Source organism: Plantactinospora endophytica, from assembly GCF_016862915.1.
Lineage (GTDB): Bacteria > Actinomycetota > Actinomycetes > Mycobacteriales > Micromonosporaceae > Plantactinospora > Plantactinospora endophytica.
In genome coordinates, this window is sequence record NZ_BONW01000020.1 from 1 (window position 1) to 46,343 (window position 46,343).

General features: G+C 72.7%; 36 protein-coding genes. 19 read left to right on the plus strand and 17 right to left on the minus strand.

Annotated elements, in window-relative coordinates; all coding sequences use genetic code 11:
- The 8 genes from Pen02_RS20825 to Pen02_RS20860 form a co-directional block, all read left to right on the plus strand.
- Positions 1–1,703: SDR family NAD(P)-dependent oxidoreductase (locus Pen02_RS20825; protein WP_203867776.1), on the plus strand; the 1,703-nt coding region annotated here is incomplete at its 5' end.
- Between the two features lie 5 nt (positions 1,704–1,708).
- Positions 1,709–6,349 (plus strand): type I polyketide synthase, encoded by a 4,641-nt coding sequence (locus Pen02_RS20830; RefSeq protein WP_239141043.1) that lies wholly within the window; start codon positions 1,709–1,711, stop codon positions 6,347–6,349.
- A gap of 30 nt (positions 6,350–6,379) precedes the next feature.
- Positions 6,380–6,697: an acyl carrier protein gene (locus Pen02_RS20835; RefSeq protein ID WP_203867778.1), complete on the plus strand. Its 318-nt coding sequence runs from the start codon at positions 6,380–6,382 to the stop codon at positions 6,695–6,697.
- 76 nt (positions 6,698–6,773) lie between these two features.
- Entirely contained in the window at positions 6,774–7,667 is an 894-nt protein-coding gene (locus Pen02_RS20840; RefSeq protein WP_203867779.1) for an alpha/beta fold hydrolase, read from the plus strand.
- A gap of 26 nt (positions 7,668–7,693) precedes the next feature.
- On the plus strand, positions 7,694–8,659 hold the full coding sequence (locus tag Pen02_RS20845; protein ID WP_203867780.1) for a sulfotransferase: 966 nt from the start codon (positions 7,694–7,696) through the stop codon (positions 8,657–8,659).
- A 91-nt stretch (positions 8,660–8,750) separates the two neighbouring features.
- On the plus strand, positions 8,751–9,278 hold the full coding sequence (locus Pen02_RS20850; protein ID WP_203867781.1) for a hypothetical protein: 528 nt from the start codon (positions 8,751–8,753) through the stop codon (positions 9,276–9,278).
- 76 nt (positions 9,279–9,354) lie between these two features.
- A complete protein-coding gene (locus Pen02_RS20855) occupies positions 9,355–10,200 on the plus strand; it encodes a DUF4097 family beta strand repeat-containing protein (protein WP_203867782.1) in 846 nt (281 codons plus the stop codon).
- Between the two features lie 326 nt (positions 10,201–10,526).
- Positions 10,527–12,512, plus strand: a complete 1,986-nt coding sequence (locus Pen02_RS20860) for a cell wall-binding repeat-containing protein (RefSeq protein ID WP_203867783.1) — start codon at positions 10,527–10,529, stop codon at positions 12,510–12,512.
- Between the two features lie 110 nt (positions 12,513–12,622).
- Here the strand turns inward: Pen02_RS20860 and Pen02_RS20865 are convergent, their stop codons facing one another.
- The 8 genes from Pen02_RS20865 to Pen02_RS20900 form a co-directional block, all read right to left on the minus strand.
- A complete protein-coding gene (locus tag Pen02_RS20865) occupies positions 12,623–13,612 on the minus strand; it encodes an acetyltransferase (RefSeq protein WP_239141037.1) in 990 nt (329 codons plus the stop codon).
- A 193-nt stretch (positions 13,613–13,805) separates the two neighbouring features.
- Positions 13,806–14,303 (minus strand): hypothetical protein, encoded by a 498-nt coding sequence (locus Pen02_RS20870; protein WP_203867784.1) that lies wholly within the window; start codon positions 14,301–14,303, stop codon positions 13,806–13,808.
- A 536-nt stretch (positions 14,304–14,839) separates the two neighbouring features.
- A complete protein-coding gene (locus tag Pen02_RS20875; RefSeq protein ID WP_203867785.1) occupies positions 14,840–15,430 on the minus strand; it encodes a DUF6346 domain-containing protein in 591 nt (196 codons plus the stop codon).
- A 6-nt stretch (positions 15,431–15,436) separates the two neighbouring features.
- Positions 15,437–16,030 carry a DUF6346 domain-containing protein gene (locus tag Pen02_RS20880; protein ID WP_203867786.1) on the minus strand — a complete coding sequence of 198 codons (594 nt, stop codon included), beginning with the start codon at positions 16,028–16,030 and terminating at the stop codon, positions 15,437–15,439.
- A gap of 13 nt (positions 16,031–16,043) precedes the next feature.
- Positions 16,044–17,048 (minus strand): hypothetical protein, encoded by a 1,005-nt coding sequence (locus Pen02_RS20885; protein ID WP_203867787.1) that lies wholly within the window; start codon positions 17,046–17,048, stop codon positions 16,044–16,046.
- Positions 17,045–17,356 carry a type VII secretion target gene (locus Pen02_RS20890; RefSeq protein ID WP_203867788.1) on the minus strand — a complete coding sequence of 104 codons (312 nt, stop codon included), beginning with the start codon at positions 17,354–17,356 and terminating at the stop codon, positions 17,045–17,047. The genes Pen02_RS20885 and Pen02_RS20890 overlap by 4 nt, the downstream gene beginning before the upstream one ends.
- Entirely contained in the window at positions 17,353–17,739 is a 387-nt protein-coding gene (locus Pen02_RS20895) for a YbaB/EbfC family nucleoid-associated protein (RefSeq protein WP_203867789.1), read from the minus strand. Before Pen02_RS20895 ends, Pen02_RS20890 begins: the two co-directional genes overlap by 4 nt.
- 173 nt (positions 17,740–17,912) lie before the next feature.
- Positions 17,913–18,836, minus strand: coding sequence for a LysR family transcriptional regulator (locus tag Pen02_RS20900; protein WP_203867790.1), 924 nt, complete (start codon positions 18,834–18,836; stop codon positions 17,913–17,915).
- Between the two features lie 227 nt (positions 18,837–19,063).
- Between Pen02_RS20900 and nhaA the strand changes: the two genes are divergently transcribed.
- On the plus strand, positions 19,064–20,377 hold the full coding sequence (gene nhaA / locus Pen02_RS20905) for a Na+/H+ antiporter NhaA (RefSeq protein ID WP_203867791.1): 1,314 nt from the start codon (positions 19,064–19,066) through the stop codon (positions 20,375–20,377).
- 79 nt (positions 20,378–20,456) lie between these two features.
- Entirely contained in the window at positions 20,457–22,310 is a 1,854-nt protein-coding gene (locus tag Pen02_RS20910; RefSeq protein ID WP_203867792.1) for an NAD-binding protein, read from the plus strand.
- Positions 22,311–22,414: 104 nt separating this feature from the next.
- On the opposite strand, the gene Pen02_RS20915 is transcribed toward Pen02_RS20910, so the two are convergent.
- Positions 22,415–22,756, minus strand: coding sequence for a DUF952 domain-containing protein (locus Pen02_RS20915; RefSeq protein WP_203867793.1), 342 nt, complete (start codon positions 22,754–22,756; stop codon positions 22,415–22,417).
- Between the two features lie 192 nt (positions 22,757–22,948).
- Between Pen02_RS20915 and Pen02_RS20920 the strand changes: the two genes are divergently transcribed.
- The 4 genes from Pen02_RS20920 (at position 22,949) to Pen02_RS20935 (ending at position 28,350) form a co-directional block, all read left to right on the plus strand.
- The gene (locus tag Pen02_RS20920) at positions 22,949–23,656 is read left to right on the plus strand and encodes an RNA polymerase sigma factor (protein ID WP_239141039.1); all 708 of its coding nucleotides are present in this window, start codon (positions 22,949–22,951) and stop codon (positions 23,654–23,656) included.
- A complete protein-coding gene (locus tag Pen02_RS20925; RefSeq protein WP_203867795.1) occupies positions 23,653–24,630 on the plus strand; it encodes a CU044_5270 family protein in 978 nt (325 codons plus the stop codon). Before Pen02_RS20920 ends, Pen02_RS20925 begins: the two co-directional genes overlap by 4 nt.
- Positions 24,631–24,720: 90 nt before the next feature.
- Positions 24,721–25,953 carry a cytochrome P450 gene (locus Pen02_RS20930; RefSeq protein WP_203867796.1) on the plus strand — a complete coding sequence of 411 codons (1,233 nt, stop codon included), beginning with the start codon at positions 24,721–24,723 and terminating at the stop codon, positions 25,951–25,953.
- 180 nt (positions 25,954–26,133) lie between these two features.
- Positions 26,134–28,350: a xanthine dehydrogenase family protein molybdopterin-binding subunit gene (locus Pen02_RS20935; protein ID WP_203867797.1), complete on the plus strand. Its 2,217-nt coding sequence runs from the start codon at positions 26,134–26,136 to the stop codon at positions 28,348–28,350.
- A gap of 585 nt (positions 28,351–28,935) precedes the next feature.
- Here Pen02_RS20935 and Pen02_RS20940 read toward each other — a convergent pair.
- The 3 genes from Pen02_RS20940 to Pen02_RS20950 form a co-directional block, all read right to left on the minus strand.
- The gene (locus tag Pen02_RS20940) at positions 28,936–30,177 is read right to left on the minus strand and encodes a calcium:cation antiporter family protein (RefSeq protein WP_203867798.1); all 1,242 of its coding nucleotides are present in this window, start codon (positions 30,175–30,177) and stop codon (positions 28,936–28,938) included.
- A gap of 219 nt (positions 30,178–30,396) precedes the next feature.
- Positions 30,397–30,627 (minus strand): hypothetical protein, encoded by a 231-nt coding sequence (locus tag Pen02_RS20945; RefSeq protein WP_203867799.1) that lies wholly within the window; start codon positions 30,625–30,627, stop codon positions 30,397–30,399.
- A 186-nt stretch (positions 30,628–30,813) separates the two neighbouring features.
- Positions 30,814–31,542, minus strand: coding sequence for a hypothetical protein (locus Pen02_RS20950; RefSeq protein ID WP_203867800.1), 729 nt, complete (start codon positions 31,540–31,542; stop codon positions 30,814–30,816).
- A gap of 264 nt (positions 31,543–31,806) precedes the next feature.
- On the opposite strand from Pen02_RS20950, the gene Pen02_RS20955 reads away from it, so the two are divergent.
- Positions 31,807–32,607 carry a putative protein N(5)-glutamine methyltransferase gene (locus tag Pen02_RS20955; protein ID WP_203867801.1) on the plus strand — a complete coding sequence of 267 codons (801 nt, stop codon included), beginning with the start codon at positions 31,807–31,809 and terminating at the stop codon, positions 32,605–32,607.
- Here Pen02_RS20955 and ligA read toward each other — a convergent pair.
- A complete protein-coding gene (ligA, locus tag Pen02_RS20960; protein ID WP_239141041.1) occupies positions 32,591–35,017 on the minus strand; it encodes an NAD-dependent DNA ligase LigA in 2,427 nt (808 codons plus the stop codon). The genes Pen02_RS20955 and ligA overlap by 17 nt on opposite strands.
- A 135-nt stretch (positions 35,018–35,152) precedes the next feature.
- Between ligA and Pen02_RS20965 the strand changes: the two genes are divergently transcribed.
- The 3 genes from Pen02_RS20965 (at position 35,153) to Pen02_RS20975 (ending at position 38,120) form a co-directional block, all read left to right on the plus strand.
- Complete coding sequence (locus Pen02_RS20965) at positions 35,153–36,205, plus strand: cation diffusion facilitator family transporter (protein ID WP_203867802.1); 1,053 nt, start codon at positions 35,153–35,155, stop codon at positions 36,203–36,205.
- 227 nt (positions 36,206–36,432) lie between these two features.
- The gene (locus Pen02_RS20970) at positions 36,433–37,320 is read left to right on the plus strand and encodes a DUF1996 domain-containing protein (protein ID WP_203867803.1); all 888 of its coding nucleotides are present in this window, start codon (positions 36,433–36,435) and stop codon (positions 37,318–37,320) included.
- Between the two features lie 188 nt (positions 37,321–37,508).
- Positions 37,509–38,120, plus strand: a complete 612-nt coding sequence (locus Pen02_RS20975) for a DUF305 domain-containing protein (protein ID WP_203867804.1) — start codon at positions 37,509–37,511, stop codon at positions 38,118–38,120.
- A gap of 67 nt (positions 38,121–38,187) precedes the next feature.
- Here the strand turns inward: Pen02_RS20975 and Pen02_RS20980 are convergent, their stop codons facing one another.
- From Pen02_RS20980 to Pen02_RS20995, 4 genes are all read right to left on the minus strand, one after another.
- Positions 38,188–39,372 carry an ABC transporter ATP-binding protein gene (locus tag Pen02_RS20980; protein WP_203867805.1) on the minus strand — a complete coding sequence of 395 codons (1,185 nt, stop codon included), beginning with the start codon at positions 39,370–39,372 and terminating at the stop codon, positions 38,188–38,190.
- 3 nt (positions 39,373–39,375) lie between these two features.
- Positions 39,376–40,491 (minus strand): ABC transporter substrate-binding protein, encoded by a 1,116-nt coding sequence (locus Pen02_RS20985; RefSeq protein ID WP_203867806.1) that lies wholly within the window; start codon positions 40,489–40,491, stop codon positions 39,376–39,378.
- 90 nt (positions 40,492–40,581) lie between these two features.
- Positions 40,582–42,408 carry an ABC transporter permease gene (locus tag Pen02_RS20990; protein WP_203867807.1) on the minus strand — a complete coding sequence of 609 codons (1,827 nt, stop codon included), beginning with the start codon at positions 42,406–42,408 and terminating at the stop codon, positions 40,582–40,584.
- Between the two features lie 139 nt (positions 42,409–42,547).
- Positions 42,548–44,263, minus strand: a complete 1,716-nt coding sequence (locus Pen02_RS20995; RefSeq protein WP_203867808.1) for a thiamine pyrophosphate-binding protein — start codon at positions 44,261–44,263, stop codon at positions 42,548–42,550.
- Positions 44,264–44,513: 250 nt separating this feature from the next.
- Here Pen02_RS20995 and Pen02_RS21000 point away from each other — a divergent pair, with 250 nt between their 5' ends.
- Positions 44,514–45,983, plus strand: coding sequence for an aldehyde dehydrogenase (locus tag Pen02_RS21000; protein ID WP_203867809.1), 1,470 nt, complete (start codon positions 44,514–44,516; stop codon positions 45,981–45,983).
- Positions 45,984–46,343 lie beyond the last annotated feature (360 nt).

The window sequence follows — 46,343 nt, forward strand, 5'->3', positions numbered from 1 at the left end:
AACTGGTCAAGGCCCGGACCGTACGCAGGATGGTCGACCTGCTCACCTCCCGGGTGAACGAGGCGGTGGCCGCAACGGTGCCGGCGCAGACCTCGGCCGCCCAACCGGCGCCGGCCCCGGCGTCGGCCAGGACATCGACCTGGACGCGTACGGCGTCGTCCCCGGCGATCCCCGCCGGCCCCGCGCCGCCCGCTGCGGTGACGGCTCCGGACAGACCGGTACCCGTGGACGCCGACGCGCGCGTGGGCGTCGCGCCGACCCGGATGCTTCCCAGGTTGGTTCCGCTCGCGGGCGCGGCGGTCAGACCGGCGACGGCGCTCGCGGGCGCCACCCTGGTGGTCACCGGCTCCGGTCCGGCGGCCGTACGGGTGGTCGAGTTGCTGCGCCGGCACGGCGCGACCGTCCGCACCGGTACGGCCGTCGAGCCCGGCACCGTCGACGGCGTGGACGGACTGGTCCTGCTCGACGGGTTGACGGGTGGGCAGCCCCCGCTGCTGCCGGGCGTCTTCGGGCTCGTCAAGCGGGTTCTGGCCGGCGGGCCGCGCTGGATGCTGGCGGTCGCCGACCCGAGCACCGGGGCGTACGCCGACGGGCTCGGCGGCCTGTTCCGCACCATCGCCCGGGAGTGTCCGTCGACCGTCTCCCGGCTGGTCGTCGTCGATGCCGCGCAACCCGTGGAGCGGGTCGCCCAGCAGGTCGTCGACGAACTGCTCGTTGACGACGACGCGGTGGTGGTGCACCGGGTCGGGGGCGAGCGGTGCGGATGGGAGCTGACGCCGGTCGGCCTCGGGGCGCTGGCGGCCGGCGGTGCCGGACCGGCCGGCGACGGCGCGGCAGAGGCCCGGGCGGTCGGCCTGGACCGTGACTCGGTGGTGGTGCTGGTCGGCGGCGCACGGGGCATCACCTCCTGGTTCGCCCGTACCCTCGCCGCAGCCGCCGGGTGCCGCATCGAGTTGGTCGGCCGCACTCCGCTGCCGGCGGGCCCGGAGGATCCGGTGTTGGCGGCGGCCACCGACCCGGCGGCGCTGCGGGCGGCGCTCGCCCGCCAGCGGATCGGCTCCGCGGCGACGATCGGCCGTACGGCGGCGGCGATCCTGGCGGGCCGGGAGGTCCGGGCCACCCTGCGGGAACTGTCGGAACTGGGCGCCGAGGCGCACTACCACACCCTCGACGTACGCGACCCGGAGGCGACCAGGCGGTTGCTCGCCGCGATCCACGGCCAGTACGGCCGCATCGACGGACTGGTGTACGGCGCCGGGACGATCGAGGACAAGCTGATCGCCGAGAAGGATCCGGAGTCGTTCAGCCGCGTCTTCGACACGAAGGTGGGGGGTGCGCAGGCGGTGCTGTCCGCGCTGGACAGCCTCGGCGGCCGGCCGAGCTTCGTGGTGCTGTTCGGCAGCATCGCGGCGGCGTACGGCAGCCGGGGGCAGGGCGACTACGCCGCCGCCAACGACGCACTGGCGGCGATCGGCAGCCGGTGGGCGGCCCGTACCGGCAACCGCTGCCTGACGGTGCACTGGGGGCCGTGGGCGCCGTCCGAGGGCCACGGCGGCATGGTCAGCGCGGAGCTGGGCCGGGAGTACGCCCGTCGCGGCATCGGGCTGATCGATCCCGAGGAGGGCGCGCTGAGTCTGCTGGCCGAGTTGGCCTGGGGCGACCCCGCCGTCACCTCCGTCGTCCACACCGCGTCGGGCTGGTGAGCAGCATGGCCGGCGCCCAGGTCGGGATCGTGGGGATGGCGGCGTTGATGCCGGGCGCGGGTGACCTGGACACCTACTGGCGCAACCTGGTCGACGGGGTGGACGCGGTCACCGAGGTGCCGCCGCACCGGTGGGATCCGGAGTTCTTCGACCCGGCGCAGGCGCACCGGCCCGACCGGCTGTACTGCCGCCGGGGCGGCTTCGTCGACGACCTGGCCGTCTTCGACCCGCTCAGGTTCGGCATCATGCCGGCGTCCATCGCCGACATCGAACCGGACCAGCTCATCGCGCTACAGGTGGCCGCGGCGGCCATCGACGACGCGGGCGGTGCCGACCGGCTGCCGGACGGCGACCGGATCGGCGTGATCATCGGCCGGGGTGGCATCCTCAGCCCCGCCCAGGCCCGGTACGCCCAGCGGGTGCGGATGTCCAGCCAGGTGATCCAGGTACTCCGGGAACTGATCCCGGACCTGCCGGAGAGCCGGCTCGACGCGGTACGGGCGAAGTTCGACGAGCGGCTCGGCGAACACCGGCCGGAGGGGACCATCGGACTGGTGCCGAACCTGGCCGCCTGTCGGGTGGCCAACCGGCTCAACCTGCGCGGTCCCGCGTACACGGTGGACGCCGCCTGCGCCTCGTCGCTGATCGCCGTGGACCAGGCGATCACCGAGCTGAACAGCGGCCGGCTCGACGCGGTCCTCGCCGGTGGTGTGCACCACGTGCACGACATCAGCTTCTGGTCGGTGTTCAGCCAGCTCGGCGCGATCTCCCGACGGGGCGAGATCCGGCCGTTCGACAGCACGGCGGACGGGTTGCTCATCGGTGAGGGCACCGGAATCGTCGTACTCAAGCGGATGGCCGACGCGCTGCGCGACGGCGACCGGATCTACGCGACGATCCGCGGTATCGGGGTGTCCAGCGACGGGCGTGCCGCGAGCATGGTCAACCCGGCCAGCGCCGGTCAGGCGTTGGCCATCCGGCGGGCCTGGACAGCGGCGGGGCTGGACCCGACCGCCCCGGACGCGCTGGGTCTGCTGGAGGCGCACGGCACCGCCACGCCGACCGGCGACGTCGCCGAACTCACCACCATCATCGAGACGTTCGGCCCGCACCGGGGCGGGCCGCGACCGGTGATCGGCTCGGTGAAGTCGATGATCGGTCACACTATGCCGGCGGCCGGCATCGCCGGGCTGATCAAGGCGGCCCTGGCCGTGCACCGTGGCGTGCTGCTGCCGACGCTGCACTGCGACGATCCCCGGCCGGAGCTGGCGCGCGCCAGGTTCACCCCGATCACGGCCGCCGAGCCGTGGGAGGGCGACCGGCCACGCCGGGCCGGCGTCAACGCGTTCGGCTTCGGCGGCATCAACGCCCACGTCATCCTCGAGGAGGTGCCGGCGGCGGCCGGTCCGGGCGGTACGGGCGCGGCCGGGCCGGTGACCGCAGCCGTGCCGGCGCCGCAGCAGGCCGTCCGGGCCACCGCGCCGGTCAGCGTCGCGCAGCCGGACGAGGTGCTCTGGCTGGCCGCCGCCGACCCGACCGCGCTGGCCCGCCTGCTCGACACCGACGACCACGCGGTACGCGCCCTCGGCGCCGGCCGGGGCCGTCCCGCCGGCTCTGCCGTCGGCGCCCGCTCTCCCGGACCGGACGAACGCTGCCGGCTCGGCATCGTCAACCCCGACACCAGGCGACTCGGTACCGCCCGACGCGCCGTCGCCAAGGGGCAGCCCTGGCGTGGCGCCCGGGACATCTGGTTCAGCCCCGACCCGCTGCTCGCCGGGGAGTCCCCCGGCCAGCTCGCCTTCGTGTACCCGGGACTGGAGGCGGAACTCGACCCGCGTACCTCGGACGTCGCGGCGCACTTCGACCTGCCCGACCGGCAGTGGTCCGCCCGCGACCTCGGTCGGCACGGCGCCGGGGTGATCGAGGTCGGCAAGCTGCTCGACACCGCCCTGCACCGCATCGGGATCACCCCGGACGCGGTCGCCGGGTACAGCATCGGTGAGTGGACCGCCGCGGCCACCACCGGGCAGATCAGTTCGGCGTCCATGGACGAATTCCTCGCCGTGTTCAACTCGGCGTCGGCCGAGGTGCCCGGCCGCGCGTTTGCCGTCATCGGCGCGGCTGCGGAACAGGTCACCCTGCGGCTCGCCCGGTATCCGGGGGTGGTGCTCTCGCACGACAACGCGCCTGCCCAGTGCGTCGTCAACGGACCCGAGAGCGAGGTCGAATCCGTGGTGGCGGCACTGCGCCGGGAGGGCATCTTCTGCCAGAAGCTGCCCTTCCACTCCGCCTTCCACACCCCGATGTCCGCCCCCGGGTTGGAGTCGATCGGCGTCGCCCTACGCCGCTGGCAGGTCCGTCCGACCCGGGTACCCGTCTGGTCCACCACCATCAGGGCACCGTTCCCGACCGAGCCGGCCCGGGTGCTGGAGATCGTCGTACGACACATGCTCGAACCGGTCTGGTTCCGGCAGACCATCCAGGCCATGTACGACGCCGGCTTCCGGGTGTTCTTGCAGGTCGGCGCCGGGCAGCTCGCCTCGGTCATCGCCGAGAATCTGCGCGGCCGTGACCACCTCGCCATGCCGGTCAACGTCGCCCACCGCAGCGGGCTGGACCAACTGCGCCGGGTCGCCACCGCGCTGTGGGTCGAGGGCGCCGCACCGGACCTGCACGTGCTCGACCCGGCGATCCCGAAGCAGACCCGGTCCGGGGCGCCGGTCGCGGCCAAACCCGCCCGTCGCGGCCCGACGATGCGGCTCGACCTCGGTGGCCCGCTCGTTCGCCTCGGTGAGGGAGCCGAGGAACTGCTCGGCGTATCCGTGCACGGCGGTCCGGCGGACATCCCGGACGGCACCGACAGGTCGCCGACTTCCGTGCCAGCACAGGATGCTGTGGCCCCGCCGAGGTCGCCGGCACTGGCCACGTTGGACACTCTTGCCGAGCACTCCAGCGCTGCCGCAGAACTCGCCTCGCTGCTGTCCGACGCCACCACGGAGGCGGCGACCACCGACGCCGGCAGCACGCCACAGCCACCGCCACAGCCACCGCCACCGCCACCGCCGCAGGTGCCGCAGGTGCCGCAGGTGCACCGTACGGTTCTGCGGGTCGCCCTCGACACGATGCCGTACCTGCGCGACCACTGCTTCTTCATGCAGCCCGACGACTGGCCCGACCCGGCGGACCGGTGGCCCGTGGTGCCGGCCACCACCGTCGTACAGCACATGATCGACGCGGCCGAGCAGGCCGCTCCGGGCATGCGGGTGGTCGGCGTGCGGGACGCCCGGTTCAACCGTTGGTTGATCGCCGCGCCGCCGCAGGACGTCGAGATCACCGTACGGCCGGTCGACCCCGGCCGGCTCGCCGTGACTTTCGGCGGCTACGCCCGGGCGACGATCGAGGTGGCACCGGACTACCCGGCCGACCCTCCGGCGGTCTGGCGGCACGACCCGGCCACCGAACGGCCGCCACGCATCGGCGCCGAGCAGATGTACGCCGAACGCCTGATGTTCCACGGCCCGCTGTTCCACGGCGTGACGACTGTGCACGCCCTCGGTGACACGCACGTCCGAGGCGTGGTGACCGCCCCGGTACCGCCCGGCGCGCTGCTCGACAACGCACTTCAGTTGATCGGCAACTGGCTCATCACCACGCAACCGTCGCGGACCGTGGCGCTGCCGGTGGAACTCGGACACGTACGGTTTTTCGGGCCGCCGCCCGCGACCGGTACGGCGTTCGAATGTGTCGCCCGGGTACGCGCGATCGACGACGCGCGCCTCGTCGCCGACACCCAGCTCTCCGTCGACGGCCGGGTGTGGGCACAGGTCGACGGCTGTGTCGACCGGCGGTTCGACAGCCATCGCACCGCCCGGCTGGCGGAGCGGTTCCCGGAGCGCCATCCGATGTCGCTGCGGCAGCCGGAGGGCTGGACGATGGCCTTCGACTGCTGGACGGACCTGGTCACCCGTGGCCTGGCCGCTCGCGGCATCCTCGGCGCCAGCGGCTATGCCGACTACGAGCGGCAGCCACCCAGGGTGCGCGGGCAGTGGCTGCTCGGCCGGATCGCGGTCAAGGACGCCGTCCGCTTCCGGTTGTGGGAGGACGGCCACACCGACATCTACCCGATCGAGCTGACCGTCACGAACGAGCCGAACGGGAGACCCCGGGTGCACCCGGGATCCGGCCGCGCCTTCCGTGACTGTGACGTCTCGCTCGCGCACGCCGCCCAGATCGGAGTGGCGATCGCCAAGCCCCGCGCGCCGGGCGCCGCACCCGACGCCCCCGGCGTCGGCATCGACGTCACCGAGATCGCGGACGATCCGGAGAGCACAGTCGGGTCGATGCTGTCCGGACCGGAACGGCGGTTGCTCGACTCGGTCGCCGCCACCGAGGACCGGCGCCTGTGGTTCGCCCGCTTCCGGGTCGCCAAGGAGGCCGCCGCCAAGGCAGAGGGCACCGGCCTGGCCGGCGACCCGCAACGGTTCGCGGTGGTGGCCGCCACCCCGACCGCGCTGACCGTCACGGTCGGCGACCGCGTCTACCAGGTCGCCCATCGAGAGGTGTCCAACCCCGAGAACCCGTCCACCCGGTACGTCGTCGGCTGGACGTGGGGACCGGAGGACGGCCACCGGACGGGCTGCCCGTAGCGGTACTTCGATCACGAGAAGGGACAACACATGCAGGTGAACGAGGCGAGCATTCTCGCCGACATTACCGAGATGCTGCAGGCGATCCTGGGCGACGACGCAGTCGACGGCGAGATCACCATGGCGACCAGGTTCCAGGACGACCTGGCGATGGAGAGCATCGACGTCATCTCCCTCGCCGGCCGCCTACAGGTCCGGTACGGCGACCGGGTCAACTTCGCCCAGCTCATCGCTGGCTTCGACCTGGAGTCGGTACGACAACTGCGGGTCGGCCAACTCGTTGAACACATCGTCGCGGCACTCGACGGGGCCGACGCCAGCCCCGGCAAGGCAGGAACGCCGGCATGAGTGGTTCCTGCGAGTGCCTCGTCAGGTTCAGGGCGAACGGGTCTGGTGACGCGGTGGAGCGAAGCGGAGCGCCGGGATGAGCATGGTCCGGGCCAACGGCCTGTCCCTGCACGTGGAGCAGCTCGCCCCACCGGACGCGGTGGCCGGCACGGTCTCCGGGGTGCACGGTGCCGCCCCGACCGCCGTGCTGATCCACGGCATGGCCCTGGACACCCTGGCAAGCTGGTACCTCACCCTGGCGCACCCGCTCGCCGCCACCGGCCTCCGCGTGATCATGTACGACCTCCGTGGGCACGGGCACAGCGAACGTCCGCCGGAGGGGTACACGCTCGACGACTTCGTCGACGACCTGGCGGCGCTGCTGGCGGCGCTCGACGTCACCGGCCCGGTTCACCTGCTCGGCAACTCCTTCGGCGGCACGATCGCGTTCGGCTACGCGACGCGGTACCCGGAGCGGGTCGCCGCCATCGTCGCCGTCGAATCCTCCCCGCCCATCGCGGCGTGGTTCGAACGGGTGGTGCAACAGCTACACGGCGCCGCCACGTACCTGCCGCGCGAGGACGCGCTGACCGAGATCAGAGCCGAACGGGGGGAGTGGGCCAGCCGGCGGGCGAGGTTGGCCCGTGAGGTGCTCGCCGCCACCAGCCTCGCGCGCGACCTGCCGACCAGTCGGCTGCCGTCCGAGGAGCGGATCGCCGCGATCCGGTGTCCGGTGCTCTGGGTGTACGGCGGCGATTCGGCCGTGGTCGAGCTGGCTCCGGACGTACGACGGCTGCTGCCGGAAGCGCGGATCGTCACCGTGTCCGGCCAGAAACACACCCTGCTGGTCGACCAGCCGAGCACCGTACGCGACATCGTCCTCTCCTGGCTGCGTCAGGAGTGTGGGGTCCATCCCCGGCGCCCGGACACCGCACGGCTCGGCGGGCGCGACGGCCAGGATCAGCGGTCCGCGCCCGAGACCATCCACTGATCCGCACAGTTCAGGGAGGACGTCCGATGGAGTCACCGGTTCCGGCGCAGGCGATCATCATCAGTACCGGCCGGTGCGGGTCGACGCTGCTCTCCGATCTGATCGCCGAGCAGTCCGACACCCTCTCGGTCCAGGAGTTCTTCATGGCGGTGGAGCCCTGGACCGACGCCGGGGACGAGCTCAGCGGCGCCGCGTACTGGTCGAGGTTGGACAGTCCTCGGCCGGAACTGACCACCCTCTTCCGGATCGGTCTGGCACCGGTCGAGGTGTGCTACCCGGAGGACGGCCGGTGGGCGGGTAACCTCACCGCGTTGCCCCGGATCCTCGCGACCACGTTGCCGAAGATCTCGTCCGAACCCGACCACCTGTACGACACACTCGCCGAACTGGTGCCGGGGTTTCCGGACCAGTCGGTGGCCCGGCACCACCGGATGTTCCTGGACATGCTCACCACGCTCACCCAGCGGCGGTCTTGGGTGGAGCGTTCCGGTGGCTCCAGCCACGTGGCGTCGTACCTGCTGAAGACCTTCCCCACCGCGAAGATCGTCTACCTGACCCGTGACTGGGCGGACACCGCCCGGTCGATGAGCCGGCACCCGTCCTTCCAGTGCCTCCAGCTCAGGATGGAGTCGCTCGGCCGGTACGGGATCGATCCGTTCCAGGTCGCCGCCGGCGAGTCCGTGCCGCCGGAACTGGAGCGCTACCTGCCCGACCGCCTGACGGCGCAGACGCTCCGCGAGCGCGGCCGGGACGTCGAGCGTTACCGGGGCCTGTGTGCGTTCCTCGCCAGCGAGGCCGAGCAGGCCATCGCCGACGCCCGACCGCAGGAACTGCTGACGATGACGTACGAGGCTCTCGTCGACGATCCGCTGGCGCAGCTCGGGCGGCTGGGGCGGTTCCTGGGCTTCGACGACTGGGAGACCTGGGCGCAACGGGTGGTCGGGGCGGTCGCGGCAGCACCCCGCAGGCACGAGGCGGCGACCTCCGCCTGACGGCAGCCCGCAGCCCCTTGGAGAACAGCTTGGCGCCGCTGTGAGCCACGGTCGGCTGGACACTGAGCCAATATGGTGCCACCATGACGTCATGGATCTGGGGTCGTACGTCGAGAGCCTGCGCAACCAGTTCGCGCTCGCCGCCGAGGGAGCCGATCCAGAGGGCAGGGCGCTGGCGGAGCGGCTCTTCACACAGTTGGAGGCGGCAACCCGCCTCACCCTGCTCGACGCGTTGTCCGACGCGGCCGACGAGATCACCCGCGAACTCGCCCCGGGCTCGGTGCAGGTACGACTCCGTGGGCGTGAGCCGTCCTTCGTCCTGACCCTGGCGACCCCACAGCTCGACGACCGGGACGAGGAACCACCGCCGGCCCCGCCGGCCCCGTCGGTCCTGCCGTCGGCGGAGGGCGAGGACGGCGGCACCTCGCGGATCAACCTGCGGCTTCCCGACCGGCTGAAGGCCAGCGTCGAAGAGGCCGCCGGCCGGGCCGGACTGTCGGTGAACGCCTGGCTCGTCCGAGCCGCCGCCAGCGCGGTCGAGGCCGGTGATCCTGACCGCCGCCCGGCACGGCGGGCCGAACCACGGTCGGGCCAGCGCTACACCGGTTGGGCCCGTTAACCACTCCCACTGTTCCGTTACCGAACGACCTGCCGTGCGCCGGCAGAACATGTCGACCACATTCCGGGAGACCGCCATGCCTGTGTTCGCCACCCCAGAACCCATCTCCGTCCAGGTCGACCTCCCTGTCGGCGACGCGTGGATCACCGCGACCGACCGCGCCGACACCGTCGTCGAGGTACGGCCCCGTGACGCGTCGAGCCGGGCCGACGTCGCCGCCGCCGAGCAGACCACGGTCGAGTACGCCGCCGGTCGGTTGACGATCAGCGCCCCGAAGAACTGGCGGCGCTTCGGCCTCTTCGGCACCGGGCCCTCGCTCGACCTCGTGGTGCACGTGCCGAGCGGGTCGAGTGTGCAGGCCGAGGCGTCGTGGGCGGCGTTCCGCTGCGAGGGACGGCTCGGTGAGTGCCGGCTCAAGACCGGCGGCGCGGTCCGGCTCGACCACACCGGGAAGCTCGACGTCGAGAGCAGTCACGGCGAGGTGGTGGTGGAGCGCGTCGCCGGCTCGGCGCGGGTCACCGCCTCGTCCGGGAAGGTACGGATCGGCGAGGTCGACGGGACGACCGAGGTCAAGAACTCGTCCGGTGACTGCTGGATCGGACGAAGCGGCGGAGAGGTCCGGGTGAAGACCGCGTACGGCGACATCACCGTCGACCGGGCACTCGCCTCGGTGACGGCGCGGACCGCCTACGGCAGCGTCCGGGTCGGCGAGATGGTCTCCGGCGTGGTGGACGTGGAGACGTCGTACGGCGGCATCGAGGTCGGCGTTCCCCGGGGTACGGCCGCCTGGCTCGACGTCAGGTCCCGGCGCGGCCGGGTGCACAACGCGCTCGACACGACCGCCAAGCCCGAAGGCGACGACGAGACGGTCGAGGTGCACGCCACCAGCAGTTGGGGAGACATCATGATCCGCCGCGCCTGACCGGCCCGGGTCGGCGAAGACTCGCTGCGTCCGGTCGTCGGACGTCCCAGTCGCAGCCGAACGGCTCGGGCCGAGGGCCGGGCATCGACCGAAGGTTCGGGCTCAGGTCAGGGATGAGCCGAACGGCTCGGGCATCGGCCGGAGGTTCGGGTTCAGGTCGGGATGAGCCGAACGGGTCGGGCATCGGCCGAACGGCTCGGTATCCGGGCCGGAAACGCGGCAGCGACAACCGGGCGGAAAGCCTTAGGGTTTCCTGCCGCTGTCGTCCCACGGGGGACCGCCGCTCGTCCGGCCAGCACGGCACCGACCGCAGCCAGGAGCCTTTCTTGTCGTCACATGATCTCGGCCGAATCCTCGTGCTGGCCACGGCCTCCGCCGTCGCCACGACTGCGGTACTGGTCGGGCCGGCCACCACCGGTGCCGAGGCCGCCGTGCCGGAGCCGGTGGTGTTGTCCGCCAGCAACGGCAGCAACAGCGTCCGGTTCGACTCCGGCAGCGTGTTGACCGCCGCCGAGCCGATCACGGACCTCGCCTGGGCACCCGACGGCAGTGAGGCCGTCTACGTCGACGCCGGCCACCAGGTCAAGCGGTTCCGCTACGACGCGCCGAGGACATCGGTCGCGGTACCGCCGGCCGACCCGGGCGGCGAGTACGCCTCGCCGGGCTACTGGGAGGTCGGCCTGGGTCTGATCATGGCGGTCCGGGAGTCGGCCGCGAAGCCGTGGCAGATCGCCGTGACCCGCAACCCGACCAAGGAAGCGGCCTGGAACCAGCCGTGGGCACACTCGCCCGGCGACGGCCGGCACTACCTGAATCCGGACGCGACCGGCATCGGCTGGGGCTTCGTCTTCCAGGTCCAGCCGAACGACGCCGGCAAGCTCGTCGGGCAGCCGTCGGTGGGAGTGTGGGACCTCGCGGCCGGCTACCGGGACATCGTCGCCGACGCCGCCAACCCGGCGATCTCGCCGGACGGCAGCCGGGTGGCGTTCGTCCGCTCCGACGGCAGCCACCAGCAGATCTTCGTCTGTGACCTGCGCGGCGGCAACCTGGTCCAGGTGACCTCGAATCCGGTGGACCACGACGATCCGGTCTGGGCACCGACCGGGGACCAGCTCGCCTTCAGCGAGGGCACCGGGGTGGCGACCGCCCGGCCGGACGGCGGCGGGCACCGGATGGTGCCGGGCCTGACCGGGGTGCCGGCGTACCAGCCGCAGCGCAAGGAGAGCGTGGTCCGGCTGGCCGGAGCGGACCGGATCGGTACGGCCGTCGCCGCCTCCCGGGCCCACTGGAGCGGTGCCGACGACTCGTCGGCGCCGGCTACCCGGGCCGAGACGGTGGTGCTGGCCAGGTCGGACATGTTCGCCGACGCGCTCGGCGGCACGGTGCTGGCCGCCGCCAAGCAGGGGCCACTGCTGCTGACCTCGCCGCACACCCTGGACCCGGCCACCAGGGCCGAGTTGACGCGGGTCCTCGCCCCCGGCCGAACGGTGTACCTGCTGGGCAGTACCGGAGCCATCGACGCCACCGTGGCGGCGGCGGTGCAGAGCGCCGGCTACCGGGTGCAGCGGCTCTACGGGCCGGACCGGTACGCCACGGCGGTGGCGATCGCCGATGAGATCGACCCGACCCCGGGGAACATCTTCGCCGCGACCGGGGCCGACTTCCCCGACGCCCTCGCCGCCGGCGCGGTGGCGGGCGCCTACAACCAGCCTGCCACCCAGGGCGGCGAGGGAACCGTGCTGGTACTCACCAACGAAGCCGTGCTGCCGGCCGCCACCCGCGACTACCTCGACGCCAAGGGCCTGAGCCGCTGGGGGCTGCACACGATCGGCCGGCAGGCCAGCCTGGCGATGCTGGCGTACGCCCCTCGACAGACCTTCGGAGCCGATCGCTACGAGACGGCGCAGCAGGTCGCGCACCGCTACTTCGACGGCATCGACATCACCGGCAGCAGTCAGGCCGTCGGGCTGGCCACCGGCACGAACTGGCCGGACGCGCTGGCCGGCGCCGCCCTGCTCGGCAGCCTCCGGGCGCCGCTCCTGCTCACCCCGGGCAACGCGTCGACGCTCGCGATCGCGACGCAGGACTACCTGGACACGTACCGGGCGGCGCTCGCCACCGGCTACGTCTTCGGGTCGGCGGCGGTCGTCACGCCCGCCCTCGCCCAGCAGTTCGGCAACCGGATCAGCGGCCCCGGCGGCCACCTGCTCGTCGACGCCCCGACCAGCGGAGCGGCGCGCGTGACGAACCCGACGCCGGCCGGGGCGAGCGCGGTGCCGACCGGACAGCCCCGGTCAATCACTCCGATGTAGACGACGCCCGTCTGCCCTGGATGTGGATCAGCGCCCGGTCGGCGCCACGGTGGGCGAACCCCACGGACCCGGGTCCGCCCACCGCGCGGTCGTCGCGGACGCGGCGTCGCTCAGCCGGTCGCGGCCCGATCGGGTACGCCGGCCGGCGCCGCCGGAGTCTCGTCCGCCGAGTTCGCCACTCCTGACGCCGTCGCCGGATCTCCGGCGGGTGCGAAGATCACCCGGGACCGCAGTCGCCGGAACCCGGTCCGTTCCAGTTCGGCCAGTACCCGCACCCGGTGGGCGTCGACGTCGGCGACCACCTCCCGGGCACCGCCGTCGGCCAGTACCCGGACCGCCTCGGCGAGCAGGTCACCCCGGACGGCGTCCTCGACCAGGCCGAGATAGGCGAGCAGCGGATAGCAGGCGTCCCCGGCCGTACCCGCCAGGCCGACCGGCTGCCCGGCACGCAGCGCGATCCGCCAGTCGTCGGGCGGCCCGGTCAGCCAGGCCAGCGGATCGGTGGACAGGTCCACCCCGGCAGCCGCCAGGGCCATCTCCCGGCCGGTCAGCACGTCCGGCTCGGCGATCCGGGCGACCAGGGCGTTGATCTCCGCCGTGTCGGCGGCGGGTCGGAACGTGTACCGACCGGACGGCGTCGGCAGCGGCGTACCCGTCCAGGAACAGCGCAGCCGCTCCCCCTGCTCGACCAGTCCGGCCAGCCTGGCCGCCGCCATCGGCGCCTCGACCACCGCCAGCACCTCGGGCCGGCGTCGCCAGTACGCCGGCAGGGCAGCGTAGTAGACCAGCGGACCGCCGAACGCCTCGTGTGCGGCGCGCAGCAGCGCGGCACCCACCGCCGGCTCGGCGGCCAGGTCGAACCGTTCCAGCCACGGGGCACCGACGGCACCCGGTGGCAGTACCCAGGCCGCCCGGCCGACCACCCGGCCGGCGCGCAACGCCACCCAGGTGTGCTCGGGCCGGTAACCGCCGCCGGCCAGCCCTTCGGCGTAGCCGACCTGACGCAGTTGGGGCAGCGGATCGGGCATGGAGTCGAACAGACTTTCCTCGCCCGCGACGAGCGGGCGGATGACCAGACCAGTCATGGCGTGATCAGTCATGGCGTGACCCTCCGGAGAGCGGGCGCCCCGGATCAGATCCGCGTGTACGCCGGGGCGCGGAGGGGGCGCAGAACATCGGACATCGTTCTGACCTCCCCTCGGCTCGTCGGCGTACCGGGGAACGTACGCACCCGGCCCGCCCGCCGCAACGCGATTTCCGTATGTTCAACGGCAGCGGCGGCGGTTCCGTGGTTCAGTGGTTCAGCGGGGGCGGGTGGTCGGTGCCGAGGTCGCCGACGGCGTCTGCGTAGTAGGTGCTGCCGAGGTGGAAGGCGAGCTGCCGCAGCGTCCACGCGTCGCCTTCGACCCGGTCGAGCCGCTCGTCGTCGAGGCTGCGCAGGCGTACCGACCAGATCTGCGCCAGCCGGGTCAGCCGGCTCCGGGCCTCGTCCAGGTCTTCCCGGGTGAACGGCGCCAGGTCGGCCGAGGTGGTGATCGCCGAGGCGTGCCAGTGGTCGGGAAGCGGGCTCTGTCCGGCGAGTCGGGCCTCCAGTTCGGCGAGATGATCGACGAGATGGTCCGAGAGGCGCCGGATCGCCTTGTGCGGGGTGTAGATCCGATCCTGGACCTGTCGGAGCGTGCCGTCCCAGTTGGTCCAGGTCTCGGCGAGCCGCAGCGCGTACGCGACGGACTGCTCGATCACCCGTGCCGGGTCGCGGTCGTCGGTGGCGGGGACGTCGTCGTCGCTCATCTCTCGGTATCCCTTACTCGGTGGAAGGCGGGCTGCCGGCCACGCTAGACCCGAGTCGGTTCGCCGCCGGCCGAACCGTCCGCCGGAGATCGACCCCGGCAGGTCGGGTGGCGGCTGCCGATGGATTGGCTCTGGCGGTACGGGGAATCCGGGATCGTCGGCAATTCGGGGAGGTGGGCACGATGGGGCGTGGGATCACCAGCAACGACGGTGCTGCGGGACGGCTCAGGTCGATCCGGAACCGTACGAAGCGGCGGCGGATCCGGTTCGCCCGTAGGGCCGAGGAGTTGGCTGCCCAACTTGGCGTGCTGATGGGCAGGAAAGCCGTCAAGGCGGGACGTAAGCGACCACGGAAGACCGAACGCGGCGGTAAGCACGTGACGCGAAGCGTGAGTGCGCAGACCCGCAGCGTCAAGGCGACCAGGGTCAGTACCCGCCAGGGCCGCAAGATCGGCCTCGGTCGAAAACGGATCCGCCCAGCCTGAGCCGTACCCGGCCCGGCCCGGGTTGCACGTCGTGCCGGGCCGGGCCGTGGACTACTTCCTACGTCGGAAGCGCAGCACCTCGCGCATCAGCAGCACCCCCACCAGCGTCGGTAGCAGTGCGATCGCGCCGAACCCGTAGCCGATCCATTCCAACCAGGGTCGCGGTGCCACGTCGGCACGCGCCAACTGCCGGCTGCTGCGGTCGTACCCCAGGTCGCCGACGTGGACAGCGTTGCCGATGTCGGCCGAGTCGAACACCACGCTGATCGTCATCCGCTCGACCTCGCTCCCCTCCCAGACGACCTCCACCTCACAGGTTTCGTAGTAGCCGAAGCCACGGTTGGTGACCGGGCCGCGCTCGACGCACGAGCTGACCGTGGCTTCGCCCTCGCGACGCGCGTCGGCCATGTCGTCCGCGGACAGCCGGCCCAGGGTGACGCCGACCCCGAGCAGCCCAGCCGCCAGCGCGAGCACCCCCAGGGTGAACAGGAACGATCGGAGGAATCCGGCCCTGCGCTGCACCACCTCGCCGTCGAGCGCCGGCACGTCGCGGTCACCGACGACGCCCTGACGGCCGAGTTCGCGCCGCTGCTCCTCGATCTCGGCGAGCCGCCTGGCGATCCGGTCGTCCTGCGCTGCCACAGACGGCTATCTCCGCCTGCGGAAGCGCAGCACCTCACGCAGCAGCAGCACGCCCACGAAGCCGGGCAGCAGCGCGATGACGCCGATGCCGTACCCGATCCACAGCAGCCAGGGACGTGCCTCGACGTCGGCGCGGGCCAGTACCCGGGTGGTGCGGTCCCGGCCCAGGTCACCGACGCGCACCGTGGTGCCGGTGTCGGACGAGTCGAAGAGGACCCCGGCGGTCACCTCTTCGACTTGGCCGTCGTCCCAGGTGATGTCGACCTCGCACGACTCCCAGTAGCCGAAGCCGCGGTTGCTGATCGGTCCGTGCTCCACGCAGCGGCCGACGGTCGCCTCACCGGTACGCCGGGCGTCAGCCATGTCCTTGCCGGCCAGCCTGCTCAGCGTCACCGCGACGCCGATCAGGCTGGCCGCCAGGACGAGTACGCCGGTGAGGAACAGGAACGACCGGAGGCCATTGCTCCTGGGCCGCTGTACGACCGAGGCGCCGAGGTCCTGCGCCTCGGACTGCCGCTCGGCGTCCCGGCGGTCGAGTTCGCGTTGCTGCTCCCCGATCTCGGCGAGGCGCTTGGCGATCCGGTCGTCCTGCGGTTCCACGGGCTTGCCTCCGTCAGAGCGGCAGTTCGATTGGGGTGGGGCTCGGGTTGCCACCGCGTAGCGTATCGCCGGCCTGCCCACCGTTCTGCGAGCCGTTGGTCTGTCCCGCGCTGCGTGCGGTGTTCTGGACCACCTGGTCGACGGTGCCGTACACGGCGGTATGGCCCTGCCCGATCGTGTTGTACGCCCCCCGGAACCCGCTGAAGCCGCTTCCGCCGGCCTCGCCGATTGCCTGCAGGCGGAACGCCTCGAGGCGCAGCGTGTTGCGGCTGGCCTGGCCGATCTGCGCCAGGATGCTGTCGCACTTGCTGGTGAGGATGCCCATCTGCTTGATCGCCTGGAACAGGCGCTCCAGAAGGTCGAGGATCTTGCTGCTGGTCTTGCCCACCAGGATGGCGACCTCGGCCGCGACCTTGGGGATCAGCACCACGGTGAGCGCCTGGATCGCCTTGGAGATGCAGGCGCCGATCACCTCGGCGACGATGTCGCGGATGGTGTTGCGGATGACGCCGACCATGGCGCCGACGATGGTGGTCGCCTTGCTCATCGCGTCGGCGACCTTGCCCAGCGCCTGCACCGACTCGGCGTGCCCACGGGCACGCTGCCGGTAGGCGGCAGCCGCCTGCGAGGTCCACTCGGCGGTGCTCCGGTTGACCTCGGCGACGAAGAAGTCGGTGGCCTCGTAGATGCGCCGCTCGATGTTGTACCAGGTCTGGGCGTGCCCCTCGATCGCCTTCGGGTCGCCGGCCAGCTTGTCCAGCGGCTCCCGCAGGAAGCTGACGTGTTCCATCAGCCAGCCGACCCCGGCGGCGAAGACCGCCTGCAACGGGTCCATGATCGCGCCGATGGCGGAGAGTCCGGCGGCCACGGCGTTGCCCCCGACCCCCAGCCAGTTCTGGTTGGCGATGCCGTCGACCACGCCGCAGGCCGACTCGAAGATCCCGGCGCCCTCCCACGCCTTCGTCTCGCCCTCGGCGGCGATGAGCGAGGGCCGGGTGATAGCCGCGTCGGTGCTCATCGGCTCCCCGCCTCCTTGATCCGGGTCGCCGCCGCGCCGTCGGTGATGTCGACGTTGTCGGCCAGCGCGCGGAGCAGTTCCGCAAGGTGCATGGTCGCGTCGGCCCCGTTGCGGATCTCCGTCATCGCGTAGTCCTGCAACGGATCGATGATCGGCAGGAAGAGCGGGCTACAGAGGATGCCGTACACCTCGTCGTGCAGGTTGACGTACTCCGCACCGGCGGCGGCCTCCTGGCACATCCGGCCGGCCTCGTCCACCATCTGGGCGTGCTTGCGGACCTCGGCCGTCGACAGCCTGATGTCGCTCATCGGTGGTCACGCTCCTCGTCCTCAGGTGGCTCCGGGAACTGTTTCGTATAGGCGTTTCCGATGAACGAGGCCGTCTCCGAACTCGCCCCGTAGAGGCTGCTCACCACGTCGACCATCTGCTGTGCCATCTTCGCCTGGGCGCGGCGGCTGGTGTCCAGGATGATCGCGGCGAGTTCGTCCGCCGACAGTCGCATCGCCCGCTCGTCGAGCCGTAGCTCGGCCATGCCGCCCGACGAGTCGACGGTCACGACGGCCTCGCCGCCCCGCGACTCGACCGTCGCCCTGTTCTGTTCCATTCGCTGGCTCAGCTCGGTGGTGAGCGCCGTCTGCTGCTCCACCCGCCGCTGCCAGTCGATGAGCATGCCTTCCGGGTCCCCCGGCACAAGTCCTCCCTCGGTGGCTGACGCGGCCAGTTTAGACAACTTGCACGGATCGGAGATCCCATCAACATATCCAGATCAATCGTCCGGATGGAGATTGGTACCGGGCCGTCGGGGTGCGGCACGGCCGGCCGTGGACCCGCAGTGGCCGACCGACCCCGGGGTCGCCGTACGCGCTATGCGGGGCTGAGGTATCTCCGTAGCACGCCGTCGAGGGACACCCGGACGTCCAGTTCGCGGGCGACGTCCAGCAGGGCGCGGACGAGGAACGGCTCGGGGTCGCGGTCGGCCAGCACCAGGCCGATCCGGGGTCCGTGTGCCGGGCTGCGCAGCGGGATGACGCGCATCCCTTCGGGTACCCCGAAGGTGTGCAGCCAGGCGTGCGCGATGACGCTGGACCACTGCCGGGTGGCGATGTGCGCGTACAGCGCGCCGACCGTGTCGGTCTCCACCGCCGGTACCACGGTCGCCCCGTCGGCGGCGAAGAACTCGTCGACGATCCGGCGGTTGCGCATCCGGGGTACGAGCAGGCACAGCGGCAACTCGGCGACCTGCGCCCAGCGCACCACCTCCTGCCCGGCCAGCGCGCCGTCGTCCGGGGTCAGCAGGAGGTAGCGCTCCTCGTACAGCGGGACGGTGCGGACCCGGCCCAGCGTCTCGTCGTCCAGATAGGTCACCGCCACGTCGACCTCGAACTCGGCGAGCAGGTGGCCGACCTCCCGCGACGACACCGACTCCAGCGAGACCCGTACCTGCGGATGCCGCGCGCAGAACGGCGTGGTCAGCAGGGACGCCGCCGTCAGCGCGGTCGGGATCGCCCCCATCCGCAGCGTTCCGGTCAGCCCGCCGCGCATCGACGACAGGTCCTGGCGCAACGCGTCCCGTTCCGCCAGGATCCGGTGCGCCCAGAGCAGCACCCGTTCGCCTTCCGGGGTGAGCCCGGCGAACCTGCGCCCGCGCCGCACGATCGGTACGTCCAGTTCCCGTTCCAGTTTGCGGATCGCGGCGGAGAGCGACGGCTGCGACACGTGGCAGGCGGCGGCGGCCCGGGCGAAGTGCTGCTCGCGGGCGAGCGCCGTCAGGTACTCCAACTCACGCAACAGCACGCCACAGGATCACCCGCCGGCACCACATCCGTCCACCACGGGTCCCGCTCCCGGACGGCAGCCTCCCGGGGGCCGTCACCCGGGCGGCACCACCGCACGTCAGATCCGGGTGCCGGGGCCGTCCCGGAGCGGTTCGGGCGGTTGCTCGGCTAGGGTGGGTCTCTGGGTGTGCCGGGAAGTCTGGTCGGCGATTCTGCTGCCGACCCCGCCGGAGGCCACCTGTGACGACACCGACCCCGGGCACCCCCTCCGGCCAGATCTTCGGTCGAGGTAGCTGGCCCGAGGTACGCCGGATCGGCGACATCCTGCGCGCGGAGACGGTCGGTGGCGCCCTGCTGCTCGGTGCGGCGGTCGTCGCGCTGGTCTGGGCGAACAGCCCGTGGCGGGACGTCTACACCGGGCTGGGCGAATTCCGGCTTGGGCCGGCCGCCCTGCACCTGGACCTGACCCTCGGCCAGTGGGCGGCGGACGGGCTGCTCGCGGTCTTCTTCTTCGTCGCCGGGCTGGAACTCAAGCGCGAGTTCGTCGCCGGTGACCTGCGCAGTCCGCGCCGGGCGGTGCTGCCGGTCGCCGCCGCGCTGGGCGGGATGACGGTGCCGGCCCTGATCTACGTCGCGTTGAACGCCGGTGCCGGCGGGGCCGCGTTGCGCGGTTGGGCGATCCCGACCGCCACCGACATCGCCTTCGCGCTGGCCGTACTCGGGGTGATCAGCACCCACCTGCCGGCGGCGCTGCGCACCTTCCTGCTCACCCTCGCCGTCGTCGACGACCTGCTGGCGATCGTGATCATCGCGCTGTTCTACACCAGCTCGCTGCACCCGGTTCCGCTGCTGCTGGCGCTGCTGCCGTTGGCCCTGTTCGGGCTGCTGGTGCAGCGGCGGGTCCGGTCCTGGTGGCTGCTGCTGCCGTTGGCGGCCGTGACCTGGGCGCTGGTGCACGCGTCCGGGGTACACGCCACGGTTGCCGGGGTGTTGCTCGCCTTCACGGTGCCGGTGCTCCGCCGGGCCGAGGGGCCGGGGCCGGGGTTGGCCGAGCACTTCGAACACCGGTTCCGGCCGCTGTCGGCGAGCGTCGCCGTACCGGTGTTCGCGTTCTTCGCCGCCGGTGTCTCGGTCGGCGGGTTGAGCGGCTTCGTCGCCGGGCTGGGCGATTCGGTGGCGCTGGGCGTGGCGGTCGGCCTGGTCGCGGGCAAGACCGTCGGGGTACTCGGTGCCACCTGGCTGGTCCAGCGGTTCACCCGGGCACAGCTCGCCGAGGGGCTGAGCTGGTGGGACGTCTTCGGGCTGGCCCTGCTCGGCGGGATCGGCTTCACCGTGTCGCTGCTGATCGGCGAGCTGGCGTTCGGGGTGGGCGCGGAACGGACCGAGCACACCAAGATCGGCGTACTGGTCGGCTCGCTGGTCTCGGCACTGCTCGCCACGGTGGTACTCCGGATCCGTAACCGCCACTACGAGAACCTTCAGGCGGTGGAGGAACGCGACGCGGACGCCGACGGTGTCCCGGACGTCTACCAGGCCCGCCGACCGGAGAGCTGACCCGCCTCCCGCTCGGCACCGCCTCGCGGCCCGGAAAATCAAGATCCTCGGTCGGGCGCCCGGTTACTACGATGTCGTCGTGTCCGGTGACGCGGTGCCCCGGTTCGTGGTGTGGGGCGGCAACGCGCTGGCCCAGCGGCTGGTCGGCGAGCTGATGAACACCTATGCCGCACACGTCACGGTGATCGTGCCGTCGGCCTCGGCGGACCAGGCGCCGGAGATCGTCGAGCTGGTGCCGGAGGACGGCGATCCGGCGTTGCGGCCCGCGATCATCGTCGCGCCCCGGCTCAACCAGGAGGTCTTCCGGCAGGCCGGCATCGAGACCGCCGCCGCGGTCGCGCTGGTCGACCGGGACGACGTCGCCAACGTGGACGCGGCGCTGATCGCCCGCGAGGTGAGTCCGACCGTCCGGCTCGTGGTCCGGCTCTTCAATCCGGTACTCGGCGACGGCATCACCACCATGCTCGGCGACTGCGGCGTCCTCTCCGGTTCCGAGTTCGCCGCCCCCGCGTTCGTCGCGGCGGCGCTGGGCAACGACACCCCCACCTACGTACGGCTGCCCGACGAGTTGCTGATGGCCGCCCGGCGCGCCGACGTCGGAGACCACCCCGACGACGTGCTCTGCGGGCTGGCGATCACCGAGGGGCTGCCCGAGCCGGTTCGGCTGCCGGCCGACGAGGACGCCGCCGACCTGGTCCTCGTCCGGGCACCGTCCAGCCGACCCCGGCCGGTACGCCGCCGTCGGCCGCATCCGATGCGGGCCACCCGGCTGCTGTTCGGGCGAAACCTCCGACTGGCCCTGCTGGCCCTGGCCGGAGTACTGGTGACCGGTACGGCCACCCTGGCGCTCACCCGCCAGGACACCGGCCTGCTCCAGGCCGCGTACCTGGCCGTGCTCACCGCCCTCGGCGGTGCCGACGCCGACACCGGCGCCTCGGTGGCCGAGAAAGCGGTGGCGGTACTGCTCGTGGTCACCGGGGTGGCGCTGATCCCCACCGTGACGGCGTTGATCGTGGACGTCATCGTCAACGCCCGGCTCGCGCTGGCCGCCGGAGGACTCACCGAGCCGGTCTCCGGCCACGTGATCGTGGTCGGGCTCGGCAACATCGGCACCAGGGTGATCCGGGAGCTGCACGACTTCGGGCTGGACGTGGTCGCCGTCGACCGGATGGAACACGCCCGGGGGGTGGCGGTCGCCCGCGAGCTGCGCATTCCGGTACTGGTCCGGGACGCCAACAACGCGGAGGCGCTGCGGGCCGCCTCGGTGGAGACCTGCCGGGCGCTGCTGGTACTCACCAGCGACGACGTGACCAACCTGGAGACCGCGCTGATCGGGCGGGCGGTGCACCGGGAGGCGCAGCGGGGTGACGGCGGGGCCAGGTTGCGGGTGGTGCTCCGGCTCTTCGACGAGGGCTTCGCGCGGCGGGTCAAGCGGGCCTTCGGGATCGACCACTCGCGCAGTGTCTCCTACCTGGCCGCACCCGCCTTCGCGGCGGCGATGATGGGCCGGGAGGTGGTGGGGGCGATCTCCGTCGGCCGCCGGGTGTTGCTGGTCGCGGAGCTGCCGGTCGGCGCCGGCTCGGAACTGGAGGGGCGGCTCTGCCCCGAGGTCGGCCGGCCGGGCGAGGTACGGCTGATCGCGGTCCGTACGGGTCGGGCCGGTCAGACGCTCTGGACGCTGCCGGACCGCCGGCCGCTGGTCCGGACGGACCGGCTGCTGGTGGTCGCCACCCGGGCCGGGCTGGCCGGCCTGCTCGCCCGGACGGCGGTGAGCCCGAACCCGCCGCCGCTGGTCGAGCCGACCCCGCTGCGCCTGCTGAACACCGCCGCCCGGCCGCGACCCCGGCCACCCGCACTGCCGCCGACCACCGCACCGACCCTGCCCGGGGAGTCCGGAGCGGGCGCGTCCGCCGAGCCGGCACACCCGGAATGACCGGCTACCGGCACGCCCGGATTGACCAGCACCGGCACGCCCGGATCGACCAGCACCAGCGCGCCCGGAATGACCGGCGCGGCGGGGACGGGCGGCGTGCCGGGTCAGCCGGGTGGCATCACGAACCTGCCGTCGGCGGTCCGTTCCAGGGGGGCCACGGCCACCACCGCGTCGAGGTTGACCGGGCCGTAGATGTGCGGGAAGACGATGCCCGGCGCGACCTCGTCGTCGCGTACCGGGGAGGTGAGGCGGTCCGGGTCGATGCTGAGCAGCAGCAGCGGACCCGCGTCCAGGTAGGCGGCCTCGGCGACGCCGAGCACCTGTCCCCGGCGGGAGGCGTGGATGAAGCCCTCGTCGGCCAGGGTGCGGCCCCGGGTCGAGATCCGGTAGTCGCCGGCGACCTGCGCCGCCGCCCAGTCGGACTCCTCGGCGATGTGGAAGATCACCCTCGGACTGTACCGGCCGACCGCGGTACCCGTGACCGGCCCGGCAGCCTCCGACCGGGCGTACCGGGCGGCCTCCGACCGGGCGGGTGTGATCCTCGGACCGGGCGGGTCTGATCCTCGGGCCGGCCGGGGTCGCCGAAGATGCCCGGCGGCGCCGGGAACCGGACCTCTCCGGGCGGACAGTCTGTGGATGTGGATACAAGTCTGCGAACCCGGGTTCGCGCCGGAGACCCGGACGCGTTCCGGGAACTCTTCGACGGACACGTCCGTTCGGTCTACAACCACGCCTACCGGCTCTCGGGCGACTGGTCGACCGCCGAGGACGTGGCGTCGCTGACCTTCCTGGAGGCGTGGCGGCTGCGGGACCGGGTCGACGTCGGCCCGGACGGCGGTTCGCTGCGGCCGTGGCTGCTCGGCATCGCCACCAACGTCGCCCGGAACGTACGCCGGGCCGCCCGGCGTTACGACGGCGCGCTGGCCCGGCTGCCCCGGGCGGAGGCGGTACCGGACTTCACCGACGAGGTCACCGGCCGGCTCGACGACGGCGAACGGTTGGCCCGGGTGCGTACGGCGCTGGCCGCGCTGCGCCAGCCCGAACGTGAGGTACTCGCGCTCTGCGTCTGGTCCGGGCTCGGCTACGCGGAGGCGGCGGTGGCGCTCGGCGTACCGGTCGGCACCGTGCGTTCCCGGTTGTCCAGGGCCCGCCGCAAGCTGGAGAAACTCGTCGTCGCCGGCCGGCTCCGCCCGCCGGGGGTGCCTCCGCCCGGAGCGCCCCGGTCCGGTGCCGCCGACCCGACCGGGAGCCCGACCGGAACCGGCGTGGAACCCGCGCCCGGCGATGGACAGCTAGAAGGTGGCCGCGACGTCGCGGCCCTGTTCGCCGAGGAGAACGTCCGATGAACCTCGTACCGGTGCAGCCCGATCCGATCGACCGCGCCGAACTGGCCCGGCTGCTGCCGCCGCCGGAGGAACGGGACCTTCCCGGCGAGCGGCACCTTCGACTCCAGGAGTTGTTGATGAGTTCGATCGACGAGGACCTGCGGGCGGGCCGACCGGCGCCGCACCGCTTCCCGAGGCGGCGGCTCGTGCTGGTGGCCTCGGCACTGGCCGCCGTCACCGCCGTCGCGGTCGGGGTGGGCGCGGTGGTCGGTGGCGACGACGCGGTCCCCTCCGGCGACGGCCCGGCCGTGGCGGCGCCCCCCGGCCGCGAGCTGCTGCTGGTCGCCGCCACCACCGCCGAGCAGGCGCCGGAGGGGACCGGCGACTACTGGTACCTCAAGGTGCACTCCTCCGGGGTCGCCGGCTCCGCGCCGTACGAGTACGAGTACTGGATCCACCGGGACGGGAGGACCTGGTTCCGGGCGGCGAAGTCGGAGGGCAAGGTGGTCAAGCTCGGCGGTACCACTCCCTGGGTGGTCGGCGGGGTCGAGGTGAGCCTGGACCAGCTACGGAGGTTGCCGACCGAGCCGGCGGCACTGCGCGAGTGGATCACCAACGCCGTACGGGACGGGAACGTCAGGACCAGCGGTGGACCGCTGAACGCCGAATTGCGGGAGCGTTCGGTCTTCAACGGGCTGGTGTCGCTGGTGTCCCAGTTGCCGGCACCGCCCCGGGTCCGGGCCGCGGCGTTCCGGGCGATCGCCGGGTACCCAGGTGTCGAGAGTCTCGGCGCGGTCGACGGCGGACAGGGGCTGCGCATTCCGCTCCCCGACGGTACGCAGGCCCGGCTGGTCGTCGACCCGGCCACCGCGCGGATCCGCGAGACCAACTTCTTCGTCACCATCGAGGGAGGCGAGGCCGGCTTCTCGGGCAAGGGTGCCGACCAGGCCAGCTACCGGCTGACCGCCGAGTGGACGGAGCGGCTGCCGAGCTGAACCGTGCCGGCGGGGTGGGCGGCCAGGTCGGCGGCCCACCCCGCCCGCCCGACCCGGTTTAGTCCCCGGCCGCCGGGGCATCAAGGGCGAATGCCTCCGCGCCCGGGTCTCCTCGCCGACAACACGCTGCGGCTGGCCGTCGAGGGGTACGGCTGGCTGCCCAACCTGCGCCGCCGGGAGGGTACGGAGGTCGTCCAGACCCGGCTGCTCGGCGGACGGGCGGTGGCTCTGTGCGGCCCGGAGGCGGCCCGGTTCTTCTACGACGAGCAGCACCTCCGGCGGCACGGGGCGGTACCGGGCGCGGTCCAGGCGACGCTCTTCGGCCGGGGTGCGGTGCACACCCTCGACGGCGCCGCTCACCGGCACCGCAAGGCGGTCTTCACGTCGCTGCTCGACCCGGAGGGGATCACCAACCTCCAGCGGTACGCCACGGCGGCCTGGGACGAGACCGTCGCCGGCTGGCCCTCCTGGCAGCCGGTCGTACTCTTCGACGAGGTCAGCCGGGTACTCGCCCGGGCGGTCTGCCGGTGGGTCGGGGTACCGCTGGCCGAGCCGGACGTCGCCCCGGTCGCCGCCGACATGGTGGCGATGGTGGACGGCTTCGGCACCTTCGGGCCCCGGCACCTGCGGGCCCGGCAGGCGCGGAGCAGGCGGGAACGGTGGCTGGCCGAGCTGGTCGACGAGGTACGCCAGGGCCGGCGGGCTGCCGACAGCGGTTCGGCGGTCGACCTGATCGCGGGCTACCGGGACGCCGACGGCGAGCGGCTCGATCCCCGGCTGGCGGCGGTGGAGATCATCAACCTGGTCCGGCCGACCGTGGCGGTCTGCTGGTACGTCGCCTTCGCGGCGCACGCCCTGCACCGCTGGCCGGACCTGCGGGCCCGGCTCCGCTCCGGCAGCCCCGACTACGTCACGGCGTTCGGGCACGAGGTCCGGCGCTTCTATCCGTTCGCGCCGTTCGTGGCCGGCCGCGCCGTCCGGGACCTCGCCTGGCGGGACGTGCCCATCCCAGCCGGCACCCTGGTACTGCTCGACCTGTACGGCCAGAACCACGACCCGGACCTCTGGCCCGACCCGTACGTCTTCGACCCGGAGCGGTTCCTCGGCCGTGAGATCGGCGCGTTCGAACTGGTGCCGCAGGGCGGCGGCGATCCCCGTACCGGCCACCGCTGTCCCGGTGAGACCACCACGGTGGCACTGCTCGGCGCACTTTCCGGACGGCTGGCGGAACTCGACTACGAGGTGCCGGAGCAGGATCTCGGGATCTCGCTGCGCCGGGTGCCGACCCGGCCGCGCAGCGGTTTCGTACTCGTCCGGGGTTAGCCCTTCCGTTCCTGCGCGGGAAGGCGCCGGCCCCGTCCGGGGGTATTTGCCGGTTCGGTCGGCTCGGCACGACGCCCGTTTGTAGATTTCCAGCAGGGTTCGCAGCGGGGTGCGGCCGTGCGGAGTTCGGGGGCGGGCGGCGGCCCCGGTGGAGGCCGACGCCGTATCGGGGGTGCGGTCATGACTGCGGTGCTCGCGGAGGAGCTGCTCGGCGATCCGGTCGACCGGGTCGACGGGCCGCTGAAGGTGACCGGGCACGCGCCGTACCCGTCGGACGTCACGATGCCGGGCCTGGTGCACGCCGCGCTCGTGCAGTCGACCGTCGGCGCGGGCACCATCACCCGGATCGACACGGCGGCGGCGCTCGCCTCGCCCGGGGTGCTGACCGTGCTCACCCACGAGAACACCCCGGCGCTGCCGGAGGGGCCGCCGTCGGTGGTCGGCCCGCCGCCCCGGTTTCCGTTCCGGGACGACCGCGTCGTGCACCACGGGCAGCACGTGGCGATGGTGGTGGCCCGGACGCTGGAGCAGGCGCTCGCGGCGACCCGGCTGGTCGAGGTCGACTACGCGGCCGGCGTACCGGTGCTGGGCATCGACAACCCGCAGGCGCAGGTGCTCGACAACGCGTACGGGATGGATCTGCGGCGCGGCGACGTCGACGCGGCGCTGGCCTCCGCCGACGCGGTCTCAGACGCCGTCTACACGATCGCGCCGGAGACCCACAACCCGCTCGGCCCGTTCTCCACCGTGGCCTGCTGGTCCGGGAACCGGCTGGTGGTGCACGAGACGACGCAGTGGCCGATGCTGGTCCGGCAGACCCTCGCCGCCGTCTTCGAGGTGCCCGAGAGCGACGTACGGGTGCTGGTGCCGTACCTCGGCGGAGCCTTCGGGGCCGGCCTGCGGGTCGGGCCGCACACCGTGCTCACCGCGCTGGCGGCCCGGACGCTGAACCTGCCGGTCAAGTTGGTGCTGACCCGGCAGCAGATGTTCACCTCGGTCGGCCACCGCCCGGAGACGGTGCAGCGCGTGCGGCTCGGCGCGGACCGGGACGGCCGGCTGGTGGCGATCGACCACGAGGGGACCTCGACGATCGGGATCGAGGAGGGCAACTTCGAGCCGGTCACCCTCACCACCGGCAACGCGTACGCCTGCCCGAACGTCGCCACCCGGGACCGGCAGGTCCGGCTGAACATCCCGAATCCCGGCAACATGCGGGCGCCCGGCAGCACCGAGGGCAACTTCGCGCTGGAGTCGGCAATCGACGACCTCGCCCACCAGCTCCGGATCGACCCGCTCGACTTCCGGCTGCGCAACTACGCCGACGTCCAGCCGCAGACCGGGAAGCCCTGGTCGAGCAATGCGCTGCGGGAGTGCTACGCGGTCGGCGCCGAACGGTTCGGCTGGGCGGACCGCGATCCGGAGGTCCGGTCGACCCGGGACGGCAGGTTCCTGGTCGGCTACGGCATGGCCGGGGTGACCTTCGAGTGGTACCAGGCGCCGTGCCAGGTCACCGTTTCGATCTGCCAGGACGGCACGGCCCGGGTACGTACCGCGGCGACCGATCTCGGCACCGGGACGTACACCATCGTGACCCAGCTCGTGGCGGGACTGCTCGGGCTGCACCTGGCCCGGGTACGGGTCGAGATCGGGGACAGCGACCTGCCGCCCGCCCCGCAGTCCGGCGGATCCGGCCTGGCCGCTGCGCTCGGCGCGGCGATCTCCGACGCCACCGCCAACCTGCTGCGCAACCTGCTGAACCTGGTGCACGACGACGACCGGTCACCGCTGCGGGGGCGGCAGCCGGCCGAGGTGACCGCCGGCAGCGGCGGCGTCCACCTCACCGGCGACCCGTCGGCCGGCGAGAGCTACCAGCAGATCCTGTCCCGGCACGGGCTCGCCGAACTGACCGCCTCCGGCCGGTCGACCCCGAACCCTGAGGGCACCGCACTGGCCCCGGCCGGACCGTTCGCGGCCAGGTTCGCCGAGGTACGCGTCGACGAGGAACTCGGGCTGCTGCACGTGGTACGCATCGTCACGGCGGTCGACGCGGGCCGGGTCGTCAACCGGAAGACCGGGCGCAGCCAGGTGATCGGCGCCACCGTGATGGGCGTCGGCATGACGCTGATGGAGCAGACCCTCTTCGACCACGCGGGGCGGATCGCGAACGCGACGTTCGGCGAGTACCTGATCCCGGTGCACGCGGACACCCCCGAGTTGGACGTCGTCTTCGTCGGCGAGCGGGACCGGTTCCATCCGGTCGGGATGAAGGGGCTCGGCGAGATCGGCGTCGTCGGGGTCGCCGCCGCGATCGCCAACGCGATCCACCACGCCACCGGCCGGCGGCTCCGCTCGCTGCCGATCACCATCGAGCAGTTGAGCCGAGCCGACGCGGGCTGACCGGCCGGTGCCTGAGAAAGGGTCACTGTCCCGAGGAGGCCGGTGTCCCGAGGGGGAGGCTGTCCCGAGACGGCTGGCGTCCCGAGGAGGCAAATGTTCCGAGGAGGCCGGTGTCCGGAGAGGGCCGATGGGTCGGTGTTCCGAGGAGGCCGAGGTCTCGGCGCTGCTGCGGTGGCGAGCGGGAGCGGCCGGTGTGGTCGGTTTGACGGGCAGCGTCCGGGGAAGCCAGCCGTCCAGGATGGGGCCGGCTGCGGCGCCCTCGTCGGCGGAACTGGGAGGCTTCAGATGACTGGTCGGGACGATCTTCATGACCTGCGTCAACGCGCTCACGAAGCAGGCATCCAGGGCAGCTCGAAGATGAGCGAGCAGCAGTTGCGGGAGGCGTTGAGGAAGATGGGCAAGGGAGCCGAACCGATGGTCGCCAAGCGGGAGGCCAAGGGCTACCTGTAGCCCGAAGATCCGGCGTACGGCCCGGGCGGGAGTTCCGCTGCGGGCCGTACCCGTGCGGGGTGTTCAGGAGCCGTGGTGCGGGGTGCTCAGGAGTCGGGCCGGGCGGGGCGTTCAGGAGTCGGGCCGTGCCGGGTTTCAGGAGTCGGGCCGGGCGCGGCCGGTCGGCCAGGTCGCCCGGACCAGCGCGGGCAGTTCCCGGCGGTGCCGGGCCAGCAGCAGCCCGGCCAGGATCGCGTACGCGACGGCGACGCCGTACCGGACCGCCGGGGTGGGCAGGGCGAACTGCACGGCGAAGAGCAGGAACAGCAGCGCCGCCTCGACCCGGGAGATCCGCAGGTCGGCCAGGACTGCGACGCCGAGCAGGGTCTGCGCCGAGGTCAGGTACAGCTCCTCGGTCTGCCGTTCGTCCAGGGCCAGCCCGGCGAACTCGCCGCCACCGAGGTAGAAGGCGATCGGCAGGCAGGCGATCAGCAGGGTCCACTGGTTGAGCTTCGCCGCCAGCAGCGCGCCGAGCCCGTCGTCGGCCCGGCCGCGCAACGCGAAGGCCACCGCCACGATCACCTCGGGCGCCTCGGAGGCGACCGGTGCCAACCACTGGACCAGCAGGAACTCGTCGATCCCGAGGATGGTGCCGGCCTCGACCAGGGACCGGCCGAACGGCTCCGCCGCGCTGAGGATCACCACCGCCGCCGTGCCGAAGAGCGCGGCGGCGGTGAGCCGACGGCGGATGGTCGGCTGCCTGGCGAGGGTGGCGGCCACCCCGACCAGCGACTCCTCGGTGTGCTCGGCACGTCCGGTCCGGGAGAGGTAGAGCGCGAACAGGGTGCCCAGGACGATGCTGTCGTACCAGGCCAGCCGGCCGGTAATCGGGATCACCAGGGCGTAGACGGTGGCCAGCAGCAGGTAGATCGTCTCGGTACGGCGGTGCGGTGAGAGACTCACGCCGTCGCGGTCCCCGGGCCGTCGGCGCCGGCGTACCGCCCAGATGGCGGCGAAGACCAGCAGCGGCCAGGCGACCCCGATCAGCAGCCGGTTGGCTCCGGTCATGTTGGCCAGGGCGAACGCCGCGAACTCCGGATCGGAGCCGGCGGCGAAGGCGAAGTAGATGTCGATCGCGTACTCCGGGAGCACCGCGACCAGGGCGAGCAGGGCCAGCGCCAGGCTGCCCGGCAGATCTACCCGGGCCACCTCGGAAGCCCACATCAGCAGGGCCACCGCCGCCAGTACCGCCACTCCGAAGACCGCCATCCCGGCCAGCGGCGGCAGGTGGGAGCCGGACAGTCGCATCACGACGGCCGGTGCGGCCACCAGCACGGCGAGGCCGACCCGGGTCGCCACGCCCCGGGCGGACACCGTGACCTCAAGCCCCACCCGCACTGCCGCCACCCCCGTCGGCATCGAGCCTGCCGGACCGGACCGACAGCCAGGGGCGGATTCGCCGAGATGGCGGCGGTCGGGCCGGCTCTCAGCCGATCCGACCGGTGTCCGGCCCCCCGGCCGTCAGTCGATCCGGCCGGTGTCTGGCCCCGCCCTCAGCCGATCCGGCCGGTGGCGGCCCCCGGCCTCAGCCGATCCGGCCGGTGTCCGGCCCGGCCGTCAGTCGATCAGGCCGGTGGCGGGATCGGACTGGGCGAGGAAGCCCCGGATGGCCTCCTCCGCCTCGGCGTGACCCAACGGCGAGCGGTCGGACCTGGCCACGGTGAAGCCGTAGCCGGACGGGCCGGTCAGCCACTCGAAGTCGTACACGCCGGACTGCCCGGCGCGGGCGCGTACGAGGAAGTCCTGACCGTCGACGGTCATCGAGAGCGGCTCCGGCGCGCTCGACATGGCGACTCCTCCCGGGCCGGGCGGACGCTGCCGCACCTGGCCGGCTGCTCGACCCCCGACCCCCGACGCCCGGACGACGCCGGGCCGCTCGGCCACCGCCACCGCCCAGTCTCCCAGAACCGGCCCGCCCCTTCGGAGTCCTCGACCCGGGCCGGTACCGGGAGCTGCGGCATTCTCGCTCCGGAACTACCACTGGAGCTGCGACACGTCCTCGACGGTCGCGCCGGGCGGCGGGGTGAACGCCTTCCGGTCGACCTTCTCGGAGTACTTCACGAGTTCGATCGCGGCCTGCTCGCCGGTGTCCGTACGACCGACGAACGAGGCCAGTACGCCCGACTCGGTGACGCAGACCGTGAGCTTGTCCAGCGTCCCCTCGGTACCGCCCTGCGGGTCGCTGACGCCTGTGACGTCGGCGCAGAGCGATTCCTGGCCGGCGATCGACCGCTCCGTCGTCCGTACGTCGGTGTTCGGCACGATCGCGGCGGCGGCGACCAGGCCGAGCGCCAGTTCCGGGGTGACGAAGCCGGGGCCGGCGACCGCGGCGACCATGCCGGCCTCCGGCGTCGTGGCGGCGGCGGTGTTCGCCGACTTCTGGCACTCGCCCTTCGAGCAGATGACCATGTGCTCCGGTGTGAAGATCAGCCGGCCGTCCCGGGTGCTGAGCGCGGAGTTGGGCGGCTGCTGGGCGAGGGTGACGTTCTCGGTCTCCCGCTGGCCGGCCTCCTCGCCGACGATCCGGTATTCGGCGGTGAAGGTGAGCTGGGCCGATTTCCCCAGCCGGTCGGCGAAGTTGCCGAGCGTGTTGGCCGTGTCGACGGCGTTCTGGACCGTGTCGATGACGCCACAGCCGGCGCCGAGCAGGACGAGGGCCGAGAGGGCGGCGACGCGCCCGGCGAGGTGGCTACGAGAAGTCATACCCAGAACTGTGCGGTCGGCGGCGCACGCCGGCCGTGGTACGCCGTACGGACGGCACGAATCCGGGAGCCCGGCTGCCGCCGTCCGTCCCGCCGCCCCACCCGTGGGGTACGTTGACAGCCTGAACCGTCACGAGCCGAGGGGGTGGGACCGATTTCCGCGATGATCAGCGGGATGCTCCCATCCTGCGGGCCGGCGGTCTCTCCGGAGCAGGTCGGGTCGCGGTAACCACGGGAGTGCCCCAGGCGTTCCGAAGGGCTGCACGTGTCGAAACCCACCTCCACCTCCACCCGGGCCAGCGCCGTTCAGGCCGATGTCGTCGGTCGGCTCCGCGCCGCCGGCTGCGTCTTCGCCGAGGACGAGGCGGAACTTCTGGTCGCCGCCGCGCGGGACCCGGCCGAGCTGTCCGCCCTGGTCGAGCGGCGGGTCGCCGGGTTGCCGCTCGAACACGTCCTGGGCTGGGTCGACTTCTGCGGGCTGCGGGTCGCCGTCGACCCGGGAGTCTTCGTGCCGCGTCGGCGTACCGAACTGCTGGTCCGGCGGGCCGCCGCGCTGGCCCGACCCGGAGCGACGGTGCTGGACCTGGCCTGTGGCTCCGGTGCGATCGGGCTGGCGGTCGCGGCGCTGGTCGAGGACGTCGCGCTGTACGCCGTGGACATCGAACCGGCCGCCGTCGAGTGTGCCCGGCGCAACCTCGCGCCGCTCGGCGGCCGGGTGTACGCCGGGGACCTCTACCGGCCACTTCCGCCGGACCTTCGTGGCCGGGTCGACGTGCTGGTGGCGAACGTGCCCTACGTGCCAAGCGAGGCGGTCGCGCTGCTGCCACCGGAGGCGCGGCTGCACGAGCCGCTGGTGGCGCTGGACGGCGGACGGGACGGTCTCGACGTGCTGCGTCGGGTGGCCGCCGGAGCCGGGGACTGGCTCGCCCCCGGCGGCCACCTGCTGCTGGAGACCAGCCTGGAGCAGGCGGGGATCGCGGTGGCCGTACTGGACCGGGCCGGCCTCGCTCCGACGGTGGTCACCGACGACGACCTGCCGGCGACCGTCGTCATCGGCCGTCGCTGACCGCGCCCCCGTCCCCGGACGTCGCCAGCGCGGGCTCGCCCTCCGCCCCGAGTTCCGCGCGGCCCTCTGGCTCGACTTCCGTACCGGCCACCGCCCCGACCTCCGCGCCGGCCTCCGGCTCGACCTCCGGTACCGCCAGGATCTCGGCGATCGTCGCCGCGTCTCCGGCGGTGTGTGCGGCGAGCAGCTCGGCGAACCGTTCCGCCGGCATCACCCGGACGCCCAGGCCGACGGCCTTCTCCGCCTTGCTGCCCGCGCCCTCGCCGACCACCACCAGATCGGTCCGCTTCGAGACCGAGCCGGACGACTTGCCGCCGAGCCGCTCGACCGCCTCGTTGCCCTCGTTGCGGGTCAGCCCCGGCACCGAGCCGGTGACCACGACCGTCATCGGGGTGCCGTCCGGCCGGCGCAGCGGCAGGGCGCTCGCCGCCGGTACGCTCGACTCGCCGTCGGCGTCGCCCTCGGTCGGCGCGGCCCGCCCCGGTACGCCCGGCTCGGTCATGTTGACTCCCCGGGCGGTCAGCTTCTCGACGACCGGGGCCAGCTCGACCAGCTCTGCCGCGATGGTGACGGCCCGCTCCGGGCCGACGCCCTCGACCTCCTCCAGGTCGGCGACCGAGGCGGCCAGCAGCGCCTCCATCGTGCCGAAGTGCCGGGCGAGCCGACGGGACATCGACCGGCCGGTCATCCGTACGCCGAGGCCGGTGAGCACCCGGGAGAGCGGCTGTTGCTTGGACGCCTCGATGTTGGCGACGAGCTTGCGGGCGGAGGTCTCGCCCATCCGCTCCAGGGTGGCCAGCGTGGCGGGATCGAGGTCGTAGAGGTCGGCGGGATCGGTGACCAGATCGGCGCTGACCACCAGGTCGATGATCTTGCTGCCCAGCCCCTCGATGTCCATCGAGTCCCGGGCGGCGTAGTAGGAGAGCGACTCGCGGGCACCGCAGGCCCGCCCCTGGGTACAGCGCCAGCGCTTCTGGGAGCGGTCGATCTCGCCGCCGCAGCGCGGGCAGCCGGTCGGCGGTTGGTATTCCGTCGAGTCCGCCGGCCGCTCGTCGAGCTTGGCGCCGGTGATCTCCGGGATGACGTCGCCGGCCCGGCGTACGAAGACCGTGTCGCCGGCCCGGACGTTGCGCCGGACCAGGTCGTCGAAGTTGTGCAGGGTGGCCGAGGTGACGGTCACCCCGCCCACCTGCACCGGGGCCAGTACGGCGACCGGGGTGATCACTCCGGTCCGGCCGACCTGCACCTCGATCGAGAGCAGTGTGGTGGTGCGGGTGTCGGCCGGGAACTTGTAGGCGATGCCCCACCGGGGTGCCCGGGTGCCCGAGCCGGCCAGCTCGCGGTCGGCCGGATGGTCTGCCTTGATCACCGCACCGTCGATGCCGAAGCCCAGCTCGCCACGGCGGGCGTAGAGCGCCTCCACCACGGCGAGCACCTCCTCGACGGTGGTGCAGAGCGGCATCCCGACCGGCGAGCCGGCGGTGGTGGCCACACCGAGGCTCTCGACGTACGCCATGGTGGCCGAGTGCGGTCGGGGCTCGCTCGCCCCGTCGGCGTCGTCGAGTCCGTGCACGGAGTAGGCGAGGAAGGAGAGCGGTGCGTCGTACGCCCGGTCCTGCGCCCGCAGCGTGCCGGCGGCGGCGCTGCGCGGATGCGCGAAGGCCGGCTCGCCGTGTCCGGTACGCAGTTCCTGGGCCCGGGCGAAGTCGGCGTCGGTCATGAACACCTCGCCCCGGATCTCCACGGTCAGCGGCTCGCCGAGCCGTTCCGGCAGGCCGGCGGCCCGTCGCGCCTGGGGCGTCACGTCCTCGCCGGCCAGCCCGTCGCCCCGGGTGGCGACCTGGGTCAGCCGGCCGTCCACGTAACGGGCGGCGATGGCCAGGCCGTCGATCTTGGGCTCGACGGTGTAGCCGGCGGCGGGACGGCCGAGCAGCTTGTCGAGCCGGGCCGCCCAGCGGGCCAGCTCCGCCTCGCCGAAGACGTTGTCGAGACTGAGCATCGGGGTGCTGTGCACGACGTCGCCGACCAGCCCGGCGCCGGCGCCGACCAGCTCGCTGGGCGAGTCGTCGGTCTTCCACTCCGGTCGGGCGGTCTCGGTGGCGACGACCCGGGCCATCAGCGCGTCGTACGTCGCGTCGTCCATCGCCAGGTCGGCACCGTTGTAGTAGCTGGCGGCGGCCGACCGGATCTCGGCGATCGCCGCCTCGTACGCCGGGCGGTCCGCGAACGGCTCGGCCAGCGCGGCGTTTACCACCGGGTCCACGGCGTCCACCACCGGGTCCACGGCGTCGACCACCGGCCCGGCCGGATCGACCGCCACCGGTCCGGCCGGGTCGACCGCGCCCCCGCCCGGCCCCGCAGGCCCCTCGGCCCGTTCGTCGGTTGCCGCCACCACTGCCTCGTAAGCCACGAGGTCCCCCTCCCGTCAGGCCCGCACGCTCGGCGTTCAGCCTAGAGACCGGGTACGACGAACCGCTGCCCCCGGGCGGGCGGGTGTCGTCCGCAACCACCCGCTGGGGCCCCGTCGGGCACCTAGGCTGGCCTCATGGCCGAGCCGGCGCGTACCCCGGAGGACGAGCCGGGCGTACGCGGGGCGGACGGCGGGCGGAGTACGCAGCACACCGAACGCCCGGCCACGCCGACGGCACCGGGGCAGCAGAATCCGCTCAACCCGGCCGCCTCGCAGCGCTCCCAGAGCATCGGCACGGTGGTGGTGGCGGGGCTGGCGAACCTGACCGTGGCGGTCGCCAAGGCGGTCGCCGGGATGGTCTCCGGCTCGGCGGCGGTGCTCTCCGAGGCGGCCCACTCGGTCGCCGACACCACCACCGAACTGCTGCTCTTCATCGCCCTGCGGCGCGGCTCCCGGCCGCCGACCACGCAGTACCCGTTCGGCTACGGGCGGGAGAGTTACCTCTGGGCCTTCGTCGCCGCGGTCGTCACCTTCGTCGTCGGTGCCGGTTTCTCCATCTTCCAGGGCGTGCAGGCGATCCAGCAACGGCACGAGGACCTGGACCCGTTGGTCGCGTACATCGTGCTGGTCGTCTCCTTCGTCGCCGAGGGGATCTCGCTGCTCCGGTCGGTACGCCAGCTCCGCCGCCGGGCGGCCCGGTGGCGGCTGCCCTGGCTGCGGGTGGCCCGGCGTACCCCGAACACCACCGTCAAGGCGGTGCTGCTGGAGGACAGCGCGGCACTGGTCGGGCTGGTGCTGGCCGGCGTCGGCGTGGGGGTGTCGGAGCTGACCGGCAGTCCGGTGTGGGACGGCATCGCCTCGATCCTGATCGGCGTACTGCTGCTGGTGGTGGCGACCACGCTGGCGCACAACAACATCGCCCTGCTGGTCGGCCGGGCGGCCGGGGAGGCGGTACGCGCGGAGATCGAGCGCGAGCTGGCGGCGGTGCCGGACCTGCGCAGCGTGGACCGGCTGATGACCCTGCAACTCGGCCCGGAGGACATCCTGGTGGCGGTGAAGGTCAACTTCGACGACGACGCCAGCCGGGCGGAGATCGAGGTCGCGGCGGACGAGGCCGAGCGCCGGCTGATCGCCCGCAATCCGGCGATCCGGTACGTCTTCCTCGATCCCACCCGCCGCCGCGAGTGATCGCGGCGTCCCACCGGTCGGGCACCACCTCCGACTGGGACCGGACGCGGCCGGCAGTTAACAGGTATTGACAGTTTTCGACGGCGGGCTCAAGCTGGAGCGGGAGAGAGCGCTCTCTTTACCCTCTAACAAGGGCAGACCACCACCAAGTCTGGCCAGCGATCTCCGATGCCTTCGGCGGCGGCGCCGGAATCCTCGCTGGCCGCTCACCCGCTAGGAGTTCCCACATGGAAAGGGCCGCACCCTTCTCCACCCTGCGCCGCCGGCTCCGGATCGTGACGCTGCTCGGCGCCCTGCTCGCCCTGCTCGGTGGCTACACCGTGATCGAGCGGGCGGCACCGGCCGAGGCCCGCATCGTCCGGGTAGCCGAGTTCCTGGCCGACTGCCCCTACAGCCACCGCCTGCCGGACGACCCGATCATCTTCCCGGGCCTGCCGGGCGCCTCGCACATGCACAGCTTCTTCGGCGCGACCACCACCAACGCCTACACCAACCTGTCCGACCTGCTGAACTCCAACACCACCTGCAACCCCCGGGTCGACGTCTCGTCCTACTGGGTGCCGACCTTCTACGCGGACAACGTGCCGGTGGAGCCGGCCATCGTCACGTTCTACTACCTCGGCGAGGGCGTACGCAGCGACATCGTCGCCAACACCCAGCCGCTGCCGCTGGGCCTGCGGATCGTCGCGGGCAACGCCCGGGCCACCGCGCCGGACTCGACCACCAACTCCCGGTGGTCCTGCCTGCACGCCGGGCACGTCGGTGCATCCAAGGACTTCGTCAACTGTCCATCGGGGACGATGATCGAGTCGTACCTCGACTTCCCGCAGTGCTGGAACGGCCGTGACCTCGACTCGCCGGACCACAAGAGCCACATGGCGTACCCGGTGAACCAGGCCTGCCCGTCCAGCCACCCGGTCGCGGTCCCGAAGCTGCGCCAGGTGCTGCGCTATCCGGTGAGCGGCAACCCGGCCCGGTTCCGACTCGCCTCCGGCGCCGGGTTCACGATGCACGGCGACTTCTTCAACGCCTGGCCCGAGGCCGAGATGATGCGCCGGGTCCGGGACTGCATCCGTCCCGTGATCAAGTGCGGCGCGGACGGCCGACCGAGCTGACCGTGGGCCGCGCGGGGTGGGTCCGGCTCCGGCCGGGTCCATCCCGCGACGGCAACCGGAGACCAGGCCCGGAGCGACGGATCCGGACGAGCTGACCGTCGACACCTCCTGAACCGGGGCGAGGCAACCGGGGCGAGGCAACCGGAGCGAGGGCAAGCGGAGATCAGGACCAGAGGGAGAAACAGCCGATGAGGCCGACCGCCGGCATCCCGGCCACCGCCGCGCTGCTCGTGGTGGTCCTGCTGGCCGGCGGCTGCGCCGCACCGCCGGCATCCGCTCCGGGTACGCCCACCGGCGCCCCGGCCGTCGCCGGACAGTCGGCCACCCCGGCGGGTACGCCCAGCGCGTCGGGCCCGTTCAACGGCACCGACATCGCCTGGCTGCAACTGACCGTCGCCATGCACGAGCGGGTACTGCCGCTGCTGGAGCTGGTGCCGGAGCGCACCGCGCAGCCGGATGTCCGCCGGCTCGCCGCCCAGGTCCGGGACACCTCCCGCACCGAGCTCGACCGGTCCCGCCGGCTGCTCGACCGCTCCGGCGCACCGAAGACCAATCCGCACGAGGGGCACGACATGCCCGGGATGGTCACCGCCGCCGAGCTGACCGCGCTCGGCGCGGCCCCCGACGCCGAGTTCCGTCGCCTCTTCGGTCGGCACCTCCGGGCGCACCTGGAGCAGTCCGTCCGGGTCGCCAGCGCCGAACAGCGCTCCGGCGCCGACCCCGACACCACCACCCTGGCCGGCACCATCGCCCGGACCGGCAACGCCTACCTGGCAGAACTGACCGAACTCCAGCCCTGAGCCGGGCCGGTGCGTCGATCCCGGCGGCGCGGTTGCCGCCTCGCCCGGGCCGCACCGGCACCGCCGTTCAGCCGGCCGCCGCACCGACCGGATGAGCGGCACCGACCGGCTCGGCGGCATTGACCGGCGCCAGCGGTACGACCGCCCGTGCCGGCAGGTGCACCGTCAGTTCCTCCCCCGGTGCCGGCAACTCCGGCCCGACCCGCCCCAACGACCCCTCGTCGAGCTGGGTACGCAACCGCACCCCCGCCACATCCAGCAGCAGGTTGAGACTCCGCCCCAGGTACGTCGACCGGAGCACCCGGCCGACGAGTTCCGTCGACGGGCCGTCGGTGTACGGGTCGAGGCGTACCGCCGAGGCGCGGAAGGCGACCGAGGTGGCGGTGCCGGCCGGTCCGGGCGGTACGCCGGGCACGGCGACGGCCAGCGTCGACCCGTCGACCCGGACGAGATGCCCGCCGTCCCGGCCCTCCGCGAGCCCGCCGTCCCGGCCCTCCGCGACCACCCCCGGCAGGATGTTCTGGTAGCCCATGAAGTCCGCCACGAAGGCGTTGCGGGGCCGGGCGTACAGATCCCGGGGCGGACCGACCTGCTCGATCCGGCCCGCGTTCATCACCACGATCCGGTCCGAGAGCGCCATCGCCTCCTCCTGGTCGTGGGTGACGTACACCGAGGTGGTGCCGAGCTGGTCGTGCAGGCTGCGGATCTCGTCGCGGAGCTGGTAGCGCAGTTTCGCGTCCAGGTTGGACAGTGGTTCGTCGAAGAGCAGCAGCTCGGGACGGCTGGCCATCGCCCGGGCCAGGGCGACCCGCTGCTGCTGGCCGCCGGAGAGCGCGACCGCCATCTCGTCGGCCCGGTCGGCGAGCCCGACCCGGCCGAGCATCTCGTGCACCCGGTCCCGGATCTCCGCCCTCGGCACCTTCGCCATCTTCAGCGGATAGCCGACGTTGGCCCGTACGGTCATGTGCGGCCAGAGCGCGTAGCTCTGGAAGACCATGCCGATCCGCCGCTTGTCGGGTGGTACGAAGACCGCCCGGCCCGGCGCGGCGAAGACCCGGCCCCGGAACGAGATCTCGCCCGAGGTCGGCAGCTCCAGTCCGGCGACGCAGCGCAGCGTGGTGGTCTTGCCGCAGCCGCTCGGCCCGAGCAGGGTGAGGAACTCGCCCTGCCGGACCCGCAGGTCGATCCCGTCGACCGCGGCGGTGCCGCCGAACCGCTTGACCAGCCCCTCGATCACCAGGTCGGTCGTCATGGCTCAGCCCCGGCCGAAGATCTGCTTGGACTTCGCCAGGTACGCCGCCTGGGCCGCGTTGACCTCGGCGATGGCGAACGGCTTGAGCTGGTCCATCGTGCTCAGCGGCGGCAGCCCGGCGACGTTCGGCGCGTTCGGCATCGTCGGGGCGTATCCGGCGTCGGCGACCGCCTGCTGGCCCTCGGGGGTGAACAGCCAGGTCATCAGGAGCTTCGCCGCGTCCGGGTGCGGTGCGCCGTCGACCAGTCCGAGGTAGTGCGGCGAGACCTGGTTGCCGCCGTCGACCGGGAAGACCAGCTTCACCGGGGCGTGCTTCGCCTTGTCCCGCAGATAGAAGCTGTACGGGTAGACCGGCGCCACCTCGAACTCACCGGTCGCCACCGCGTTGCCTGCGACAGGCCCGGAGGCCACCCAGTGGATCTCCTGCCCGGCGAGCCCGCTCAGGTACGTGTCGTCGTACCGGCCGTCGTGCAGCATCCGGGAGAAGGTGCCCGCCACCGCACCGTTCTTGGTGGCGTCGTCGAGCACCATCCGGCCCTTCCAGCGCGGGTCGAGCAGGTCCCGCCAGCCCTTCGGCGCGTCCGGCGCGGGTACCCGGTCGACGTTGTAGAGGATGCCCATGATGCTGCCGGAGGCGGCGAAGACCGTTCCGCCGGGATCCTGGTACTCCTTGCCCAGCGTGGCGGCGGTGACCGGGGCGAACTTCGCGTACCGCCGCTCGTCGAGCTGGGCGGCGACGGTGGTGTCACCGCCCTGGACCAGGTCCGCGACGTGCTTGCCGCTGCCGAACTCCTGATTGATCTTGCTGGCGAGCTGCGGCCCGACCAGGTACTCGCCGGTGACCCGGATGGCCGGGAAGCGCTTCTGGAACGCCTTGTAGACGTCGGCCTTGTCGTTCTCGCCGGGGCCGTAGACCACCACCTCGGTCTTGCCGGCCGCCTTGGCGGCCTCGTACAGCCCGGTCATGGTGTCGACGGCGGCCTGGCCGCCGAGTTTGTCGGCGTCGCCGGCCACGTTGGCAGCGGCGTCCGAGGCCGGTCCGCCGCCACCGCAGGCGGACAGCGCCAGCGCGACCGCCGCCGCGACCGCGCCGGTCCGGAGCAGGTTCCGCGAAGTCATCGTTCTTCTCTCCTCACCGAGGGGTTGCGGGGACTGATCGAGGGCGGGCCGACCGACCGAGGGGCGGGCCGGGCGACGGGGGCGGGCCGGTTAACCGAGGGCGGCGGGTGCCGACGACGGGATCGGGGCCGGCGACGGGTCGGCCGGCGGGGACGGGGCGCCTGGTCCGGCCGACGGGGTCGGCGGCGCGGGACGGGACGCGGTGGCGGTCAGCGCCCGGCGGCGCAGCAGCCCGACCAGCCGGGCGAGCCCGGCCAACACCGCCAGGCCGACGCAGAGCAGCACCATCATGATCACGAAGAGCGCGGCGGCCCGGGAGATCTCGCCCGCCGTGTACAGCTCCAGGACCAGCAGCGGCACGGTGGCGTTCTGCTGCGAGGAGAGCAGGATCGGCACCGCGAGGTTGCCGGAGACGACGATGGCCGAGACGAACCAGCCGGCCAGGAAGCTCGGCGCGATCAGCGGCAGCACGATGCCGGCGAACATCCGCAACGGACCGGCGCCGGCGACCCGGGACGCCTCCTCCAGTTCGTGGCCGAGTTGGGCCAGTGCCGGCCCGGTCGCCCGCTGCGCGATCGGCACCGTCGCGGCGATCAGGGCGAGCAGCACGATCCAGACCGTGCCGTAGAGCTGGCGCAGTCCCGGCACGCTGATGTACGCCCAGGCGATGCCGAGGCTGAGCACCACACCGGGTACCGCCCAGGGCAGCCAGGTGAGCATCTCGACCACCCGGCGCAGCCGGGTCCGGTTGTGCCCGACGGCGTACCCGATGAGCAGTGCCAGCAGCATCGCGCCGAGCCCGCCGAGCACCGAGACGACCAGGGTGGACCGCAGCGCGGACACGGTTTCCGGGTCGGCGAGCAGTTCCCGGTAGTTGACCAGCGAGTAGCCGGCCGAGCCGCCGAGGAACGGCTGGAGCGAGCCGAGCACCAGTTGCACCATCGGGGCGACGACCGCGAGCAGCGCGTACAGCAGCAGGAAGGCGGTGCCGGCCCAGCGCCAGCGGCCGATGTCCCAGGCGTCGCTGCGGTAGCCCTTGCCGGTGACCGTGGTGTAGCGGCGCCGCCCCAGCACCCGCCACTGCACCGCGACCAGCACCATCACGATCGCCACCAGCAGCAGCGACAGCGCGCTGGCCGCGCCGTAGTCGGCCGGGCTGCTCTCGCTGATCAGCCCGTAGACCCGGGTGGAGAAGACCTCGATCCCGGCCGGCGTGCCGAGGAAGAGCGGTACGTCGAAGAACTCCAGCCCGATGACGAAGTTGAGGATGACCACCCCGCTGACCGCCGGGGCGAGCACCGGCAGGTCGATGCCGAGCAGCGTACGCAGTTTGCCCGCCCCGGAGACCTGCGCCGCCTCCTCCAGCCCCCGGTCCAGCGCCAGGAACGGGCCGAGCAGCATCAGATAGCTGAAGCCGGCGGACTTGAGCGCGATCACCAGGATCAGCCCGGTCCACGAGTTGACGTCGAAGACGGTCGCCTCGCTGCCGGTCAGGTCCCGGAAGAGCGTGTTGACCGGCCCGATCCGGGGATTGCCGAGCATGCCCCAACTGATCGCGTAGAACAGCGGCGGCAGTGCGACGACCAGCAGCATGCACGGGGTGACCAGCCGGCGCAGCGGGGTCCGGGTCCGGGTGACCAGGAAGGCGCAGAGCAGGCCGATCGACGTACCGAGCACGGTGACGGCGGTGGAGAGCAGCAGCGAGTTGCGCAGGGTCGAGTACGTCGCCGAGCTGGTGTACGCCGTCCGGAAACCGTCCCACCCCCAGTTGGCCGGCAGGCTCGGATCCTGGTTGCGGAAGGCGCCGACCACCAGCATGACGATCGGGAAGGCGAAGAGGAACGCGCAGACCACGATCAGCGGCAGCAGCCCCCGGGCGGTGCTGAACGGTCCGGTGCTCGGCTTCCTGGCAAACACGACGGCCCTCCTGCGTGCTCGGTTGCTCGGTCCGGTCGGTCAGGACGCTTACTCGGTCTGGTCAGCTCGGTTGCTCGGTCTGGTCAGTCAGGACGGTTGCCCGGTCAGGACGGTTGCTCGGTCAGTCGGTCAGGGGCGGTCAGCTCGGGGCGCCGGGGCCGGTCAGGACCTCGACAAGTGCCGGGCCGGCGGTGTCGCGTACCGCCCGCAATGCCGCCGCGAGATCGGCCGGACCGGTCACCCGGGTCGCCGGTACCCCGAAACCGGTGGCGATGTCGGCGATCCGTGGTCCGCCGATGTCGGTACCCGGCCACCGACCGGTACGCCGGGCCGCGCCGCCGAACCGGTGCAGCGCGGAGCCGACCGCGCTGTAGCTGCCGTTGTTCAGCACCACGAAGGTGACCGGGATCCGGTAGTGCGCGGCGGTCCAGAGCGCCTGGATGCCGAACTGGAACGACCCGTCACCGAGCACGGCGACCACCTGGTGTCCGGGCCGGGCCAGTTGGACGCCGAGCGCGGCACCGGCGCCCCAGCCGAGCGAGCCGGACGAGGAGAGCAGCACCTGGTCCGGGCGGTGCTGCGGCAGCGCGGAGAGCAGCGCCGGGGTGGCGGTGGTGGCGTCCAGCACCACGGTCGGGTCGGTGCCGAGCCCGTCGACCAGCGCGGCCACCACCGCACCCAGCCCGACGTGCCCGGGAAACGCCGGTCGCACACCGGAGCCCGGTGCGCCGGCCGCGACCGAACCGCCCTGCGCCGACCCGCCACCGATCCCGGCCGGCGACGACCCGCCCTCGGCTGTCGCCCTGGTCGCGTTCGGCGGCAGCGCGGCGAGCAGGTCGTCGAGGACGGCGCCGAGGTGCCCGACCAATCCCAGCCGTACCGGATGGAGCCGGCCCACCTCGGTCGGGTCGACGTGTGCGTGCAGCACGGTGGCGTGCCGGGGGAACTCGTCCCCGACCGGCGCCTCGAACTCGGTGAACACCCGGCAGCCGACGAAGAAGACCAGGTCGGCGGCGGTCACCGCCGGGTGGGTCGGGGCGTACCAGCCGGCGAACCGGGGGTGTGCGGTCGGGAACGCGGTGCGCTGGAAGCCCCGCCGGTCCTCGCCGAGCACCGTCGCGCCGAGCCGCTCGGCGAGCGTGACCAGGGCGTCGACCGCGCCGTGCCGGGCGACGTCGCCGCCGGCCACCAGCACCGGCCGGGTCGCCCCGGCGAGCAGTCGCGCGGCGTCGGCCACCGCGTCCCGGTCCGGCCGGTTCCGGGGTACGTCCACCGGCCGCACCGTCTCCGGCGCCACGCCCGCCGGAGCTGTCGACTCCAGTACGTCCTGCGGCAGCCCGATCCAGGTCGGCCCGGCCGGCTCGGCGACCGAGGTACGCAGTGCCCGGGCGACGTCGGCGGCGAGCGCGTCGGCCGAGGTGACCTGGCGGGCCCACTTGACGTGTTGCCGGATCGTGTCCCTCGGGTACGGCACGGTGGTGAAGCCGTCCCGGCCCTGTAGTGCGGTGGACTTGAGGCCGTTGAGCAGTAGCACCGGGGCGTTGCCGAGTTGTGCGGCGGTCAGGTGCGCCACCCCGTTGGCCAGTCCCACGTTGGTGTGCAGGTACGCGACCTGCGGTTGGCCGGTGATCCGGGCGGCGCCGTCGGCCATCGCCACCGCGACCGACTCGTGCGTGGTGAGTACGAGTTCGACCTCGGCGGACCGTTCGACGACCGCGTCCAGGAAGGCCGCCTCGGTGCTGCCGGGGCAGCAGAAGACCCGCCGGATTCCCCAGCCGACCAGTACGTCCAGCAGGGCGTGCGCGGCCGGCGTACCGCTGTTCCGGTCGGTCGGGGCGAGCACCGTACTGGTCATGGCCGCTCCTCGTACCTGCTGTCGAGCCGCGCTGGCGATCGAGTCGAACTGGTTACGGCGAGATGTGGCGACAGTAACGCCAATGATCGGGATGCGGAACGATGCATCCTCAGATTCTTCTCAGTAGAACGACATCGAGTTCCGCCAAGAAGAATCCTGCTGCCGCTAGTTCTCGTGTGGTGGATAGTGCGGAAGTAGTGCCCGGGCCGAGAGCCTCCGGCACCAGCCCCGTCACGGAGGTGTTCGCGCAATGCAGACAGTCGGAAACACCGGAGGGCCGGCCCGGCTCGACCCGGTGGCCCAGGTGGTCGACGGGCAGGTCGGCGACAGCGCCGACGGGGCGTACTTCGACTCGGTGGACCCGTGGACCCAGCGGCCGTGGGCCCGGGTCGCCAGGGCGGGTCGGGCGGACGTCGCGGCGGCGGTGGCGGCGGCCCGGCGGGCCTTCGACGCCGGCCCGTGGCCCCGGATGCCGCAGCGCGAACGCTCCGCCGTGCTGCACCGGCTCGCCGACCTGATGGAGTCGCACGCCGAGGAACTCGCCCGGCTGGACACCCGGGACATGGGCATGCCGGTGACCAACAGCCGGAACTGGAACCTGACCAGTGCGGTCAACCACTTCCGGTTCTTCGCCACGCACGCCCAGCAGTCGACGGCCAGCACCTACCCCGGGGACGACCGGCTGCACCAGTACCTGCGCTACGAGCCGGCCGGCGTCTTCGCCGCGATCGCACCTTGGAACTACCCGCTGAACCTGGGCGTCTGGAAGATCGCCCCGGCACTGGCCTACGGCAACACGGTGGTGCTGAAGCCGGCCGAGCAGTCGCCGGCCTCGGCCGCCCGGGTGGCCGAGCTGGCCCTGGAGGCGGGACTGCCGCCCGGGGTGCTCAACGTCGTACACGGCTTCGGGCCGGACTCCACCGGCGAGTGGCTGACCACCGCGTCGGGGATCGACCGGATCACCTTCACCGGCGAGTCCCGTACCGGCGCGGTCATCGCGGCTGCGGCGGCCCGCTCGCTGGTCCCGGTCTCCCTGGAGTGCGGTGGCAAGGGCGCCAACCTGGTCTTCGCCGACGCCGACATGGACGTCGCGGTGGCCGGCTCGATCCGGGCGATCTACAGCAACTCCGGTCAGGTCTGCCTCTCCACCAGCCGGATCTACGTGCAACGGGCCGGGTACGACGAGTTCCTCGACCGGTTCGTCCGGGCCGCCGAGGCACTCCCGTACGGCGATCCGCACGATCCGGCCACGCACGTCGGCCCGCTCTCCAGTGCCGAGCACCACGCCAAGGTGACCGGCTATCTGGACTCGGTCGACGCCGACGGCGGCGAGCTGCGTACCGGTGGCGCGGTCGACGGGAGTCTGCTGGTCCGGCCCACCGTCGCGGTCGGGCTGGGGCCGGCGGCCCGGGTACTCCGGGAGGAGGTGTTCGGGCCGGTGGCGGTGGTCACCCCGTTCGACGACGAGGCCGAGGCGCTGCGGCTGGCCAACGACACGCCGTACGGCCTCTCCGCAGTGCTGTTCACCCGCGACCTGGGCCGGGCCCATCGGGTCGCCGCCAGGCTGCGGGCCGGCACGGTCTGGATCAACACCTTCGGGGTACGCGAGGCGCGGGCGCCGTTCGGTGGTTTCGGGCTCTCCGGGGTGGGTAGGGAGGGCGGCGACTTCAGCCGTGAGTTCTGCACCGAGCCGAAGACGGTGATCGCCGCCGTCGACTGAGTCGGGACGCGGTCACGGAGGGCCGCCGATAGAGTCGGATATTCCAGATTTACCCGCAGGAATTGTCGCCGCCGACACCCCGATTTGGCGTTGCCGGCCCCGCCGTGTAACTTTCTCTCCCGGCAGGGCACCGGGCAAGCCCGCGGAGCAACACCGCGGTGGCCGGCCTGCCAAACCCCGAACGATCGCGGCGGTAACCCGCTGCGTCCGTACGGGTGCACGACGGCTGGACGAAGCATGACAAACCGGGAGACACGGTTTGACGAGGCGGAAACAGTCGGGTAAGGTATAAAACGCGCCGGACGGAAACGGAAGGCGCGGACAGATAAGCCCCGGGTGGCTGGTTTCGGCTGGTTTTCT

Excerpts from the sequence above, each read along its gene's own strand:
- Pen02_RS20890 (WP_203867788.1), bottom strand. The coding sequence starts at position 17,356 with ATGAGCGACATCAGGCTGTCGACGGCCGAGGTCCGCAAGCACGCCCAG.
- Pen02_RS20935 (WP_203867797.1), top strand. The coding sequence starts at position 26,134 with ATGACTGCGGTGCTCGCGGAGGAGCTGCTCGGCGATCCGGTCGACCGG.
- Pen02_RS20965 (WP_203867802.1), top strand. The coding sequence starts at position 35,153 with ATGGCCGAGCCGGCGCGTACCCCGGAGGACGAGCCGGGCGTACGCGGG.
- Pen02_RS20830 (WP_239141043.1), top strand. The coding sequence starts at position 1,709 with ATGGCCGGCGCCCAGGTCGGGATCGTGGGGATGGCGGCGTTGATGCCG.
- Pen02_RS20835 (WP_203867778.1), top strand. The coding sequence starts at position 6,380 with ATGCAGGTGAACGAGGCGAGCATTCTCGCCGACATTACCGAGATGCTG.
- Pen02_RS21000 (WP_203867809.1), top strand. The coding sequence starts at position 44,514 with ATGCAGACAGTCGGAAACACCGGAGGGCCGGCCCGGCTCGACCCGGTG.
- Pen02_RS20995 (WP_203867808.1), bottom strand. The coding sequence starts at position 44,263 with ATGACCAGTACGGTGCTCGCCCCGACCGACCGGAACAGCGGTACGCCG.
- Pen02_RS20925 (WP_203867795.1), top strand. The coding sequence starts at position 23,653 with ATGAACCTCGTACCGGTGCAGCCCGATCCGATCGACCGCGCCGAACTG.
- Pen02_RS20850 (WP_203867781.1), top strand. The coding sequence starts at position 8,751 with ATGGATCTGGGGTCGTACGTCGAGAGCCTGCGCAACCAGTTCGCGCTC.
- Pen02_RS20985 (WP_203867806.1), bottom strand. The coding sequence starts at position 40,491 with ATGACTTCGCGGAACCTGCTCCGGACCGGCGCGGTCGCGGCGGCGGTC.
- Pen02_RS20975 (WP_203867804.1), top strand. The coding sequence starts at position 37,509 with ATGAGGCCGACCGCCGGCATCCCGGCCACCGCCGCGCTGCTCGTGGTG.
- Pen02_RS20870 (WP_203867784.1), bottom strand. The coding sequence starts at position 14,303 with ATGAGCGACGACGACGTCCCCGCCACCGACGACCGCGACCCGGCACGG.
- Pen02_RS20855 (WP_203867782.1), top strand. The coding sequence starts at position 9,355 with ATGCCTGTGTTCGCCACCCCAGAACCCATCTCCGTCCAGGTCGACCTC.
- Pen02_RS20950 (WP_203867800.1), bottom strand. The coding sequence starts at position 31,542 with ATGACTTCTCGTAGCCACCTCGCCGGGCGCGTCGCCGCCCTCTCGGCC.
- Pen02_RS20885 (WP_203867787.1), bottom strand. The coding sequence starts at position 17,048 with ATGAGCACCGACGCGGCTATCACCCGGCCCTCGCTCATCGCCGCCGAG.
- Pen02_RS20980 (WP_203867805.1), bottom strand. The coding sequence starts at position 39,372 with ATGACGACCGACCTGGTGATCGAGGGGCTGGTCAAGCGGTTCGGCGGC.
- Pen02_RS20945 (WP_203867799.1), bottom strand. The coding sequence starts at position 30,627 with ATGTCGAGCGCGCCGGAGCCGCTCTCGATGACCGTCGACGGTCAGGAC.
- Pen02_RS20845 (WP_203867780.1), top strand. The coding sequence starts at position 7,694 with ATGGAGTCACCGGTTCCGGCGCAGGCGATCATCATCAGTACCGGCCGG.
- Pen02_RS20970 (WP_203867803.1), top strand. The coding sequence starts at position 36,433 with ATGGAAAGGGCCGCACCCTTCTCCACCCTGCGCCGCCGGCTCCGGATC.
- Pen02_RS20840 (WP_203867779.1), top strand. The coding sequence starts at position 6,774 with ATGAGCATGGTCCGGGCCAACGGCCTGTCCCTGCACGTGGAGCAGCTC.
- Pen02_RS20865 (WP_239141037.1), bottom strand. The coding sequence starts at position 13,612 with ATGACTGATCACGCCATGACTGGTCTGGTCATCCGCCCGCTCGTCGCG.
- Pen02_RS20930 (WP_203867796.1), top strand. The coding sequence starts at position 24,721 with ATGCCTCCGCGCCCGGGTCTCCTCGCCGACAACACGCTGCGGCTGGCC.